Source organism: Pedobacter sp. AK017 (assembly GCF_014200825.1).
Taxonomy (GTDB): domain Bacteria; phylum Bacteroidota; class Bacteroidia; order Sphingobacteriales; family Sphingobacteriaceae; genus Pedobacter; species Pedobacter heparinus.
Genome location: NZ_JACHCW010000010.1, coordinates 115343 through 173013, shown reverse-complemented (window position 1 = coordinate 173013; position 57671 = coordinate 115343). Strand labels below are relative to the sequence as shown.

At 40.8% G+C, this 57671-nt stretch carries 55 protein-coding genes and 1 pseudogene (2 of these 56 running past the window's edge); 37 read left to right on the top strand and 19 right to left on the bottom strand.

Features of this window, described 5'->3' with window-relative positions:
* The 6 genes from HDC92_RS15855 to HDC92_RS15830 form a co-directional block, all read right to left on the bottom strand.
* Window positions 1-1064, bottom strand: partial view of a glycoside hydrolase family 28 protein gene (locus tag HDC92_RS15855; RefSeq protein WP_183875897.1) — the 5' portion only. The gene continues 511 nt to the left of window position 1, outside the view; 1064 of the gene's 1575 nt are visible here — the first part of the coding sequence; it begins with the start codon at window positions 1062-1064; the stop codon falls past the left edge of the window.
* Window positions 1057-2349, bottom strand: coding sequence for a sugar MFS transporter (locus tag HDC92_RS15850; RefSeq protein WP_183875895.1), 1293 nt, complete (start codon window positions 2347-2349; stop codon window positions 1057-1059). The genes HDC92_RS15855 and HDC92_RS15850 overlap by 8 nt, the downstream gene beginning before the upstream one ends.
* A gap of 2 nt (window positions 2350-2351) precedes the next feature.
* On the bottom strand, window positions 2352-3167 hold the full coding sequence (gene murQ / locus HDC92_RS15845; protein WP_036674183.1) for an N-acetylmuramic acid 6-phosphate etherase: 816 nt from the start codon (window positions 3165-3167) through the stop codon (window positions 2352-2354).
* Window positions 3168-3203: 36 nt separating this feature from the next.
* On the bottom strand, window positions 3204-4496 hold the full coding sequence (locus HDC92_RS15840; protein ID WP_015808921.1) for an MFS transporter: 1293 nt from the start codon (window positions 4494-4496) through the stop codon (window positions 3204-3206).
* Window positions 4493-5293: a sugar phosphate isomerase/epimerase family protein gene (locus tag HDC92_RS15835; RefSeq protein WP_255484552.1), complete on the bottom strand. Its 801-nt coding sequence runs from the start codon at window positions 5291-5293 to the stop codon at window positions 4493-4495. Before HDC92_RS15835 ends, HDC92_RS15840 begins: the two co-directional genes overlap by 4 nt.
* 105 nt (window positions 5294-5398) lie before the next feature.
* The gene (locus tag HDC92_RS15830; protein WP_183875893.1) at window positions 5399-6172 is read right to left on the bottom strand and encodes a phytanoyl-CoA dioxygenase family protein; all 774 of its coding nucleotides are present in this window, start codon (window positions 6170-6172) and stop codon (window positions 5399-5401) included.
* A 178-nt stretch (window positions 6173-6350) separates the two neighbouring features.
* Here HDC92_RS15830 and HDC92_RS15825 point away from each other — a divergent pair, with 178 nt between their 5' ends.
* A complete protein-coding gene (locus HDC92_RS15825; RefSeq protein WP_015808924.1) occupies window positions 6351-7232 on the top strand; it encodes an AraC family transcriptional regulator in 882 nt (293 codons plus the stop codon).
* Window positions 7233-7296: 64 nt separating this feature from the next.
* Window positions 7297-8310, top strand: coding sequence for a GntR family transcriptional regulator (locus HDC92_RS15820; RefSeq protein WP_183875891.1), 1014 nt, complete (start codon window positions 7297-7299; stop codon window positions 8308-8310).
* Between the two features lie 9 nt (window positions 8311-8319).
* On the opposite strand, the gene HDC92_RS15815 is transcribed toward HDC92_RS15820, so the two are convergent.
* Window positions 8320-8637 carry a helix-turn-helix domain-containing protein gene (locus HDC92_RS15815; RefSeq protein WP_015808926.1) on the bottom strand — a complete coding sequence of 106 codons (318 nt, stop codon included), beginning with the start codon at window positions 8635-8637 and terminating at the stop codon, window positions 8320-8322.
* Window positions 8638-8882: 245 nt separating this feature from the next.
* On the opposite strand from HDC92_RS15815, the gene HDC92_RS15810 reads away from it, so the two are divergent.
* Window positions 8883-9224: an ArsR/SmtB family transcription factor gene (locus HDC92_RS15810; protein WP_183875889.1), complete on the top strand. Its 342-nt coding sequence runs from the start codon at window positions 8883-8885 to the stop codon at window positions 9222-9224.
* Complete coding sequence (locus tag HDC92_RS15805; protein WP_255484551.1) at window positions 9208-9699, top strand: SRPBCC domain-containing protein; 492 nt, start codon at window positions 9208-9210, stop codon at window positions 9697-9699. Before HDC92_RS15810 ends, HDC92_RS15805 begins: the two co-directional genes overlap by 17 nt.
* Before the next feature lie 113 nt (window positions 9700-9812).
* On the opposite strand, the gene HDC92_RS15800 is transcribed toward HDC92_RS15805, so the two are convergent.
* Window positions 9813-10547 (bottom strand): LytR/AlgR family response regulator transcription factor, encoded by a 735-nt coding sequence (locus HDC92_RS15800; protein WP_183875887.1) that lies wholly within the window; start codon window positions 10545-10547, stop codon window positions 9813-9815.
* Complete coding sequence (locus HDC92_RS15795) at window positions 10519-11613, bottom strand: sensor histidine kinase (protein WP_183875885.1); 1095 nt, start codon at window positions 11611-11613, stop codon at window positions 10519-10521. Before HDC92_RS15795 ends, HDC92_RS15800 begins: the two co-directional genes overlap by 29 nt.
* A gap of 184 nt (window positions 11614-11797) precedes the next feature.
* On the opposite strand from HDC92_RS15795, the gene HDC92_RS15790 reads away from it, so the two are divergent.
* Genes HDC92_RS15790 through HDC92_RS15775 form a run of 4 tightly spaced genes read left to right on the top strand, consistent with a single transcriptional unit; the run spans window position 11798 to window position 16358 of the window.
* Window positions 11798-13132, top strand: coding sequence for a TolC family protein (locus HDC92_RS15790; RefSeq protein WP_183875883.1), 1335 nt, complete (start codon window positions 11798-11800; stop codon window positions 13130-13132).
* A 2-nt stretch (window positions 13133-13134) separates the two neighbouring features.
* A complete protein-coding gene (locus HDC92_RS15785) occupies window positions 13135-14385 on the top strand; it encodes an efflux RND transporter periplasmic adaptor subunit (RefSeq protein WP_183875881.1) in 1251 nt (416 codons plus the stop codon).
* Window positions 14382-15128 carry an ABC transporter ATP-binding protein gene (locus tag HDC92_RS15780; protein ID WP_015808933.1) on the top strand — a complete coding sequence of 249 codons (747 nt, stop codon included), beginning with the start codon at window positions 14382-14384 and terminating at the stop codon, window positions 15126-15128. The genes HDC92_RS15785 and HDC92_RS15780 overlap by 4 nt, the downstream gene beginning before the upstream one ends.
* Window positions 15129-15137: 9 nt before the next feature.
* Window positions 15138-16358 (top strand): ABC transporter permease, encoded by a 1221-nt coding sequence (locus HDC92_RS15775; RefSeq protein WP_183875879.1) that lies wholly within the window; start codon window positions 15138-15140, stop codon window positions 16356-16358.
* Window positions 16359-16363: 5 nt separating this feature from the next.
* Here the strand turns inward: HDC92_RS15775 and HDC92_RS15770 are convergent, their stop codons facing one another.
* The gene (locus HDC92_RS15770) at window positions 16364-17143 is read right to left on the bottom strand and encodes a DUF6515 family protein (RefSeq protein ID WP_255484550.1); all 780 of its coding nucleotides are present in this window, start codon (window positions 17141-17143) and stop codon (window positions 16364-16366) included.
* Window positions 17144-17281: 138 nt separating this feature from the next.
* Here HDC92_RS15770 and HDC92_RS15765 point away from each other — a divergent pair, with 138 nt between their 5' ends.
* The 6 genes from HDC92_RS15765 (at window position 17282) to HDC92_RS15740 (ending at window position 22716) form a co-directional block, all read left to right on the top strand.
* Complete coding sequence (locus tag HDC92_RS15765) at window positions 17282-18058, top strand: SDR family NAD(P)-dependent oxidoreductase (RefSeq protein WP_183875877.1); 777 nt, start codon at window positions 17282-17284, stop codon at window positions 18056-18058.
* Window positions 18059-18316: 258 nt separating this feature from the next.
* Entirely contained in the window at window positions 18317-19123 is an 807-nt protein-coding gene (locus HDC92_RS15760) for a phytanoyl-CoA dioxygenase family protein (protein ID WP_183875875.1), read from the top strand.
* Between the two features lie 328 nt (window positions 19124-19451).
* Window positions 19452-20675 (top strand): sterol desaturase family protein, encoded by a 1224-nt coding sequence (locus tag HDC92_RS15755; RefSeq protein WP_221270972.1) that lies wholly within the window; start codon window positions 19452-19454, stop codon window positions 20673-20675.
* Window positions 20676-20695: 20 nt separating this feature from the next.
* The gene (locus HDC92_RS15750; RefSeq protein ID WP_015808939.1) at window positions 20696-21355 is read left to right on the top strand and encodes an HAD family hydrolase; all 660 of its coding nucleotides are present in this window, start codon (window positions 20696-20698) and stop codon (window positions 21353-21355) included.
* A 15-nt stretch (window positions 21356-21370) separates the two neighbouring features.
* Window positions 21371-21634 (top strand): hypothetical protein, encoded by a 264-nt coding sequence (locus tag HDC92_RS15745; RefSeq protein WP_015808940.1) that lies wholly within the window; start codon window positions 21371-21373, stop codon window positions 21632-21634.
* The gene (locus HDC92_RS15740; RefSeq protein ID WP_183875872.1) at window positions 21631-22716 is read left to right on the top strand and encodes an acyltransferase family protein; all 1086 of its coding nucleotides are present in this window, start codon (window positions 21631-21633) and stop codon (window positions 22714-22716) included. The genes HDC92_RS15745 and HDC92_RS15740 overlap by 4 nt, the downstream gene beginning before the upstream one ends.
* On the opposite strand, the gene HDC92_RS15735 is transcribed toward HDC92_RS15740, so the two are convergent.
* A complete protein-coding gene (locus tag HDC92_RS15735) occupies window positions 22713-23645 on the bottom strand; it encodes an NADP-dependent oxidoreductase (protein WP_183875870.1) in 933 nt (310 codons plus the stop codon). The genes HDC92_RS15740 and HDC92_RS15735 overlap by 4 nt on opposite strands.
* A gap of 74 nt (window positions 23646-23719) precedes the next feature.
* Window positions 23720-26026: a 5-methyltetrahydropteroyltriglutamate--homocysteine S-methyltransferase gene (gene metE / locus HDC92_RS15730; RefSeq protein ID WP_183875868.1), complete on the bottom strand. Its 2307-nt coding sequence runs from the start codon at window positions 26024-26026 to the stop codon at window positions 23720-23722.
* A gap of 221 nt (window positions 26027-26247) precedes the next feature.
* Here metE and HDC92_RS15725 point away from each other — a divergent pair, with 221 nt between their 5' ends.
* Entirely contained in the window at window positions 26248-26709 is a 462-nt protein-coding gene (locus tag HDC92_RS15725; RefSeq protein WP_015808944.1) for an Lrp/AsnC family transcriptional regulator, read from the top strand.
* A gap of 107 nt (window positions 26710-26816) precedes the next feature.
* On the opposite strand, the gene HDC92_RS15720 is transcribed toward HDC92_RS15725, so the two are convergent.
* Both HDC92_RS15720 and HDC92_RS15715 read right to left on the bottom strand, forming a co-directional pair.
* Complete coding sequence (locus tag HDC92_RS15720; protein ID WP_255484549.1) at window positions 26817-27686, bottom strand: sugar phosphate isomerase/epimerase family protein; 870 nt, start codon at window positions 27684-27686, stop codon at window positions 26817-26819.
* 76 nt (window positions 27687-27762) lie between these two features.
* The gene (locus tag HDC92_RS15715) at window positions 27763-28566 is read right to left on the bottom strand and encodes a hypothetical protein (RefSeq protein ID WP_183875865.1); all 804 of its coding nucleotides are present in this window, start codon (window positions 28564-28566) and stop codon (window positions 27763-27765) included.
* Between the two features lie 399 nt (window positions 28567-28965).
* Here HDC92_RS15715 and HDC92_RS15705 point away from each other — a divergent pair, with 399 nt between their 5' ends.
* The 7 genes from HDC92_RS15705 (at window position 28966) to HDC92_RS15675 (ending at window position 39202) form a co-directional block, all read left to right on the top strand.
* On the top strand, window positions 28966-29640 hold the full coding sequence (locus HDC92_RS15705) for a peptidylprolyl isomerase (RefSeq protein ID WP_183875864.1): 675 nt from the start codon (window positions 28966-28968) through the stop codon (window positions 29638-29640).
* 174 nt (window positions 29641-29814) lie between these two features.
* Window positions 29815-30381: an RNA polymerase sigma factor gene (locus HDC92_RS15700; protein WP_183875863.1), complete on the top strand. Its 567-nt coding sequence runs from the start codon at window positions 29815-29817 to the stop codon at window positions 30379-30381.
* A 486-nt stretch (window positions 30382-30867) separates the two neighbouring features.
* Entirely contained in the window at window positions 30868-32016 is a 1149-nt protein-coding gene (locus HDC92_RS15695) for a FecR family protein (RefSeq protein ID WP_183875862.1), read from the top strand.
* Between the two features lie 220 nt (window positions 32017-32236).
* Window positions 32237-35782 (top strand): SusC/RagA family TonB-linked outer membrane protein, encoded by a 3546-nt coding sequence (locus HDC92_RS15690; RefSeq protein ID WP_183875861.1) that lies wholly within the window; start codon window positions 32237-32239, stop codon window positions 35780-35782.
* A gap of 33 nt (window positions 35783-35815) precedes the next feature.
* Window positions 35816-37201 carry a RagB/SusD family nutrient uptake outer membrane protein gene (locus HDC92_RS15685; RefSeq protein WP_183875860.1) on the top strand — a complete coding sequence of 462 codons (1386 nt, stop codon included), beginning with the start codon at window positions 35816-35818 and terminating at the stop codon, window positions 37199-37201.
* A gap of 58 nt (window positions 37202-37259) precedes the next feature.
* Complete coding sequence (locus HDC92_RS15680; protein WP_183875858.1) at window positions 37260-38474, top strand: TlpA family protein disulfide reductase; 1215 nt, start codon at window positions 37260-37262, stop codon at window positions 38472-38474.
* A 161-nt stretch (window positions 38475-38635) separates the two neighbouring features.
* Window positions 38636-39202, top strand: a complete 567-nt coding sequence (locus HDC92_RS15675; RefSeq protein WP_183875856.1) for an RNA polymerase sigma factor — start codon at window positions 38636-38638, stop codon at window positions 39200-39202.
* Between the two features lie 13 nt (window positions 39203-39215).
* Here HDC92_RS15675 and HDC92_RS15670 read toward each other — a convergent pair whose 3' ends face one another.
* The 5 genes and pseudogenes from HDC92_RS15670 to HDC92_RS15650 form a co-directional block, all read right to left on the bottom strand.
* Window positions 39216-39449 carry a UPF0175 family protein gene (locus HDC92_RS15670; protein ID WP_015808949.1) on the bottom strand — a complete coding sequence of 78 codons (234 nt, stop codon included), beginning with the start codon at window positions 39447-39449 and terminating at the stop codon, window positions 39216-39218.
* A gap of 115 nt (window positions 39450-39564) precedes the next feature.
* A pseudogene (gene arsB / locus HDC92_RS15665) lies at window positions 39565-40628 on the bottom strand (ACR3 family arsenite efflux transporter).
* A gap of 1 nt (window position 40629) precedes the next feature.
* On the bottom strand, window positions 40630-41049 hold the full coding sequence (locus HDC92_RS15660) for an arsenate reductase ArsC (RefSeq protein WP_183875854.1): 420 nt from the start codon (window positions 41047-41049) through the stop codon (window positions 40630-40632).
* A gap of 28 nt (window positions 41050-41077) precedes the next feature.
* Entirely contained in the window at window positions 41078-41647 is a 570-nt protein-coding gene (locus HDC92_RS15655; RefSeq protein ID WP_183875852.1) for a DUF6428 family protein, read from the bottom strand.
* 39 nt (window positions 41648-41686) lie between these two features.
* Window positions 41687-42016, bottom strand: coding sequence for an ArsR/SmtB family transcription factor (locus HDC92_RS15650; protein WP_015808953.1), 330 nt, complete (start codon window positions 42014-42016; stop codon window positions 41687-41689).
* A 183-nt stretch (window positions 42017-42199) separates the two neighbouring features.
* Between HDC92_RS15650 and HDC92_RS15645 the strand changes: the two genes are divergently transcribed.
* The 15 genes from HDC92_RS15645 to HDC92_RS15575 all read left to right on the top strand — a co-directional run.
* A complete protein-coding gene (locus tag HDC92_RS15645; protein ID WP_183875850.1) occupies window positions 42200-43369 on the top strand; it encodes a FecR family protein in 1170 nt (389 codons plus the stop codon).
* A 234-nt stretch (window positions 43370-43603) separates the two neighbouring features.
* The gene (locus HDC92_RS15640) at window positions 43604-47218 is read left to right on the top strand and encodes a SusC/RagA family TonB-linked outer membrane protein (protein WP_183875848.1); all 3615 of its coding nucleotides are present in this window, start codon (window positions 43604-43606) and stop codon (window positions 47216-47218) included.
* Window position 47219: 1 nt separating this feature from the next.
* Complete coding sequence (locus HDC92_RS15635) at window positions 47220-48626, top strand: RagB/SusD family nutrient uptake outer membrane protein (protein ID WP_183875846.1); 1407 nt, start codon at window positions 47220-47222, stop codon at window positions 48624-48626.
* Between the two features lie 26 nt (window positions 48627-48652).
* Entirely contained in the window at window positions 48653-49705 is a 1053-nt protein-coding gene (locus HDC92_RS15630) for a TlpA family protein disulfide reductase (protein ID WP_183875844.1), read from the top strand.
* A gap of 120 nt (window positions 49706-49825) precedes the next feature.
* Window positions 49826-51175, top strand: a complete 1350-nt coding sequence (locus HDC92_RS15625) for a TlpA family protein disulfide reductase (protein ID WP_183875842.1) — start codon at window positions 49826-49828, stop codon at window positions 51173-51175.
* Between the two features lie 2 nt (window positions 51176-51177).
* Window positions 51178-51639 carry a protein-disulfide reductase DsbD domain-containing protein gene (locus tag HDC92_RS15620; RefSeq protein ID WP_183875840.1) on the top strand — a complete coding sequence of 154 codons (462 nt, stop codon included), beginning with the start codon at window positions 51178-51180 and terminating at the stop codon, window positions 51637-51639.
* 86 nt (window positions 51640-51725) lie between these two features.
* Window positions 51726-52049: a helix-turn-helix domain-containing protein gene (locus tag HDC92_RS15615; protein WP_183875838.1), complete on the top strand. Its 324-nt coding sequence runs from the start codon at window positions 51726-51728 to the stop codon at window positions 52047-52049.
* Window positions 52050-52195: 146 nt separating this feature from the next.
* The gene (locus tag HDC92_RS15610; RefSeq protein ID WP_183875836.1) at window positions 52196-52498 is read left to right on the top strand and encodes a hypothetical protein; all 303 of its coding nucleotides are present in this window, start codon (window positions 52196-52198) and stop codon (window positions 52496-52498) included.
* Window positions 52499-52915 carry a hypothetical protein gene (locus HDC92_RS15605; protein WP_183875834.1) on the top strand — a complete coding sequence of 139 codons (417 nt, stop codon included), beginning with the start codon at window positions 52499-52501 and terminating at the stop codon, window positions 52913-52915.
* A gap of 382 nt (window positions 52916-53297) precedes the next feature.
* Complete coding sequence (locus HDC92_RS15600) at window positions 53298-54353, top strand: IS110 family transposase (protein ID WP_183875832.1); 1056 nt, start codon at window positions 53298-53300, stop codon at window positions 54351-54353.
* A 245-nt stretch (window positions 54354-54598) separates the two neighbouring features.
* Complete coding sequence (locus tag HDC92_RS15595) at window positions 54599-55135, top strand: ORF6N domain-containing protein (protein ID WP_183875830.1); 537 nt, start codon at window positions 54599-54601, stop codon at window positions 55133-55135.
* 239 nt (window positions 55136-55374) lie between these two features.
* On the top strand, window positions 55375-55986 hold the full coding sequence (locus tag HDC92_RS15590; protein ID WP_183875828.1) for a Crp/Fnr family transcriptional regulator: 612 nt from the start codon (window positions 55375-55377) through the stop codon (window positions 55984-55986).
* Window positions 55987-56033: 47 nt separating this feature from the next.
* Window positions 56034-56609 (top strand): MauE/DoxX family redox-associated membrane protein, encoded by a 576-nt coding sequence (locus tag HDC92_RS15585; protein ID WP_183875826.1) that lies wholly within the window; start codon window positions 56034-56036, stop codon window positions 56607-56609.
* An 83-nt stretch (window positions 56610-56692) separates the two neighbouring features.
* Window positions 56693-56953 (top strand): hypothetical protein, encoded by a 261-nt coding sequence (locus HDC92_RS15580; protein WP_183875824.1) that lies wholly within the window; start codon window positions 56693-56695, stop codon window positions 56951-56953.
* 95 nt (window positions 56954-57048) lie between these two features.
* Window positions 57049-57671, top strand: the 5' portion of a protein-coding gene (locus HDC92_RS15575; protein ID WP_183875822.1) for a hypothetical protein. 424 nt of this gene lie beyond the right edge of the window; only the first 623 of its 1047 coding nucleotides appear in the window; it begins with the start codon at window positions 57049-57051; its stop codon lies off the right edge, out of view.

The window sequence follows — 57671 nt, the reverse complement described above, 5'->3', positions numbered from 1 at the left end:
ACATTGGAGATATGGATGTTCCTGGCTACCCCAATTCCCGGATCAGCGGCATTATCGGTATGTTTTCTTGCCCTGTTGCCCAGGCGGATAAACAGCGGTACCTGCGGCCCGTCTATGGCTACGTTACTGATACTGATATTTTCCATAATGCCCCCATCAACCATTTCCAGTGAAATGCCACTGTTGCCGGCCGGTTTACCATAAATGGTGGTCAGCTGTGCCGAAGGCTTGATGACGATATTGCTGATGGTAACGTTTCTGAAACCACCGGTAGATTCGGTACCGAACTTGAGTCCGTTACAGTGACTGCTAAACACGCAGTTGCTGATCACTATATTCTCTGAAATGAGTTTGGAAGTACTTTTTAAAGTCAGGCCATCATCGTCCGAATCGCCGTTTACATTGGTGATCCTTACATTTTTACAGCCATCAATATCGATCATATCGTTGTTTTTATTGGAATGGTTCCATATAGAAATACCATCGATCACTACATCTTCACAACCCAGGTAATGTTGCATCCAGAAAGCAGAATTGCGCAGGTGTACCTGTTTAACGCTAACTTTCTTACAGGCTACAAACCAGATCAGGTAAGGTCTGTTCATATAGCGGTCTGGCTTTTTAATGGTATTGATCTCAAAACTTGCTCCCTGTCCGTCTATTGTTCCGGGACCTTCAATACCTATATTTTCGGCTTTATGCGCAAAGATCAGTGCCTGCTTTGCCCAGTTTTCGCCATAAAATGGAATGCTGACCTGCTGGTAAGGGTAATTGGCAGCACCTTTAACACCGGTTAAAGTACATCCGTCGGAAAGGTAAAGGGTTACATTACTTTTTAGCACTACAGTTGCACTCATGAAATGACCGGCAGGGAAGATTACCTTACCCCCACCCGATGCTGCACAGGCATCGATGCTTTTCTGAATGGCTGTGGTGTTTACAGTAAGTCCATCGCCTTTGGCTCCATAAGTAGTAACCTCTACATCTGCCGCCCGGGTAAGGGTTGAAATGCTGGTCAGTAGGATGAATAAATAATTCCGCATAATTAAGAATGGTTTAAGCATGATATACTTGTTTTTTAGTCCTGGAGATTTGGTAATACACATTAAAAAGATAGCAGGGGATGAGCAGCAGGTAAGCCAGCTGGTTATTGGAAATATGTGATAGCCAGCTGTAAACCAGTGGCAAAATAGCCCCTCCGGCAATACCCATAATGAGAATGGCCGAGCCCCGGTTCAGTAAGGCACCGCTAAGTCCCCTTAAGGCAAGTGGCCAGATGGCAGGCCATAACATGGCATTGGCAAAACCCAGCAGGGCAATGAAAGCGATTGAGGCCTGGCCAGGTACAAATACTGCGAGCAGTGTCAACAATACGCCCAGCAGGGAAGAATATAGGAAGGCCTTTTCCTGACTAATCAGTCTTGGAATAAATAGGGCCCCTAAAACATAGCCCGTAAGCATAGATGCGAGGGTATAGGAAGTCAGGCTTTTGGCCACGTCTAAACGTACGCCATGATAAATACCATAGTTGCTGATGGTATCGCCGGCAATAACCTCTACCCCTACCGTTACAAATATAGCTGTGAAGCCCAGCATAAAAATGCCGTTATAGCTTTTGCCCCCATTGGCCAGTTCTTCTTGCTGATTTATGGCCAGATCGTCTTCCGAAGGGGCGATTTCGGGCAGATGGGCATATTTAATGCCAAAGGCTATTACACAAAGTACGATGGTTAAAACGATATAAGGCATGATCACATCCTGGGCCAGTTCGTCCAAACGCATAGTTTTTGCTGCCGGGGCCAGACTTTCCAGTTCCGCCAGCAGGCCATCCGAATTTTTCAGGATAATAGCGCCCAGGATCATCGGGGCCAGTATACCTGCAAATTTATTGCAAATACCCATAATGCTGATGCGCTGTGCTGCCCTCGCAGGATCGCCCAGTTTGGTAATGTATGGATTTACAGCAGTTTGCAGCAAAGTTGTTCCAGCTCCGACAACAAACAGGCCCAACAGGAAAAGCGGATAATAACGCATCATGGCTGCCGGCACAAACAAGAGACAACCCGCAGCCATGATGAGCAGTCCTACCTGCATCCCTTTGATGATCCCCGTAGCCTGCAATATTTTACTGGACGGCAGGGCCATAAACGTATAAGAAATATAAAAGGCAAAAGTAACCAGGTAGGCCTGCCACTCTTCCAGTTCACAGGCAATGCGCAGGTAAGGGATCAATGTTCCGTTTACCCAGGTTACAAAACCAAAAATGAAAAAGAAAAAACCAATGGTCATTACCTGTTTGTTATAGGTACTACCTGTTGCCGGCTTGGCTATATTTACTGTTGCCTCCATAATTATATCCTTAATTTTTCTATTGCGTTTTTAACGTTCCCGTATTTCAAAAGACTGGCCTTTGCCTGTTCATAGTCTGTGATCCCCGTTTTCTCCATCAGCATTTTTACACCCCGGTCTACCAGTTTTTCATTGCTGATCTGCATGTTTACCATGCGGTTATCCAACACTTTTCCCAAACGGATCATTACACTGGTAGAGATCATGTTCAGAATAAGTTTCTGTGCAGTACCGCTTTTCATGCGGGTACTACCGGTTACAAACTCCGGCCCCACTACAGCCTCTATGGGAAAGTCGGCATATCCCGCAATTGGTGAACCGGCATTGCACACCACACAGGCGGTAAGGATACCTTTCTGCCGGGCTGTTTTTAAAGCCCCCAGTACATAAGGTGTAGTGCCGCTTGCAGCTATCCCGATAAGGGTATCCTTATCGTTGATGTTATATTTTTCAAGGTCCAGCCAGCCTTGTTCCGGGCTGTCTTCTGCATCTTCAATTCCGAAACGTAAAGCTTCATCGCCCCCGGCCATTACGCCGATCACCACATCATCAGATACGCCGTAGGTTGGCGGACATTCGCTGGCATCGAGCACCCCAAGCCGGCCACTGGTACCGGCACCGATATAAAATAACCTGCCCCCCTGCTCCATCCTTTCTGCCATCGCATCAACCAGGCCCGCAATTGTTGGGATCAACCTGCGTACCGTAACTGCCACAGTAGCATCTTCATCATTGATGTGGTTCAATAGCTGTGGGGTCGACATCTTTTCCAGATGACGGTAAACAGATGGCATTTCAGTTGTTTTGATAAAACTCATTTTTATATATCAACTATGTTAATTTTCTATTTCTGATTAAAGTTCAACCTTGTCCATTTTTGGTACCAGCAGGTGTATGACCAGCCATGCGACCAGGAAGGAACAACCGCAGACCAGGAAAATGATGTTATAACCAGCTACTATATTTCCGGCACCTTTATAAAAATCGAGGATAAAACCGATGAACATCGGAAACAATACCCCACCTATTGCACCTGCCATCCCCCCCAGGCCAACCACAGAGCTGACTGCTTTTTTAGGGAACATATCAGAAACAATGGTAAAGATATTGGCACTCCAGGCCTGGTTTGCAGCTACTGAAAGACTAATTAATGCTATTACAAACCACATATTGGTAGTATACCGGGTTGCTATGATCGGAATAACACATACCGCTGCCACCATTAATGCAACCTTGCGGGCCTTATACACCGGCCAGCCCTTTTTGATAAGCCAGGATGAAAGATATCCACCACCAATACTGCCAATCATGGTGCCGGTATAAACGATTACCAGCGGCAAACTTGGCTTTTTAAGGTCCAGATGAAAATGTGTAGCAAAATAAGATGGCAGCCAGAACAGGAAGAAATACCAGATCGGATCGGTAAAAAACTTACCGGCAATAAATGCCCAGGTTTGTTTAAGCCCCAATAATTTTTTCCAGGTTACGGTGCTGGTATCGTTATTTTCTGTAAGCGCATCCTCATCACTGTTGATGTAATCCAGTTCAGCAGCGCTCAGTTTCTTTTGTTTAACCGGTATTTCGTAAAAGGACATCCAGGCAGCCAGCCATATAAAACCTAAAGCCCCTGTAATGATAAAAGCCATTTGCCAGCCATAAACTGCCAGTATCCAGGGCACCAGTAGTGGCCCCACACAGGCTCCGATATTGGAACCCGAGTCAAAAATACCAACGGCAAGGGCTCTTTCTTTTTTAGGAAACCATTCGGCAACCGTTTTAACTCCTCCAGGATAATTACCGGATTCGCCCAAGCCTAATAAGCCCCGCATTACAACGAAACCAAAAGTTGACCGCACTGCTGCATGTAACATGGCAGCAATACTCCATACCGTTACAGATATGGTATAACCCAGCTTGGTGCCAATTTTATCAATTACCTTTCCATATAACAATTGCCCTATGGCATAAGTGGCTGTAAATGCCATCACAATATGGCTGTAATCTGTTTCCGTCCAGCTAAAAGTTTTCTCCAGCGTAGGCTTCAGTAAACCCAGAATTTGCCTGTCCAAATAGTTTATGGTTGTGGCTGCAAAAAGCATGAAGCAAATGAACCACCTGTAATTTCCAACTTTAGTTTCTTTTATCATGATTGGTTTAGCTGATATCTGGTTTTTAATAAGTTCATTATATACAGGTTGTTTTGCCATTGCTGATCAGGCGGCTGGCCAATGGGCATATATGGTAAAGGACCAAACTCCGGGGTGATGCAAAGGAATTCATCTTTACAGTTACGGATCACCTTATCCCAGCAGTTCAAATGAAAATCAAGTGCTTCTTTATATTCCGGCAATGAGGGATCAGCTACCTGCGGGCCTTGAGCAAAGCCTACCCTTGCATGAATATGTGCGGTATGCTTTATGGCCATATCAATTGCCTCGGGCTGATCCTGAAGCAAACTTTCAGCAACGGCACACCAATGGGATACATCTAAGGTAAGCCGCAATGTAGGGTTTTCCTGCAGGTAAGGCATGGTAACATGTGCAGCATAGGCAAAACGACTGCGGTGCGTTTCGTGAAGCACCTGTACGCCGGTTTCCCGGGTAACCTTTTCGGCAATACCGAGCAGACTGCAGTTTTGTTCATGGCTAAAAAAATCTTTACCTGTATGCGAATTGATGAACAGCGGTTTTAAAGCGGCCAGCTTACGCAGCCTTTCTTCATACTGCTGCCTATGCAGTTCCATGTCTGCTGTTGTCGTTTCCCAATGCTGGGCAATAAACTTTAATCCATATTTATCCAGGCCATCCATAAATACATCCCTTTCCCCCTCTGCTGGCAGATCAGTTTCCACACCCTGATAACCGTGTGCAACGATCTTTGTAAAAAAATCATCCCATCCCCTCATTTTTTGTCCCCATGTTGTACAAAAGTAAAGTATCCTCATAAGCGCTGGTTCACATTCCTACAATAAACTGGTATATACTGGTACATAAATATAAACAACATATATATCAGTTCCAAACCCAAATTGCAATTCACATTTTTAACATTAATTTTTAAAGTCATCATTTTTTAATTTCCGCTCGCCTGCATTGTTCCTCCCATGGTCAAAACCTCGTTCACGCTCATATCTAATCATTTCAGCAGGCCTGAAATTCAGGATAAAAGCCCTGCGGCTGGTATTGGTTGAATTGCCCCTGCTGTAATGCAGTGTCCGGCCCTGATGAAAAGTACAGGAACCAGGTTTAAGCTCAACGTATATTCCTTCATCTTCGCTGGCATCACAGGTAAGCGCGCCTCCTTCTTTCCCTGCAAAACGGTGTGGCCGTACCTCTTTTAAATTGGAGCCAGGTACAAACCACATGCAACCATTGTCGACAGTAGCTTCATCTAATGCCAGCCAGCAGCTTACAGCACGCTTATCAGGTACATTTAACCAATAAGCTTCGTCCTGGTGCCATGGTGTATTGGTATTGGTATGCGGGGCCTTATTGATCAGCATATCAAAATCCATTTCAGCGTCTTCACCGATCAGTTCCTTACTAATCGCCAGTGCCCGCTGATGAAAGGGCATATCAACCAGTTCCTTCACAAAATCGCTTGGCCACATGATCTGTGTAATGTTCTCTTTGGTTTTATTTTTACCCAGGCCGTCACCAAGGTCTGAACGGTTTGCCCCCACATCTATTTTTTTTGTAAGGAAATCGTTATAAATGGTTTTATAACGTTCCACTTCATCCTGTGTAATGATATCTTCAACGGTCAGGTATCCATTATCCTTAAAAAAAGCTATCTGTTCTGCAGATAAATACGTTTTTCCCATAATTATATATTTTAAAATGTAGTGAAGCCCGCACATGAATTTGTACAGGGGGTCCATACGTATATATTTGGTTTTACAATTCAGCGCCTCGTGTTTGATTTGCTGGATTATTTTAATCAAATTTAACCCTTGAGCCCAAGCATAACTTTCAATTTAGTAGGAACATACAATTTTATACATGTCGGACTTTGATACCCGCTCCACCACAGAAAGGAGCATCATAACTTTCAATAAGTTTAACCTTGACGGAAAAGTCAGACTGGGCCGGTATTCCTATAAACATGTACATGGCGAGCTGGAAACCCATTCACATGATGGCATGATGGAAATCTGCTACTGCGATAAAGGCATGCAGGTATATGAGGTAAACGGGAAAGAATATCAGATCAGGGGGGGCGATGTTTTCATTACCTTCCCCAACGAACCGCATGGAACCGCCAAACACCCGGAAGAAAAAGGCACTTTATACTGGCTAATTGTCCAGATCCCGGAAAAAGAAAAATTTCTCCACTATGATAATGAAGAATCGGCTGTTTTTATAAAAGAGCTGCTGGGCATAAAAGAACGCCATTTTAAAGGAAGCGATGCTATGAAAAAAATGCTGGACCAGCTGTTTGCCCTGCATGAAGAGCCTGTACAGCAACCTTTATATAAACTTCATACCTTAAACCTGATCAGCAACTTTCTTTTAACAGTAATTGAATATTCACAAAAAAATCCAGTAAGGGCACAATCAGACCGGATCTCGGAAATTAAAAACTATATCCACAACAACATTTATGAAAGCCTGCCCATAGAACTGCTGGCGAAAGCGCTGTTTATGTCTGATTCCCATTTTAAAAGCTGGTTTAAAAAAGAATTTGGCATGCCGCCGGTAGATTATATTTTGCGGACTAAGATTGAAGAAGCAAAAAAGCTGCTTTTGTTAAAAGACAGCGAATCGGTGACAGCAATTGCCTTTAAACTCAACTTTTCTTCTTCCCAGTATTTTGCTACAGTCTTTAAAAAATATACAGGTGTAAGTCCGGCCGAATTTAAACAGCGCAACCTAAAAACTTAAACGTTATAATTTAATATAATTATGGTCTATTTTTGCGGATACCAAACCATGAAATAAGAGGAAGATGGACGACAATGATGCGATCATAAAAATTGACAATACCTTATCATTGCCATTGTACAAACAGATTGTGGCATCTGTTCACGATGCCATAACCAGCGGGGTATTGAAAAACGGGGATATGTTACCCTCTGTAAATTCCACAGCGGCGGCGCATTCTTTGGCAAGAGGCTCCATATTTAAGGCCTATAATGAATTGAAAACAGCCGGGATTATCGACTCTACTCCCGGAAAAGGATATTTTGTGACCAGTACAAATGTGCAGGCAAAGAAAAATATTTTTTTGCTGCTCAGTACATTCAACCCTTACCGGGAAGTGTTGTACAATGCCTTTATCGGGCAAATCAAAAACCAGGCTACAGTAGATCTTTATTTTCACCACCACAACATCAGCGTTTTTGAAACACTGGTCCAAAACCATGCAGCCTACTACAATACTTTTGTGATCATGCCCGAGATCAACAAGAAAACGGAAGGCATTTTAAAACAACTTGACCCTAAAAAACTCTATATTCTTGATTCAGGACTGGATGAGTTTGGTAACATCTATCCCTCTGTATGCCAGAATTATGAAAAAGACATTTCGGATATCCTGAAATTACATTTTGAACAGCTCAAAAAATATAAACGGATGATCTTATTGTTTCCCGACAACATTAAAACTGAGGGTGTGGTAAATGGCTTTACTGCTGTATTTAAAAAAACAAATTTTCCGGCCATGGTAATCAGGGATACGGCTAATTATGAACCGCAGCAGTTTGACTGTTGCATTGTTATGGACGATATTGACCTGGTCAGACTGATGAGGACAGCCAGGAAGAACAAATGGAAACTGGGTAGCGATATCGGTATCCTTTCCTATAACGAAACTCCGCTCAAAAGCATCATTGCTGATGGGATTACGACCATCACCACAGATTTTGAACAGATGGGAAGATCGATGGCAGACATGATCATCAAAAACAAACCAAAGCGGATCGAAAATCCTTTTCTAATGATCGACAGAAAATCTTTTTAACAGTGCGGTTTATCGGGCTTCATACATTCCGATGAGCTTTGCCTGTAAGTTCATCATCTCTTTTTCAACATACTGTAGTTTTTCCTTTAACTTTTTATTTTCCTCTTTCAGCAGGTCGTCCCCATTATGGCCCGGCAAAAGTGTGCAGGGCTCTACCCCCAATACATCAGCTACCTGTATTAATCTGGTAATGTTGATGTCGGTAATTTCACATTCAATTTTACTATACGCAGGAACAGAAATATCTAACATACCTGCCATGTCTTTTTGTGCCCACTTTTTCTGGCGCCTGAGCATTTTTATCTTTTTACCAGTGCTATCATTCATTTCTTGGCGTATTATCTTTAGAGTTGGTCCGGTTTTCCCCGAAGATAATTATGTGAACTCAAGAAGCCGCTGTTCAATTTATTCATTTATACCCAATTTACCTCATCCATTTAATCCCATTTGATAGGGTATTGTTATCCTTTCAGCAGACGATCGTAAAAATTCCAGCCAGTATATTTTATTTTCAAAAAAATTTGCGCAACCAAATAATTGCATTTATTTTTGCAACCAAATAGTTGCATATAATGATTACAAGAAGAGATGTATTTCAGGCCATAGCCGATCCCATACGCAGGGATATCATCCTGAAAATTGCCGCAGAACCCTTAAACCTCAATGCCGTTGCCGAGAGCTTCGATATCAGCAGGCAGGCCATATCGAAGCATATACAAATCCTGACCGAATGCGGCCTGATAGAGATTACCCAAAAAGGAAGGGAGCGCTATTGCCAGGCAAAAATGGACAAACTGGATGAAGTGAGCGACTGGGTAGTAAAATCCAAAAAACTATGGGTAAACCGTTTCGAAAAACTGGACAATTACCTCAAAGAAATTCAAACCAAAGACAAAAATGATGGAACAATCTAAAAAAGAACTTTTCATTACGCATCTTTTTGATGCACCCAGGGAAGTTGTATTCAGGGCCTGGACAGATCCTGAACAGCTAAAGCATTGGTATGCCCCGGACGGCTGTACCATAGAGTTTAAAACCATTGATGTACGGGAAACAGGTGGTTTCCATTCCTGCATCCACGATCCGGTTCATGGCCCCTGTTGGATTAAAGGTATTTACAAGGAGGTCATATTTCCTGAAAGACTGGTTTTTTCGATGATCCTCAGCAATGAAAAAGCTGAAGATGTACGCGCTATAGCAGCAGGAAAACCGGAAGAATGGCCTGAAGAAATATTAACTACCGTAACTTTTACCAGTATTGGCCAGCAGACCAAGCTTGCCATACACCAGACGGTAGATGAAGCGGAAGCTAAAAAGACCGGTGCTTACCAAAGCTGGATCAAAATGTTCAATAAACTGAACGCACTTATTGATGTAAAAACTGATTAAAAAACAAAAACCGGGCATCCATTAGGAACACCCCGGTTTTTGCTAAGCGTTGGCCTCTGAATATTTCTTAAAATTATCAAGGATAGCTTGCCATCCCCCCTGCTGCATTATTTTTACAACCACTTACTCAAATACCCATTAAAAGCTTCCTTATACTGATCGCCAATACTGATGCTCAGCTCCCCAATGTTTACTGCATTTTTAGTTACCGATGTTATTTTTTCCAGTTGTACAATGTACGAGCGGTGCACACGCATAAATGTTTTCGGAGAAAGCTTTTGTTCCAGCGCCTTTAAACTGGTTAATGTTAAAACAGGTTTATCGGTATGCTCCAGGTATACTTTTACATAGTCTTTTAAGCCCTCAATATAAATAATGTCTTTTATGGCAACCCTTACCAGCTGATATTCAACTTTTAAAAATAAATATCCTTCCTGTTCTGCAGTACTTCCTGTCAGGGCAGCAGCCTGCTGCATTTCGGCATATGCCCTTGCCTTATCAGCTGCCTTTAAAAATTCTTCATAATCAAAGGGTTTCAACAGGTAATCCAATGCATCCACTTTATAGCCCTCAAGCGCATAATTGTTAAATGCAGTGGTAAATATTAACCTGGGCCTCCTGTTTCCAGATCTGCCATCAAGCGTTCTGGCCAGCTGCAGACCAGTCAGATCAGGCATCTGGATATCCAGAAAGATGAGGTCTATGTCCTGTTCATTTAATGTTTCCAGTGCTTTTATACCACTCGAAAAACTTCCCTTTAATTTCAGGAAAGGTGTTTGTTCTATAAAACTACAGATCAAACCGAGCGCCAGTGGCTCATCATCTACTGCTATGCAATTCAGTATCATCAAGAACAAGGTTTAAGTTAACAATAAATTCAGCTGGTCCAGCGGTTTCATAAGCCGAAAAATTATGTCTGCCCGGGTATAACAATTCAAGTCTTCTTTTGGTGTTGCTCAGCCCTATTCCGCCGTAGCCATCAGCAGTTTCTGCATAATTGTTAAATATGCGGTTTTTTATGGTCATGCTCAGCTCATTCCCCTTTAATTCAATAACAATATCTATCACCGATGGTTCTGTAGTACTAACCCCATATTTAAACGCATTTTCTATATAGGGCAAAAACAGCATTGGGGCAATCGGGGGATCATACTTTAATACGGGCTCTTCAAAAACCACAGTAGTCAGCCCGTTTAAGCGCAGTTTCATCAGTTCTATATAATCTACAATAAAAGAAATCTCCTTACTGATTGGGGTACTCCCCGTTTGGGTCTCATAAAGCAGGTAACGCATCATTCTTGAAAGTTTATGCAGTGCCTTACGCGACTTTTCAATATCAACATGGGTCAGGGCATAAATATTGTTCAGCGTATTGAAAAAGAAATGGGGATTGATCTGCGCCTTTAAAAAGGAAAGTTCGGAGGCTATCTTTTCCTTTTCCAATGCTTCCCGGCCCTGTTGATCTGCCTGCCATTTCCTGATCAGGGTTACACTGGTACTGATCCCGACCATAAACAAGGTCATCATCAGCAGGAAAACATCAATCCTGCCCGAGCGTTTCGGCGGCCTTTGAATACCAATTTCACTAAAAGCCCGATCCATCAGCCCGGGTAAATTCAAGGCATTGTCGACCATTTTTATCAGCGGCCCGGCCAGCACTGCGATGACAAGAATAACAAGCACATAAATAAGGATCTTGTTTTTCAGGAGCAACCGGGGCACAAACAACTGGCTGTTCATATAAAATACGATGATCAGCATGAGCAATACGCAGCTTTGTTTGACCCAGAACTCAAAGGGGACATGGATGTTCCAGGATAAAGGCTGATGAAAAAGGAGCACAAAAGCAAATAAAAGCCATGAAAACAGATGGAGTAAGACGGCTATATAGGAACGGTTTGTTACTGCAAACATTTACTTAAAATTAATGTTTTGTTAGATGTGTACAAGGTAACTAACCTTATGAGACAACTGCAAATCTTTCCGTCGATACTTAAGCGCTCCCGGTCGGTATATTTCCAATACTGGTCTATCTCATTTTTTTTAGCCGCCAAATTGCTGTTGATTTGATCAGTCAATCTAGATTTTATATACAGATATGTCAAGAATAGCCATGAAAATTCTGCTGCTTTTATGCTTTAGCGGATTTAGTCTGCCAGGCTTCAGCCAGGATACTGCATCAAAAGTTTTGCCGCCGGTCTGGGACCTTGCAGCATGTTTGCAATATGCTAAAGAGAACAACATTCAGATCAGGAGCCTGCAGCTGGACAAACAAAGTGCAGAACAGGACCAGCTGCTGGCCAAATCGGCCTTACTGCCGGACCTGTATGGCTCGGCTTCGCAGAACTTTAACCATTATAACCAGGCTACAGCTACCAATGGAAATGCGCTCAATTACTCCGGATCAGTAGGTTTAAATTCTTCATGGACACTCTATAGAGGTGGCTACCTTAAAACTGACATCAAACAAAAGGACTTATCTGTCCAGGCTGCCAATTTTAACATACTGCAGCAGGAAAACGACATTACTTTACAGATTACCCAGGCTTACCTGAACATTCTGGTAGATAAGGAAAGTATTATCTATAACCAGGACCTGGTAAAAACTTCCCAGGCCCAGCTTGACCAGGCCCAGCGCCAGTTTAAAGCAGGTTCGGTAGCACGTAAAGTAGTTGCACAGTTTGAGGCCCAGCTGGCGGGCGACAGGTATAACCTGAATGCAGCTGAAAATGCTGAGCGAAAAGATAAAATAACACTTAAACAATTGCTGCAACTTCCTGATTCAAAACGTTTCGACATTGTGAAACCCGATACCATACTTTCTATAGAAAATATAACAGATCTAAACACAGTTCAGCAATATGCCCTTCAAAACCGCCCGGAAGTAAAAAATGCCGAATTGGGTGTACAGCTCTCCGACCTGGGCCTCAGCAAGGCCAGAGCAGGTTATCTGCCTTCATTAACACTCGGTGCGGGTATCGGCAGCAGTTATGCCAGAGATCCGAATTACAATGTATTCAGGCAATTTGACAATAATTTTAACCAGCAGGTCGGCTTCACTTTATCGGTCCCGATCTTTACCAACCGGCAGAACAAGACCAATGTGGCCAAAGCGAAAATTGACATTGCCCAGGCAAAGCTGACTTTGGAAAACACAAAAACTACGCTGGCATTAAATACTGAAAGCGCCTATATCAATGCGCAGAATTCACAAAGCCAATACTTATCTGCTGCCGAACAGCTAAAATATAATCAGGAAGTATTCCGCATTGCCAATCAGGAATTAAAAATTGGTGCTGCAAATATTGTTGAGTTCTATCAGCAAAGAAACCTGTATGTACAGGCTATGCAATCTTATATACAGGCCAAATACAATGCGGCACTGGCTGCAAAAATCTATGAATTTTACCTCGGAACACCTATAAAATTGTAACCATGAAGTCTAGAAAAACCATTTTAATTATCGCATCAGTTATCGTTGTACTCGGACTGATATGGTATTTCTTTTTAAGGACAAAAGAACAACCGGTTGTACTTAGTCAGGAAAAGCCGACTATAGGGCCAATTTCTTCGAGTGTAACGGCTACCGGAACCGTGCAGCCCGTGGACACGGTTATTGTAGGTACCCAGGTTTCCGGAACCATTTCGGCACTGTATGCCGACTTCAATTCTACAGTTAAAAAAGGACAGTTGCTGGCCCAGCTTGACAAAACATTGATCCAGACGACGGTTGACCAGGCCAGGGCCAGTGTGGCACAGGCACAAAGTAACCAGGCTTACCAGCAGGCAAATTTTAACAGGCAAAAACAGCTGTTTGAAACGGGTTCGATCAGCCGGGCAGACTACGACCAGGCATTAAATAACCTTCAGGTAGCCACTGCAAGCGTAAACAATGCCAGGGCCCAGTTAAGATCTGCCGAAAGGAACCTTTCTTTTACACAAATCTACTCGCCTATAGATGGCGTGGTACTGGGCAGGAGTGTAAGTATTGGTCAAACTGTGGCAGCAAGTTTTAATACGCCAACCATTTTCTCCATTGCTAAAGACATCACTAAAATGCAGGTACAGGCAAAAGTAGATGAGGCCGATATAGGGAACGTAGCCAAAGGACAACGTGCTACCTTTACCGTTGATGCTTTTATTGATGATACCTTTAACGGGACAGTGAAAGACATCCGTTTACAACCTTCTATATCCTCAAACGTAGTGACCTATGCTACCTTAATTGATGCACCAAATGACAACAAGAAATTAAAACCAGGGATGACGGCAAACATCATCATTTATACAAAAGAAGTGAATGATGCCTTACTGATCTCGGCCCAGGCCCTAAAGTTCAGGCCGGATTCGGCTTCATTGAAAAATTATGAGATTGTTCCGCTCCCCCACAAAAAAAGAGGCGATAAAATGGGAAGCAACAAGCCCAGGAGAGATAAAACGGCAGGAAAAGCAAATGGAGAAACAGTCATGACCGAACCTTCATATGTATGGGTATTGGATGGACAGAAGCTTATCCAGAAAAGGATAAAAACAGGTTTAAACGACAATACCCATGTAGAGGTACTGGAGGGGCTTACACAAAATGATATTGTAATTAACGGAATGGAGGGGGGTGTAACCGCAGCGCCGGCAGCAGCAGCCACCAGTCCTTTTATGCCGCAAAGAAGAGGAGGAAGCAGACGATGAGTGGCAAGATCCTGGAAATACACGATGTAAAACGCGAGTTTATTATGGGAACTGAAACCGTCAGGGCTTTAAAAGGAGTTTCTTTTGATGTGGATTCGGGTGAGTTTTTAACCATCATGGGCAGCAGCGGATCGGGCAAAACCACTTTATTAAATATGCTGGGTTGCCTGGACAAGCCAACAGAAGGCACTTACCTGCTGGATGGGGTAAATGTGAAGGAACTGAGCAGGGATGAACTGGCCAAATTAAGGAACCATAAGATTGGGTTTGTGTTTCAGGCCTATAACTTACTGCCCCGCACCTCGGCCCTTGAAAATGTGGAACTTCCGCTGTTGTATAATCCTGAAATTGGGAATAAAGAGCGCAAAGAAAGGGCAATTGCTGCATTACAGGCTGTGAAACTGGATGGAAGGTTTGACCATATGCCCAACCAGCTGTCGGGCGGACAGCAACAGCGTGTGGCCATTGCCAGGGCCCTGGTCAATGAACCAGTGATGATTCTTGCAGATGAGGCCACAGGTAACCTGGATACCCGTACATCCTACGAGATCATGTCACTGATGCAGGAACTGAACCAGAATGGCAAGACCATTGTATTTGTTACCCATGAGCCAGATATTGCTGCTTTCAGCAGCAGGACCGTAATGCTAAAGGACGGCAGGGTACAAAAAGATTCCATCAATAACAACACCAGACTGGCAAAGGATGCACTTGCAGCTCTCCCTCAAACAGACGACTATTAAATTAAAGCCATGAAGTTCATCAACCTTATCAGATTAGCCATTAAAGCACTGCAACGCAATAAACTACGTGCATTACTCACCATGCTGGGAATTATTATAGGGGTAGCTTCGGTAATTACCATGATGTCTATCGGAGAGGGTTCCAAACAGAGCATCAATGCTTCCCTGGCAAGTATGGGCTCTAATATGATTACCATTATGCCTTACAGCAATGTACCAGGTGGCGCACGTATGATGGGCAACAGTTTTAAAACACTGACCCTTAAAGATGTAGAAGCATTGAAAAAGAATGCTGTTAATATTGCAGAAATTTCTCCGCTGGTCTCTTCAAGCGGACAATCGATAAGTGGCCCCAACAACTGGCCAACAAGCATCCAGGGTGTAAGCCCCGCATACCTTGACATCAGAAAACTTGTAGTGAAAGAGGGTATTATATTTTCCGACCAGGACATCAGGTCTTCGGCTAAAGTATGCCTGCTTGGCAAAACAGTGATCGACAATCTGTTTCCCAATGGGGACGACCCGATCGGAAAGATCATCAGATTTGGCAAAATCCCTTTCCAGGTCATCGGCACCCTGGTACCAAAGGGCACCAGTAATTTCGGTCAGGATCAGGACGACATCATCATAGCCCCTTATACCACTGTACAGAAGAGGATTACTTCCTCTATTTACTTCAATCAGATTTACGCATCAGCCACCAGCGAAGCTGCTTCTGATGCCGCTGTAGCAGAAATAACCAGCATTTTAAAAGACACACATAGAATCAGGCCCGGTGAAGAAAATGATTTTCAGGTAAGGACACAGGCTGAACTGATGACCATGATGAACTCGACCAGCAGCATGATGACTGCCCTGTTAACCGCAGTTGCCAGTATTTCGCTGGTAATTGGCGGAATCGGTATCATGAACATCATGTATGTTTCTGTAACCGAAAGGACACGCGAAATTGGGTTGAGGATGTCGATCGGCGCCAGGGGCATTGATATTTTACTGCAATTTTTAATTGAAGCCATAGTAATCAGTGTTACAGGTGGCCTGATCGGGGTGCTGCTTGGCATTTCTGCTGCCATAGCTGTTCCCGCCTGGTTGAACTGGCCAACTGTAATTTCTGAATTTTCTATTGTGATCTCCTTCCTGGTCTGTGCTTTAACAGGTATATTTTTTGGTTATTACCCCGCACTTAAAGCATCCAAACTGGATCCGATTGAAGCGCTGAGGTATGAATAGATGGTTTAGTTCCCCAGGCCAATTACCTTATAGCTCACTTTCCCATCGGTAACAATTTTCTCGTAGTATACCCCATCTTCAGAAACGTAGTACTGCTCCCCTTTAATAAATACCTCGCGGTACCCATCAGGTAGCTGGTCTACTATGTCCCCAACCTGCGGACCGCTATTGCTATCGGCTGCAATGTTATCGGTATTCAGCACCCCATCTTTTCCGGCAACCACATACACGGTTTTACCATTGGCATCCTGTACAGCATTGTAGTAAACGCCTTTATACTCATAAAAGGTTTGTCCGTTGATCACTACTTCTTTAGCATCTGAAGGAATGCTTGGCACCTGGGCACCTACCGGTGGCACTACTACTTTATAATTGTTGTCGTATTGCCTGTAAAACAAGCCCCCGGAATAATAAAACTGGTCTGCGCCAAAATAAAACGGATAATAACCATAAGGCAGAACATTGATGCTCAAACCCAGATATGGCCTGTAAAAGTTATAGTATCCATAATATGGCCTGCGGTAAGGCCTGAAGCCGGGTCGATATCCCGGACGCACAACCACAGGCGGCCGGCCAATATGTCCGTGTGAAGGAGTTGATGGTCTGGACGGCGTGCCCACACTTGGCCTGGACGGCCTGGAACCAGTACTACCTCCTGCTGAAGGTCGGCCACCACCACTTTGACCTCTTGAAGGCCTTTGGGCCAGCGCCTCATTCACCGTAAATGCGCTGATCAATACCATGCATCCGGCAATTATTGACAATTTAAAATTTGAAGTTTTCATTAGTACCAGGATTATTTTTCTACCATAACACTAAGACAACTGGCCAATGAAAAGGATTATTCAATTTCTTAAAACACATTAAAGCTTACAAATTGATGATAATTTATTGTTATTTTACCCGCCCTAAAAGGTTTTGATATGGAACAGTATGCCTTAATCACAGGTGCAAGTAAAGGTATTGGTAAATCCATGGCTATTGAGCTGGCCAGGTCCGGATATCAGCTCCTGTTGATCGCACGTTCCGAAACCAAACTGCGTATGCTCTCCGAATTGTTAAAAGAACAATTTCAGGTTAAAGTAAGTTATCTGGCTACCGACCTTTCTTTAACAGATTCAACCCAACTGGTGGCAGCCTGGTGCGCGCAGCAAACTGACCGGTTGTCGATACTGATCAACAATGCAGGCTTTGGTTTATGGGGCGATTTCGGGAACCTGGAACTCCATGAACAAATGGCTATGCTGAAATTAAATATCGATGCTGTCATTAGCCTGACTTATCATTTACTTCCCGTATTAAAACAACAGCAGCAAAGTTATATTTTAAATATTTCAAGTACTGCAGCCTATCAGGCGGTACCTACCCTGGCTTTATATGCCGCCAGCAAATCATTTGTCCTTTCGTATAGCCGGGCATTAAGGTATGAGCTTAAAAAAACAACAGTTTCGGTAAGTTGTCTTTGTCCGGGCCCTACCGACACCGGTTTTGCTAACCGCGCGGGCCTTGATGTCCTTGCAGATCTTGCCGAGAAATTTAACATGCAACCAGCAGTTGTAGCAAAGGCAGGATTAAAGGGAATGTTCAATAAGAAAGCTGAAATTATTCCCGGCTTCCTGAACAAACTATCAGCTTATGGTGCCCAATATTTACCTAAAGCCCTTATTGAACGGATTACAGCTGGTTTATACAAACGATAGAATTTATTTTCAAATAAATTTGTTTATAAAATTATTTTACTACTTTTGTAAAGTCTACTAAACAAGTAGACTTTATTTAAATGACTATAAGCAACCCAATCCATACCGCATTTACCATGCGAATGTGTCTTCCAAAAGGCATAGGTTGTTGCTGTTGTTGTTAATCAGGATCTCATCTACTGATCAATTACCTTTAACATCTGCCTACCTCCGCAGATGAACTCATTTAAACATTTTTAATTTTAAAATTTCCAGATCATGGGCAATTCCTATATCAAATTTGCTTTGGGCAATACGATTACTACTGAACAAAAATATTTTTTCAATAAAAACGGTTTTATTCATTTCAAAAACTTTATCGAACCGGAAACTGTAAAAGACATCATCAACGCCTCTTTAAAAGTACAAAAACAATGGCTTGAAGAACAGCGTGAGAAAGTAAATGGCATACCTATAAAATACGGTAAAGACCTGGACGGCTCGCCAATTGTACAGCGCTTTGCTTTTGTTAACCAGCACCACCGGTTGTTTGCAGAACTGGCAAAAGACCCCCGTTTTGAGGTATTGCTGGACCTTATTGGTCCCGGCGCCAGGTTAGGTACCGAAGAAAAGGACGGAATGGTATTGAACCACTATGTAAACGGGCATGAAAGTAAATTTACACAGATGGGTTGGCATACAGATGGCCTGCGTGATATTTTTCATGGCCAGAAATTAAACCCGATGCTCAATGTTGGCATACACCTGAGCAAACTAACACCAGAGCAGGGAGGTTTAAGGGTATTGCCTGGCACACATACACAGAGTTTATACCAGATGCTTTTCCGCAAAAAGTATTTTTTAGACAATAAGGCCGATGCAAATGAAATGGCAATTACACCCCAGGCGGGCGACCTGACCATACATGATGGCCGGCTCTGGCACCGTGTAGCACAATCGTCGGTTATTGGGGAAGAGAGCCGCAGAAGGGTGATCTATTTGCCGATTATTGCAGGTAAATATGAACCCAAGCACGAAAACAGCCCTACTGCCTTTTATCAGCGTTTTGCCGGATTAGTTAAATAAAGCTATGCTGATCGCACTAATTATAAGTTACCTGATCCGCTCGGGTAAGCTGGTTTTCCTGCAAAGAACTACACAACAGCTAAAGTTATTCGTAAAATTAAACACCAAAAGATTTTAAATAGCTGTTTAACAATAAGTTGAAATATAAACGACAAAAATAGTATACTTTATTTTTAAATACTACTAATTTAGTAGATTATATTTATATCTTAGCTAAAACTTTAGATCTTTTGGTATATATCTAAGTTTTGTTCATTAAGCCGGGCCGGATGGCCTGGCTTTAATTAACCATCTGTTGTTCAACACAGTGCATTACCGATAATTGTAAATGATGATCCAGCTTAACTATTTGGCTTTTGCCATTCCTGCTTTTTTTATTTTTCTTTTTTTAGAATATCAGCTTGCCATCAGGCTGAACAAGCTAAGTGTATTTAAGTATGAAGGTTCCATTTCCAATTTAAGTATTGGTATTGCCGAAAGGTTGCTCAATTTATTTATTTCTGCCAGTTTTTACAGCCTGTTTTACTGGGTATATAAAAACTATGCTTTATTTAACATTCCAAATACCTGGTGGGTATGGATATTGCTCATCCTTACCACCGATCTGGTCTGGTACTGGTATCACCGGCTGGGACATACCGTAAATTTTTTATGGGCCGCCCATATTGTGCACCATCAAAGTGAAGAGTTTAACCTTACCGTATCGGCAAGGATTACTGTTTTTCAAGCCCTGATCAGAAATATTTTCTGGTGCTTCATTCCACTACTGGGTTTTCAGCCGGCAATGGTCATCAGCATCCTGATAGTCCATGGTGCCTATTCTTTTTTCACCCATACCCAATTGATCGGAAAACTACCTTGGTTGGAGCAAATATTGATTACCCCCTCGTTGCATGGTGTCCATCATGCCAGCGATGAAAAATATTTAGACAAGAACTATGGCGATATTTTTGTATTCTGGGATAAATTGTTCGGAACTTTCCAGCAGGAAGAAGAGGCCCCCAGGTATGGGCTTACACACCCTATAAAAAGCTATAGTTTTTTATGGCAGCATTTTCATTATTACCTGGAAATGGCCGAGGCCTGCAGGCGCGCTGTGGGTTTTAAAGCTAAAATGCGTATCCTGTTCGGCAGTCCGGCTGCAATGGACCAGGATATCCGTCCGGCGCTCGAAAAAAAGTACCTTCAGCATAAACCTGTTTCGGCATACCGCTTTAAATTCAAAACCTATTTAGATCTTCAGCTTACACTTTGTATCGCATTGCTCACTTTCATTACAGCAGCTTATGGCAATCTGGGTTCAGACGACAAATCATTTATCGTTTGTTTCATTTTACTTACCTTAATCAATTGCGGTGCATTAATGGAACAAAAAAAATGGATCTATTACCTGGAATGTATCAGGTTAATTGTGCTTTTGGCCTTTATTTTCTGGAAGATGGATATTTTCGGACTGATTGTATTGCCGGCTGTTGCATTGATCGCCTTAGAAAGCACATTCAGGTTAAGCCATTTGTACCGCAGTTATGTGCTCAGGTATGAAAAGATATAAATTCATGCTACCTTTGCGGCATGAATAAAGAAGTTGCTGTCATTTTCGACATGGATGGTGTGATCTGCCATACCAATCCCTATCATTCCCTCGCTTTCCGTACATTTTTTTCAGGCCATAACCTTAACCCTACCGACGAGGAATTTGCACAGCATATGTACGGCAAAAGCAACAGCTACATTCTCAGTCATTTTTTTAAAAGACCTGTATCCGGAGATGAACTTTCGCAAATGGAACAGGAAAAAGAAGGCTTGTTCAGAAAAATTTATGAACCACATATAGAACCCATTGCAGGAATTGTAGCCTTCATAGCTGATTTAGCTCAGAATGGGGTAAAACTTGGTGTAGCAACCTCTGCCCCCTATGCCAATCTGGAGCTGATCCTTGGTAAGATCGACATCCGCGAACAGCTCGGCTCTATCCTGGCCAGCGAAGATGTTAAAAAACACAAACCCGATCCTGAAGTATACTTAAGTTCTGCCAAAAACCTGGGTGTTTTACCAGAAAACTGCCTCGTTTTTGAAGATTCCTTTTCCGGCGTTTCTGCCGCATTAAATGCGGGCATGAAAGTAGTTGGCGTACTCAGTTCACATTCCAAAGCAGAACTTCCCCCATGCAGCTTATACATCGAAGATTATACGGACCTGTCTTATGACAAGATCAGCAATCTGTTTAAATAGCTATACCTTTACGTTATGGAAAATGAAAACAGAAACCCTTATGTTCAATTTAACGGACAGATTTTGCAGGATTGGAAAGCCAATGGCGTAAGTTACATTAAACTGGTTGAACTGGATACAGACCTGCCCGTTAAGTTTTTTGAACTGATTCCCAATTCTGAAATTCCAGATGCCGGAGAAACCATCTACCATATTGATGCTGAAGACATCACCGAATTGCTTGAACCAATAAAAGGAGTAAAGTTTCTAGTGCATGAAATTTACCTGGAAGAAGAATGACCACCAAAGACCTAAACCCCGAAATTTTAAAAACCAAACAACATTTTGAGATCCTTGACGGATTAAGGGGTATAGCTGCCCTGGCCGTTGTGTTTTTCCATTTTATGGAAGTGGCTTATCGCCCTGAAAAGAACTTTATTGCACATGGTTTCCTGGCGGTCGACTTCTTTTTCTGCCTGTCGGGATTTGTGATTGCTTATGCCTATGACGACCGGATCGGAAAAATGGGAATCAAGGAGTTTTTTAAGTCCAGGCTGATCAGGCTACACCCCCTGGTGATCTTCGGTTCGGTTTTAGGTTTACTGGCATTTCTGTTCGACCCTTTTGGCGGTAGCCCGGAACTCTATAGCACAGGAAAAATTTTCCTGATTTTTCTGTGTTCCATCCTGCTCATTCCCTACCCTGTAATTACCGAACGTTTTTTTAACCTGTTCGGCTTAAATGCCCCTGCCTGGTCCTTATTCTGGGAGTACATAGCCAATATTGTTTATGCCTTTATTCTTTGCAGGCTCAGCCGCCGCTATCTGCTGATACTCACCATACTTGCTGCAGTAATGCTTTGTTTTGTGAGCCATCGTGCCGGTGGTTCTTTAATGGGCGGATGGGCAGGCGAAAATTTCTGGGATGGGGGTGCAAGAATTTCCTATTCCTTTTTAGCGGGAATGCTCGTCTACCGCTCCAATTGGATCATTAAATCAAAACTCGGTTTTGCAGGCCTTTCGGTACTGTTGTTGCTCGCTTTTCTCCTGCCATTTAACCAATGGAACTGGTTAAATGAACCCATGGTGGTAATACTTTATTTCCCTTTACTGGTTGCCCTGGGTGCAGGTGCAAACCTTAAAGCAAGCCTTAAAAAATTGTGTGCATTCTTCGGAAAAATATCTTATCCGCTGTACATGACATATTATGCAGCCATATGGATGTTCTTCAACTATTACACCAGTCACAAACCCGGAACACCACAATTAACACTCGTTATTGCAGCGGGGATGATTCTTTTGCTTGGATTTGCCTATCTGGTGATGGTAGTTTATGATACTCCTGTCAGGAAATATTTAACGAGTAAAAGGAAACCAGCTTAAGCAATCCGGACCACTAACTTTCCGCGCACGCCATGGGCCTCTATCTCCTGGTGGGCCTGGACGATACTTTCCATTGGCCAAACTTTTTCAACCGATACTTTTAATTGGCCGGCTGCCAGCAAGTCCGAGATTTCCTGTAATTGTTCCTTTTTAGGCTCCATCATAAACCATATTAACGATACCCCACGCTCCTGTGCATACTGAATGGCCTTAGGATCGTCTTTTGTAGATGAGGGTAAACAGACAACTGTTCCGCCGGGCTTAACACACTGAATGGACCGGTACAAAATTTCGCCACCCATGGTATCTAATACTGCATCAAGATCTTTCACAACCTCTTCAAACCGCTCATTTTTATAATCAATTGCCTGATCTGCACCAAGACTTTTTATAAAACCGATATTCCTGCCTGAAGCTGTCCCGCTAACAACAGCACCCGCTATCCTGGCCAACTGTACAGCCAGATGGCCAACGCCACCGGCTGCAGACTGGACTAAAACATGCTGTCCGGACCTGATTTTAAGGTGCTCATGAATGGCCTGATAGGCCGTAAGTGCGGCCAAAGAAACTGCCGCAGCTTCTTCAAAAGTAATATTTTCCGGTTTTTTTACAATGAGGTTAGGGCTGGCAGCCACGTACTCGGCATAAGTTTGAGCTGCACAGCCAAAAACAGCGTCCCCTACCTTAAATCCCTGCACATTTTTACCGGTCAGCTCAATTACCCCACTTACATCCTTACCTAAAACTGCTGGCAGCTGAAGTGTTTTAGAAGATCTGTGTGCTCCGGATCTGATCTTTGTATCCACAGGATTAATCCCTGCAGCTTTTACCCTGATCAATACCTGATCGTCGATGATCTGAGGTTTCTCTATTTCGGAAATCTCCAGTTTATCCGCAGCTCCAAACTCTTTTATAACAATTGCTTTCATAAATCTTCCTGTCTAATTTTTCCCTATGGCAAAATACTAAAAACTGCGGGCTTATTTCACCCGCAGTTCTGAAATCAGACAATTCCTTCTACGCCGATTTGCGCTCTTGCCTGTTTGGCAGCTGCCACCATGTTTTCCAGTGCAGCTTTGGTTTCCGGCCATTTACGTGTTTTAAGTCCGCAATCCGGGTTTACCCAAAGGTTACGCACAGGCAGCAAATCCGCTGCTTTTGCCAAAAGTGACGCCATTTCTTCTATACCTGGCACACGTGGTGAGTGGATATCGTATACCCCAGGACCTATTTCATTCGGATACTCAAAATGGGCAAAGGCTTGCAGCAGTTCCATCTGAGAACGCGAAGTTTCAATGGTGATCACATCGGCATCCATAGCCGCGATATGTTCAATGATGTTATTGAACTCGCTATAGCACATGTGCGTATGGATCTGTGTTTTATCCTGTACGCCACTGGCAGTAATGCGGAAAGCTTTCACTGCCCAGTCCAGGTAATGCGGGTGCTTTGCCTTTCTCAATGGCAGTCCCTCACGGATAGCTGCCTCATCGATCTGGATAATCCCGATACCAGCTTCTTCCAAAGCTACAACCTCATCGCGGATGGCAAAAGCGATCTGGTTGGTAGTTATATCTCTAGGCTGATCGTCGCGCACAAATGACCATTGCAAAATTGTTACCGGACCGGTCAGCATACCTTTCATTGGTTTGTCAGTCTGGGCAGCAGCAAATTTGCTCCAGCGTACCGTCATGTCTGCCGGACGGCTCACATCACCATAAATAACAGGTGGTTTTACACAACGGCTGCCATAACTCTGCACCCATCCGTTTTTGGTAAACAGGAAACCATCCAGCTGCTCGCCGAAATATTCTACCATGTCATTGCGCTCAAACTCGCCATGTACCAGTACGTCCAGACCAATTTCTTCCTGCCAACGGATGGCCTCAACAGTTGCCTGCGCTATCGCCTGATCATATTGTTCCTGGCTTAAGTCACCTTTTTTGAATTTCGCACGCAATTGACGGATATCATCAGTTTGGGGGAATGAACCGATGGTAGTTGTTGGGAATGCAGGAAAATTAAAACGCTCCTGGTGTAAGCGCTGGCGTACAGGAAATGCACTTTGACGGGTCGCGTCAGCATCACTGATTGTCGCAATACGGTTTTTAACATCTTGTTTGTGCACCTTTTTTGAGTTACGCCTGCTTTCGATGGCGGCTTTGTTGGCTTCCAGTAAAGTCGTATTGCCTTCGGCAATCTGGCGGATTTCGTTTACTTCAGTCAATTTTTGTTTGGCAAATGCCATCCAGTTTTTGATCTCAGGATCAATTGCCGTTTCCAGATCCAGATCGATCGGGCTATGCAATAATGAGCAGGAAGGTGCGATGATCAGCCTGTCTGCTCCAAGTTTTTCAATAGCCTTATTGATCAGGCTTAAAGACTTTTCATAGTCGTTCTTCCAAACATTGCGTCCGTCTACTACACCCAAAGAAAGTTGCAGGCTGTCCGGAATCAGTGCAAGCACTTCATCCAGTTGCTCAGGTGCACGTACCAAATCTATATGAAGTGCAGTAACAGGAAGGCTTAGGGCCAGTCCGGTGTTGTCCAGCAAGGCTTCAAAATAGGTAGCAAGCAATATTTTAACACTACTTACACGATTGGATATAGCACGGTAAGCATAATCAAATGCTTCTTTCTCTTTTTTCGAAAGGTCGAGTACCAGGCAGGGCTCGTCCAGCTGGATCCATTTAGCGCCCTGTTGTCTAAGGCGATTGATGATGTCCACATATACAGGCACCAATTTTTTAATCAGGTCTATGCGTTCAAATCCCTGTTCCTTTTCTTTGCCTTGTAAAAGGTAGCTTACAGGACCTAAAAGTACTGGCTTGGCCTTTTCACCGAGCTGCAGCTTTGCCGTATTGTATTCGCTAAAAATGTTCTCATTAAAAATCCTGAACTCCTGATTAGCGGTAAATTCCGGCACGATATAATGGTAGTTGGTATCCAGCCATTTGGTCATTTCCATAGCGGTAATGTCCAGACCATCTTTCTGATAGCCACGGGCCATAGCAAAATAAAGGTCAATTTCATTATTGGTCTTTACCTTTGAAAGTACCGGCGAATATCGCTGAGGAATAACGCCCAACAGCAGGCTGGTATCCAATACCTGGTCGTAAAAGCTAAAATCATTACAAGGGATCAGGTCAATCCCTGCATCGAGTTGGGTCTGCCAGTTATCCTGCTTGATTTTACGGGCAATCCCGTTTAGTTCATCCTGACCAATTTTACCGGCCCAATACTGTTCACAGGCTTTTTTTAGTTGTCTTTGGTTACCAATTCGCGGGTAGCCGAGATTTTGTGTTAACATTTTTTAAAAGATTTAATTAGAACTTCAAATTGCTTTTTCGCGAAAGCATTACTGACAGTGGACATTATTCCGACGGACTAAATTCCTTACAAATGTATATATGAAGATTATAAATCTTAACAAACTAAATAAATAAGCATAAATAACTTTTTTAACAATAAAATAAAGCATAATATGCTTTTAAGTTGTTACTTTTACGATGATTAAGGAAAATTATGCTAATGGAAGAATTGGATGAAACAGATTTGTTGCTGCTGAAGATATTGGGCGACAATTCAAACTACACGGTTAAAGAGCTTGCCGCTAAGGTAAACCTCTCCACATCACCTGTTTTTGAGCGGATAAAAAGACTGGAAAGCACAGGCTATATCAAAAAGTATATAGCCATACTTGATGCTGAAAAATTTAACCAGGGATTTATTGTTTTTTGTAACATAAAACTCAAACAGCACGACAGAAAAATAGGTCATAAGTTTGTAGAAGATATTTTAAAGATCGATGAAGTAGTAGAGTGTTACAATATTTCCGGCGATTTTGACTTTATATTAAAGGTTTACGCAAAGGATATGAAGCACTACCAGGACTTCGTTTTCAACAAACTGGGATCTGTTAAAAGTATAGGAAGTACCCACAGTACTTTTGCCATGGCAGAGATTAAGAATTCCTATAACATTAATTTTTAAAAGGGTACACGATCGGCCGGGACAATCTTTGGACGTAGTTACCATATAGTTGCCTCATACTTGCTTCAATTGTGGGTATGTTAAATAGGCTACCTTATTACGTTACATCATTCTTTGGCAACAAGATTCCGGAAATTTATAACGCTCTGGGCCACATCCTGACTATTGCTTTGCCAGTTGTACTCGTACTCTGCAGAAATAGCCCCTTTAAAATTTTGCCTTTTCAACTCAGCAATTACACCAGCTATATTGCCGACACCTTCTCCCCAGTGTACATCATGTCCAGCCTTTCCTTTGATGTTAAGGTCTTTCATATGGGAATGCAGCACATGGCCTTCCAGTTTCTTAAGACAATCAACCGGATCCAGCCCCGAACGTACCCAATGGCCTATATCAGCACATGCCCCAATACGTTTGCTCTGGCCTTTAATGGCATTCAATATAACATCAGGATTCCAATAATGCGAGGGATTGGGATGGTTGTGAATGGCCAGATTGATCAGATATTTGTCAGTCAATTTTGAAAGCAAGGGCATATATTGTTCATTTGGCTCAGATGTTATGGTTTCAATACCCATTGCTTTACAGAAATCAAATAGTTTAATCCATTCGTCCTCGCTTTTTGGGCTAACCACACCAAATGCTATAATTTTTACATGGTTTGCTTTCAGCATTTCCAAAACTGCTTTCCTTTTAGCCTCATCCATATCCGGCCCCATTTTCCCTTCAATACCCCCACCAATCTGCTGACCAGCAAATGCTTCCACATAGCTTAATTTACAGCTGTCAATTTTTTTTAAGGCTTGAGCAAAAGTATACAGCTTAAAGGTATAGGCCTGCGCACCGAGTTTCCAACCCAATTTAGCTTCCGGATTATTTTTAGACACCGAAGCCGTATTGCCTGATTTTATACTTTTACAATTGCTCAAAATCAATATTAAACTTATTCCTGTAAGGACTTTAATGCCTATTTTCATAATTTGGTTATACGATGCAAAATTAATTTCTGAAAAATAGCAATAATTTATTGCTATATACATTTTAAATTCCAGGCTATAGTGCCTGGATTTCTTCAATTGAAAGCTTAGTGATTTTAGCAATAAATTCTGTAGCTAATCCTTCTTTTTTAAGTTCAAGAGCAATTTCCATTGCTTCTTCATAACGACCTTTAATTTCTCCTCTACGATATAAAATGTCTTTTTCTTCTTTAAATATTTTTCCTACCAGTGCCATATCTTTAATTGCTTTTTTATTTAAATTACGTAATTGCAAAAGTATCCGTAGCTGCCTAAAATAACGCCCTTGTTCTAATGTAGAAGTATGGGTTTCTATTTCCTGAACAACCTGTGCCAATACACTTTCTGTGCTTTCTGATGCTAAATTACTTAAAATTGCCAGCATTTTCTCCTCAACCAAATCTGATTTTAAGAACAGTTTATAGTTTACAGCAGAGAGCTCTGTTAAGTTGTAGCGGAATCGGAAATCCTTAGTTGTGATAGAAGTGGCCATATTTGCTTTGGCAGGGCCAATGTAAATTACGAACTGTTTAACGGGCAACTTATGTTTTCTTTGCAACATGATGCTATACTCTGCCATACGAAAAGCCATTTCCGGATAATTATCCGTTTGGTATTCTACATGCAGCACATATCTGTTGCCCTTGTTATCCCTAACCTTCTTTAGTAAATCTGTTTTTCTTTCTTTGGTAAATTGTACATCATCGGCAAGTTCTTCAACAGTATTGACGTTTAAATGAAGGACGTGTTTAATTATACCAGGTAGGGTATTGTGCATGTTTTCCCTAAAAATCTTGTCGTATTTGCTTCCTTGTACAGGGTGGTTGATTTCTTCCGGCATTTTAAGTTTTTGATAATACAAAGCTACGCTGGAGAAAGTTGAGGAACATACCTTGACCGAAATTCAGCTAAATTCACGGTTTTTAGCAGAGATGACGCAATAAAATATGTTTTGAACTTAAGTTGACTATGGAGAACCGAATGTTGTTTGGCAGTCTCAGTTTTATTCTGAATATCAAGGTGATATAAAACTCGCACCATTGGTGCGAGAAATTAGCTGGAGTAAGCATCGTATAATTTTAAGCAAGTGTAAAGACAACTAGCAGCGTGAATTCTACATCAAAGCCACCAAAACGGAGAAGGAGCTGGAGATGTTTGTAATCAGTGAGGTAGATGAGTAATGTTTTTCAGCAACATTAAAATAGTTGTCCAATAAATTTAAAATTTATATATTTTATCAATGAAAATACTTATCAAATATTGGTTTATATTATTAATCTTCTCAGTCACTACCCAGAGTGCCGTTTCCCAGTCTAAAAATGACCGCTATGTCAAGATCACCACTCGTTATGGTGAGTACATTGTAAGATTGTATAATGAAACTCCGATCCATAAAGATAATTTTCTGAAACTTGTAAAGGCTAAATACTTCGACAAAACGACCTTCAACAGGGTGATCAAGGGATTTGTAATACAAGGTGGTGATACAGATGCACAATATGTGAACAAAGAAACCCTGGGGCCTTTGCAAAAGTGGCTACCAGCAGAGTTTCATGATTCTCTTTTTCATAAAAGAGGTGTATTGGCAATGGGGAGGGATGATAATCGGGAGAAGGCTTCTTTCAGTACACAGTTCTATATTGTAGACGGGAAAACATGGACAGATAAAGAGTTGGATGAGGTAGAAAAAAAAGCGCTATCTGGATATAAAATACCTGCAAGGCAAAGGGAGATTTACAAGACTATAGGCGGCACGCCTTTTTTAGACCACAACTATACGGTTTTTGGAGAGATCGTAAAGGGCAGTGAGCTAATAGATAAACTAGTGGCAGTAAAGATATCAAAAGATGACAGTCCTGCTGAGCCAATTGAGATGAAAATCACGGTGCTTAGAAAACCAGACTTAAGAAATTAACGCAATCAGCATCATCCAGCTTAACGCTCTCTATTATATCGTTTGACGGGTATTTGAACCTGGTTATGTATAGCTAATACCTTGTGTGTAACCGCTACACTAAGTGAATAATTACCGGATAGCTTGTATTTAGTTATTAAAATTATCGGTAAATTTACACTATAAGGGAAACCAATGACAACTTATAGTTCATATACTGACCAGGAACTCACCGCTTTTTTAAGGGAAGATGACGAGCATGCATATACGGAAATATACAGCCGTCACTGGAAGTTTTTGTTTCAGGCTGCTTACAAGGCCAATCGCAATAAGGAAGACAGTTATGATGTTTGTCAGAGTGTATTTCTTTGGATTTGGGAAAACAGGGCTCAAATCAGGCCGGCAACTAACCTGAAAGGTTATCTGTATACGGCTGCTAAATATAAGATCGCGAACATGATCAGGAATGGTAAGTACAGAGCGGGTCTGTTTGAAGATCTTGAAGTGCTAGATAAACGTAGCTATGAGACAAATGAACTGGAAATAAAGGAACTTGAAAACTTCATTTCACAGTTGATCGATGAGTTACCTGATAAATGCAGAGAGGTATTTCTGCTTAGCAGAACTGAACACCTTACCCATAAGCAGATAGCCGAGCGGCTGGGCATTGGTGAAAAGACTGTGGATGCGCATATTGCTAAGGCGCTTCAGAAATTGCGGGTGCCATTGGGCAGGTTGGCAAGTATTTTTTTGATGGTTTAGGCTTGTGTGTTTTGATATTCTTCTAAAGGTTTGTTCAAGAGCCTTTTGTCTGCCTTTTCTGAAACTGCTGTTGTAAACGCGAAAATTGGGGTCTTTCTAATTGATCGTGCGATTACAATAAAAATTGGATAGCGGTCAATTCCCGGCCTAGCCTTTGAACGCCTTGTAAAATGCGTTTGGTTTGATTCTGCGATGGCTTTTTGAAACCGTTGATGTATTGAGATAATAAACTTTGGCTCATTCCAATGCGTTGACTTAGCGCCTTTGCATTGATAACCTTGTAAAATTCAAAGAAACTTGGTAAATCTTCGCAACGTTTCCTTCAATTTGAACTGTTGCATTTTTTGCAGTGTTAGATCACTTCTTCAATAAAAAATTATTTCACTGATTTACAGTGATTTAAATATTATTTAACATTTTCTTTACGTCAGGAGTAGGTGTACTGCCACGTTCATGTGCTATGTATTATATAAGGCTAGAAATAAGATGACACAGCAAGAACTAAATGATTTGATTGATAAAGTAAATAACGGGACTGCGACCGATAAGGAACTGGGCTTGTATACAAGGTATCTCAATAACATCACTTCGGGTGATGAGGCCTGGGATGTACAAGAACTGGGTACTGAAGAAAGTGTTAAGAATGAGCTGCAAAACAGGATAGAATTGATCAGAAAGCCTGTTGGAGTTAAAAAAGTCAGCTTATGGCCTCGCATTATTGGCGTAGCTGCTGCGGTAGCAGTTATAGTTTTAGGCATATGGTTCTTCTCCCCTCCCCGTCATCTAGAAGGAAGCGCAGCGACGAGAAACCTAATAAACGATATAGCCCCTGGTAAAAATACCGCAACCCTTACCCTTGCCAATGGTAAAACTATAATCCTGAGTGATGTTAAAACCGGGGTAATTGTTGGTGCGAATAAGCTAAGCTACAATGATGGTACTGCGGTGGAACGAGAGGAGTCGGGCCAAGGCCGGGAGGACGTGGTAATGAGTACCCCACGTGGTGGAACCTACCAGATTACCCTACCCGATGGTAGCCGCGCCTGGTTAAACGCCGATACAAAAATTTCTTTCCCTTCACAATTTATTGGTAAGGAACGCAAAATTTTGTTAATAAATGGAGAGGTCTATTTTGAGGTGGCTAAAAATAAAGAAAAGCCTTTTATAGTAGTAACAGATAAACAAGAAGTAGAAGTACTGGGTACGCATTTTAATATCAGCAGCTATGCGGATGAAGCTGCAATTAAAACGACATTAATTGAAGGAAGTGTAAAGGTATCGTCGTTTGGACAGCGCACAACGCGGAGCGCGCCTGGCGAAGCCGTCATCTTACACCCCAACCAGCAATCCCTTGTTACAGATAACAAGGAGATAAAGGTAGTACCAGCAGACGTAAGCGAAGCAATTGCCTGGAAGAATGGGGATTTTGTATTTAAGGAAGAGCCGCTGGAAAGTATACTGCGCAGGGTAGCCAGATGGTATGATATAGATGTGGTGTACGAAGATCAGATTAATGAAAGGTTTACAGGTACCGTATCCAGAAATAAAAAGATAAGTGAGGTGCTTTATATGCTTGAAAGAGCTAAAGGGGTACATTTTAGGATAGAAGGAAAAAAAGTTACTGTTAGTAGGTAATGAGATAATTAACTGATTTATTCACCTTAAAAAAAAGCAGAAGGATGAGATTCTACGACATTGGTAATCCGTAAAAAGGATATCAAAAAATAACCAGACCTTATGGATAAGACCTGGTTAAAGCTGGCATAAGCCAATAAAAAATTATCAACTGTTTTAACCGCAGTAAACCTGTTCCGTGGAAAGAGTAAGGCAAACTGCATAGTACCAACCTAAACAAATGTACGATATTAAACCACGAAATGGTATGCCTATATGGCTATACCATAAAATATTGCTGATTATGCGACTAACCACCGTATTGCTAATGGCATCCCTGATACAGGTAAGTGCATCCACCCTGGCCCAGAAAATTACGCTGTCTGAAAAAAACGTCCCATTGGTAAAGGTATTTGAGCAGATCAGAGCGCAGAGCGGATTTGATTTTATGTTTAATTCTGCTACCCTTAAAGATGCAAAGCAGGTAACCATAACTGTTAAAAATGAAGAATTAAAGCAAGTACTGGACAAAATTTTTGATCGCCAGCCCTTGACCTATGAAATTGCCGGTAAATCTGTTATAGTTTCTAAAAGAGAACCATCCTTATTTGACAAGCTCGGTTCCGTCATCCAGAACATCGTGAGAGATTTTACTGTAAAGGGTCGTGTTACAGATCAGGATGGGAAATCACTCCCAAACGCAAGTATCCGAGTAAAAGGGAAAAATGCTGTTACGAATACTAACCAGAATGGAGAGTTTGAAGTTAAGGATGTAGCTGATGATGCGGTTTTACAGGTGAGTTATGTAGGATATAAGACCTTGGAGATTCCGGTTAAAGGGGCAGTGATGCCATTGGAGATTAAATTGAATGTGGCGACTGGGGAGTTGGAGGAGGTGAATGTGAGTTATAATACCGGCTACCAGACCTTACCTAAAGAAAGGGCAACTGGCTCCTTTACTATAATTGATAATAAAACACTGAACCAGCAGGCAGGAACAAATATTTTGAAAAGGCTGGAGGGGGTAACCAATGGACTTCAGTTTATAAATAAACAGGACCGGAACAAGAAATTGGGATTGGCCATTCGTGGTTTTAGTAGCATAAATGGTCCGCTTGACCCCTTAATCGTTTTAGACGGCTTTATATATGAAGGGAATATTGAAAATATAAATCCGAATGATGTTGAAAACATCACCATACTAAAAGATGCGGCAGCAGCATCGATTTGGGGTGCCCGGGCCGGAAATGGTGTTATTGTAATTAGTACGGTTAAAGGAAGGCTAAACCAAAAACTACAGATTAGAGCAAGTGCAAACGTTTTGGTAAGTGAAAAACCTGATCTGTATGCTATACCGCAATTATCCAGTCAAGACTATGTGTCTGTTGAAGAATTTCTATTTAATAAGGGGTATTTTAATAGCGCTATTGCTACTCCATATATGCCACTTACACCAGCAGTAGAGATTCTCAATAAACGGAAGCTTAAACTGATCTCAGCAGCTGATTCGGCAAAACTGATCCAGGAACTTGCGGCAACTGACAGCAGGAAAGATTACCTTAAATATTTTTATACTAAGGCCCTTACCCAGCAATATGCCACTAATATAAGAGGCGGTTCTACCAGTAATGCTTATACCTTTGCTGTTGGCTATGATAGGGTACTGGGACAAATCTATGAGCGATTTGACAAACTAAACATACGTCTGAACAATGTTTATCAACCATTTAAAAACCTAAGCATCAATACGGGCCTGTATTATACAAATACCAAAGGGACTTCAGGAAGGCTGAATAGTTTTCAAAGCATTGCCATCAATTCCAGAACTGTCCCTTACTTAAAGTTTGCGGATGAGAATGGTAATGCAATAGCTGTGAATTCAAAATATAGGGGAAGTTATACTGATACAGCAGGAGTAGGAAAACTTTTAGACTGGAAGTATTACCCGCTTGATGAACATAAATATACCGACAACAACGTTGCACTACAGGAATACAATGTAAACCTGGGGTTGCAATACCGGTTTTGGAAAGGATTTAATTTTGAGGCCACCTACCAATACCAGAAACAACAGATAGAAAGCAACAATATAAGTGGCGTAAACAGTTTTGCTGCCCGCGATTACATTAATACCTTTTCGCAGCTAAACCGTACAACGGGCGTAGTAAAATACAATGTACCTGTAGGCGATATCTTTCGTATAGGACTGGCTACGCTAAAATCGTATACCCTTAGGGGTCAGCTCAACTATAACGGAAGCTGGGGCATCCATGAACTGAACGGAATTTTAGGGGCAGAAAGCAGGGAAGCTATAAACACAGGCAACAGCTCTACATTGTATGGATATAAAGCTGATCCACTATCTTATGCTAATGTTGATTTTGTGAATTCTTTTCCAACCTTTGTTACTGGTGCTGCAAGAACTATAGATGGTACGCCGGTAATCACTGATCTGAATAACCGTGCTGCATCCCTGTATACCAATGTCGCCTACACGTTACTTGGCAAATACACCGCTTCTCTAAGTGCCAGAAAAGATGGGTCCAATATCTTTGGCGTTAATACCAATGATAAATGGAAGCCTTTGTGGAGTACGGGCCTGGCCTGGAAGGTCTCAAAAGAAGATTTTTTTAATTTTCCCTGGATGTCTTACCTTAACCTGCGGGCTACTTATGGTCATAGCGGTAATGTAGACCTGAGCCGCTCGGCCCTTGCCGTCGCGAGTTATGGAACCAATACCGTCAGCAACTTACCTTATGCCAGGGTATCTGTATTAAATAATCCGGAATTACGTTGGGAACAGGTTGCCATGTTCAATACAGGAATTGATTTTGCATTAAAGGGCGACCGGATTACCGGATCAGTTGAGTATTATAAAAAGAAAGGAACAGGCCTGTATGGGCCAGCACCATTTGATTATACTGCCGGAGGGAGCAATACTATTACTAAAAATGTAGCCAATATTAAAGGCGAGGGTGTAGAGGTTAGCCTAACAGCTACTCCTGTTGACAGGGAATTAAGATGGAGCACCAGCCTGATTTTCAATTATTCAGATACCAAAGTATCTGAATATTTTTCAGCCCAATCCAAACAGCTTTCTTCTGTGTTGGGTGGTGGCAATGTCATAACTCCGGTAATAGGTAAATCTTTGTATTCAATTGCAGCCTACAAATGGGGTGGCCTTGATGCGGCAGGCAGGCCACAAGGGTATTTAGACGGTAAAATCAGCATCGATTATCCACGCATAATTGACGAGGCAACACTTAAAGGTGCGGATGGAAATATTGTGTATGTGGGCTCTGCAGCGCCATTCTACACAGGCTCATTCATCAATTCCTTTTCTTTTCGGCAGATAACGCTGTCCTTTAACCTGAACTACAAATTTGATTATTATTTCAGGAGGCCGGCATTATCTTATACTGCATTGATTGCCGGTGGGCCCGGACATCCTGATTATGCAAAACGCTGGCAGCAGCCAGGCGATGAATTGCATACCAATGTGCCTGCTTTTATTTATCCCAATAATGCGCAAAGTACAGGCTTCTACCTGAACTCTGAAGTTAATGCACTAAAAGCCGATCATGTAAGGCTGCAATATGTATCCTTAAGCTATTCCCTCAATAAAGAACAGATGAAGAAACTACCATTCAGGGATATACAGCTTGGCCTGAATATGTCCAACTGCGGGATCATATGGCGCGCCAATAACGAGGCCCTTGACCCGGATAACGCGGGCCTTATACCTCCGGTAAAGGTTTATGCAATAGGTTTTACAGCTAATTTTTAATGGTTTAACAGGCATTACTAAATATTATAGATCATGTATCATTTAAATAGAAATGGAAGAGTCTTAAAGTCAGTTGGCTTTATACTAATTGTTATGCTAGGCTTCTCCTGCAAGAAATTTTTAGACGAAAAACCAGACAAAAAACTGGTAACACCAACAACACTGGCGGATTTGCAGGCTTTGCTTGACGATGCCACCATAATGAATATCGAAAAAACCAGTTCCTCAATTGAAGTGTCAGCAGATGATTATTTTTACCCATTTGCCAATTATAATGCCCTTGAAACAGAAGAACAGGGGCAATACCGCTGGCAGCAGATTGCTTATAACTATATAAACGACTGGAGTAACGGGTACCGTCCGGTTTACAATTCAAATTTATGCCTGGAGCTGCTCGGGAAAATTAACAAAGGACAGGCTGACGCTGCCAAATGGGACAATGTAAAGGGATCTGCATTGTTTTACAGGGCCTACTATTTCCTGAATTTAGTCTGGGCATTTTCAAAAGTATACAACGGGCAAACTATGGATAAGGACCTAGGCATTGTCCTCAGGTTAGTGTCAGATTATAATGTGCCATCGGTTAGGGTCAGTGTTAAGTCTTCTTATGAACGAATATTGTCAGATGCGAACGAATCGGTCAAATACCTGCCCAATTTACCACAACATGCCTACAGGCCATCAAAAGCAGCGGCTTACGGCTTGCTGGCCAGGACATACTTGTCTATGGGTAAATATGACAGCACTTATAAATACGCTAATCTTTGCCTGCAATTGAAAAGCGACTTAATGGATTATAATTCAGACCCATCGATAGCAGGTTTAACAAGCGGTACACCATTTGCAAAATTTAACAGCGAAACTATATTTTATTCTGAAATGAATTCTCAGTATGGGGCTATTGCTGCTTTCCGGGGGCGTGTAGATTCCGTTCTTTACGCATCGTATGCTACAGGTGATTTGAGGAAAATTGGATTTTTCCTCTCGGCGACCCCTTATCAGCGCTTTAAAGGCAGTTACTCCAAAAACCAAACGCTTTGGTTTAGCGGAATTGCAACCGACGAGATGTTCCTGACAAGGGCTGAGTGTTATGCCAGGATGGATAACAAAGATGGTGCTCTTGGCGATCTGAATACCTTACTTAAAAAAAGATGGGCAACAGGTACTTTCGTGCCTTTAACTGCTAACACAGCCGTGGAAGCACTGCAACTGGTATTGTTGGAACGAAGAAAGGAACTTTTATTTAGAGGGTTACGATGGATTGACATTAAGCGCTTAAACCGGGATGGGGCTAACCTAACATTAAAGCGGTTGATAAATGGGGTTGTCTATACCCTGCCGCCTGATGATAACCGGTATGCTTTACCGTTACCAAAAGATATTATTGATTTGACAGGGATGCCACAAAACCCGCAATAAGTAAAAGACCACATTTATGAGACCAATTATATTTTTCATCTGGCTGTTGTTTACAGGTATGATAGGCTATGCCCAAATTACCAAAATCAGACCCTTAAAAATAGGTGATACCGTTCCAGATATTGCTTTTAAGATGGTCAATTATGAAAAAGCCACCGCCAGGTTATCGGATTTTAAAGGTAAATTGATTATACTGGATTTTTGGGCCACACACTGTGCACCCTGCATTAAAGCAATGGGGAAATTTGAGTCTTTACAGTCGAAGTTTAAAGCGGCGGTACAGATTATCCTATTGAATGAAAAAACAGGCGATACAGAAGCCAAAGTAATCTCATTTTTTGAAAACAGGAGAAAAAAGGGCTACGTTACCACATTGCCTTCATCCATAATACTTAGTGACGCCAGCGCACTATTTCCACATGAAGCAATACCTCACTGTATTGTAATAAAAGATAATGTTGTTATGGCAATTACTTCGGGTGAAACGATTACTGAATCAATGATTGAGAAATATTTGAAAGGAAATAAATTGGATCTTCCTTTAAAAATTGATTTTTTCGCAGATCGGTTATTGGTAACAAATAAAGATTTAATTATTGATGATTACAGTAACCATGTTTTTTTTAGAAAAAGATATACAGATGGATTAAGCGGCGGGCTCAAAATACGTATGGTTGAGGGTATTTTACGTGGCGTAAGTTTTCGGAATGTTAAACTAGAGGAGATGTATGGGGCAGTGTTAAGAGGGTTAAGGCCAGATATATGGAATGTTGGAAGGCTTATTTGGAGTACACCTTCCAACACCATGCCACAGGAAATGGATATCATCTGTACTTATGACCTTGTGGTACCTAAAACGGCGAGCAGACATGTTTATAGTTACGCCTTAGAGGATTTAAACAGATATGCCGGCTATACTTGTAAGATTGAAAAGAGGTTAACAGCATGTTATATTCTAAAAATCAGGGATAAAAAGAACGTTACTGTTTCCAGGGTTATTGATGATAAAGGAGAAATGATACTTTCTGAGGATGGAAAAATAAGAAACTATATCAATGAAGATATAGATAGACTGGTATTTAGGTTACCAAAAGATTTAATGAATATACCAGTTGTAAATGAAACTGGATTTACAAAAAAAATAGATTATTATCTACCTCTTGTGATTAAGGATTTTAATTCATTGCGGCAGTCATTGAACGATCAGGGTTTTGATTTGATTGAGGCTGAAAGAGAGATAGAAATGTTTGTGATCAGTGAAGCTGAGGATTAGTTAGAATTAACGCTCTCTATTATATCGTTTGACGGGTGTTTGGACCAGGTTTTGGATAGCTAAAACCCTGTGTGTAACCACTACACTAAGTGAATAATTACCGAATAATTTGTGTTTAGTTGTTAAAATTATCGGTAAATTTACATCTATAAGGGAAACCGATGACAACTTATGGTTCATATACCGATCTGGAACTGGCAGCTTTGCTAAGAGGCGGGGACCAATATGCTTTTTCCGAAATATATGACAGGTATATGCCTTTGCTTTTGCGTCATGCAGTAGATATGCTGCATGATGAGGATCAGGCGCAGGATGTAGTTCAGGATATTTTTCAGATGTTGTGGGAAAAGGCAGGCGAACTGGAAATACATACCTCTTTTTCTGCTTTTCTGTATAAGGCTACAAGGTTCAGGGTACTTAAGCAAATCAGGCACAGTAAAATTGCAAGTCAATATACCGAGCTGGTAAAAACCGAATTCGAAAAAGGGGTAGCAAGTACTGATGAGGCGATTGATGAAAAAGAGCTAGCTATTAAAATTGAAAAGGGCCTGGCAAAGCTTCCGGCAAAAATGAGGGAAGTTTTTGAACTGAGCAGAATGCAGGATCTGTCGCATAAAGAGATTGCAAAGCAACTTCATTTATCAGACCATACGGTAAAGCGTCAGGTAAGTAATGCCCTTAAGATCATGCGTGAGAGCCTGAATAAAGGCCTTTCGTTATTTATTTAACTTTGATTTTCCTTTAATTAGAGATCCTGTCAAGCTCATCTTTTAAATCACTAGCGGAGTAATTGATAAAAGAAACACCATAATCGCCAAGTAACTCAGCAAAGGTACGCTTGGTTAATCTGGCCATATCAGCAGCCTGACCAAGAGAAAGTTTACCAGACTCATATAATTTAGCAGCAATGAACCTTACAGTGTCGTTTTGATACTCTGCTAAACTATCAGGAACTTCTAATGTTATAGTTGTCATTTTTGTAATTATATGTTTTTGTAAAGATACTAATTTTAGCACAAATTTATCATACCACCAAATTTGACGACGAGCCATCGTAAGATGTAAATTACGTCGCGGTGGCTCGGCAAGATCAGTTTGAAAAGTATTTTTTGCGGAACCAGAATGCGAGATTAACGAGTGCAATCAACGCTGGTACTTCTACCAGGGGGCCGATGACTCCTACGAATGCCTGACCTGAGTTGATTCCGAACACGCCGATAGCGACCGCAATCGCCAGTTCAAAGTTATTACCGGCAGCGGTAAAGGCAATCGAAGCACTTTGGGAGTAATCGGCACCCATTTTCTCTCCTGCAAAAAAGCTGATAAGGAACATCAGCGCAAAATAGATTACCAGAGGTATTGCAATCCGCACTACATCCATTGGCATTTGCACAATAAGCTCACCTTTCAGGCTGAACATGACCACAATGGTAAAGACCAACGCAATCAGAGTGTTGGGGAAACGAAGGGAATAAACTTCTGCTGGAACCAGCTCTCACCTTTGAGTTTGATTAAAGCGAACCTGCTGACTACGCCAGCCGCAAAAGGAACACCAAGATACAGACCGACACTTTTAGCAATCTCTCCAATGGTAATTTTCACATCCAGTCGCTTGATGCCAAACATCGGTGGCAATACAGTTATAAAAAGATAGGCATAAACGCTATAGAGCAATACCTGGAAGATGCTGTTCAAGGCAATAAGCCCGGCGGCATACTCCCTATTGCCTTCGGCAAGTTCATTCCAAACAACTACCATCGCAATACAACGGGCAAGGCCAATCAAGATCAGCCCAATCATATATTCTGGGTAATTGTGCAGAAAAGTAACTGCCAGAATAAACATCAGCACCGGCCCAACAACCCAGTTCAGGAAAAGAGAAGTACCCAGCACTTTAGTATTGCGAAAGACTTCACCCATCTTTTCATACCGAACTTTGGCAAGTGGCGGGTACATCATCAGTATCAGGCCAATAGCAAGCGGCACGTTGGTCGTGCCGCTCGAAAATGAGTTAATGAATCCTGCGGAGGACGGTACAAAGTAACCGATACCGACACCGGCAGCCATCGCCAGGAATATCCATAGTGTAAGATAACGATCCAAAAAGCTTAGCTTCTTGCGCTGATTTACCGGAGCGCAGTGATTCAGTGACATGTTAGGTCTTCAGGTTTTCGTTAACAAAGTTCTGGGCATACTTTCGGATCATTTCGCGAACTTCCCTAAACTGTTCCATAACTTCCTCGTCGTTTCCTTTGGCTTTTGCCGGGTCAGGAAAGTTGTAGTGCAGCTTAACGGCATTGGTTGGGAAGTAAGGGCAGCTTTCTTTTGCATTGTCACAAACGGTGATCACATAGTCAAACTCTATTCCTGTGTATTCATTCACCTTGTTGGAAGTATGGCCGGATATATCAATACCGTCTCTTTTCATAATTTCGATGGCCTTTGGGTTTACGCCATGTGTTTCGATTCCTGCGCTGTAGATCTCAGCGGCATCACCTGCGAAGTGCCTCAGATATCCTTCTGCAATCTGACTGCGGCAACTGTTGCCGGTACATAATACGAGTACTCTTTTCATATTTGTAGTTAAAGTTTGGTGATTGGTATTAACAGCAGCCGGAGCCAGGTTCACAAGTTTGTGCTTCAACCACCAGGTTTACCATCTGTAATTTTGGCTTTTCGCTCTTTGCAGCTGGTGCGCAACATTCTTCCCCTGAGTCGGTTGTTCCGCAACTTGCACCACGTCCGATGGCTTTGCACTGCGTGAAATCAGGGATCAGGTTTACGATTAAGTTATCTCCTTCGATGATGAATTCACCAGGGTACATCTGACGGGTATCAAACTGGGAGTTCCCAAACTCAATTTTTACTGTTCCAAGTGGATTAAGCGGTAATGATTTTTCCACGATTTTTACGATAGACAAGGCTTTACTGACCTGCATTGCTCTTTCACTGTCTTGTACTGATGGTTCCCAAAGCTGTACAATGATCTCCGCCCAGGTATTCATTTTTCCACCACAATCCACAGATACGATAGGTGCCTGCTTGATTTCGGTGATGTGATAAGATGCATCTACCCATTTACCTTCTGCATACTGGAACTGTAAGTTTAGCTCCGGATGTTGTTCTAATGTGGCTTTAAAGGTTTGCCAGTTGGTCAGTTCTGTAGTTTCCATAATATTGCAATTTTACGATTGATATGAATAAAAAAAAGGTCAGCAGCAGGGCGTTTCACCTTTGTACGATCCTAAAAAGGTACCAAGCTGAGTTTCCAGTAATTTCCAGGTCTTAGGATTGATGCAGTAACAAACCGTGACCCCTTCAATGGTGCCCTGTATGATCCCTGCGTTTTTCAGTTCTTTTAAGTGCTGGGAAATGGTGGCTTGAGCTAAGCCCAGTTCTTCTACCAGATCACTACAAATACAGGCATTCGCTGAAATGATCTGCTGTAGGATAGCAATTCGAGCGGGATGTGCCATTGCTTTTAGCAATGTGGACAGCTGGTTCTGCTCGTCGGTGAATATTTCTGATTTCGTAAGTCCCATAGTTCTATATCGCAATATTACGATATTTATTTCATTGCTGCAAGTTTTTGTGAAATATTCTTATTATAAAACCCGCCACTAAAAGATGTAAATCACATAATTAACATTTTTTTAATAATTATCTAATACCAAAGGCATGTTTAAGGTTCTTATAGATGCAAGGCCCATACAGGGTAATGTAATATGGACAATAAAGAAGTAAATGAGTTATTAGACAGATATTTTTCGGGCAACTGTACACCCGAAGAAAAATCATTGGTTGAGCGTGCCTATAGCCATTTAAATAAACCTTACAATAAGGATATTACTGAGGAACAGTTTCAAAAAATGAAAGACGAGGTTTGGAACAACCTTAATCTAAATGCTGAGCCGGCTAGAAAAACCTTATGGCCAGGTATTGCAATTGCTGCCGCTGCGGTAGCAGCGATTGTTTTTGGGCTGTTCTTTTTTAAAGCACCGCGTCATTCTGAACCTGGTTCAGGATCTGCTAGTTATACAAACGACATTGCCCCGGGTAAAAACACCGCAACCCTTACCCTTGCCAATGGTAAAACCATAATCCTGAGCGATGTTAAAACCGGGGTAATTGTTAATGCGGATAAACTAAGCTACAATGACGGTACTGCTGTAGAACACGGGTATCCAGGCGAAGGCCGGGATGAGGTGGTAATGAGCACCCCACGTGGGGGCATGTACCAGCTTACCTTGCCCGATGGCAGCCATGTCTGGCTAAATGCTGATACAAAAATTTCTTTCCCTTCACAATTTATTGGTAAGGAACGCAAAATATTGCTACTATACGGTGAGGCATATTTTGAGGCGGCTAAAAATAAACAAAAGCCATTTGTTGTAGAAAGCGACGGGCAGCTGGTAACCGTACTGGGTACGCATTTTAACATTAGTGCCTATAAGGATGAAGGGGCAATTAAAACCACCTTGTTGGAAGGATCTGTGCGCGTCTCGTTATCCCGTGGGAAGCGGAGCGAAAAGAACGGGCCCCTCTCCTATCGTAGACAGGACGGACAGGAGGGCGAAGCCGTTGTTCTTAAACCCAACCAGCAATCCCTTGTTACTGAAAACCGAAGCATAAGCATTAAACCAGTAGATATAGAACAGGTTGTGGCCTGGAAAAACAGCCAGTTTATGTTTGAAAGCGAAAATATCCAAACCATTATGAAGATGGTTGAACGCTGGTATAATGTAGATGTGGTATATACAGGGGAAATTACCGATGAAAAGTTTGGAGGTGGGGTATCCAGATTTGACAATGTTTCAAAGGTGTTAAAATCATTGGAATCTACAGGTAAGGTCCACTTTAAAATTGAGGGCAGGAAAATTTATGTAAGCAAATAATGCGAATGAATAATTAAATAAACCAATACAATCAACTAATAATTAACCAAACTAAAACCAGAATGATGAGATTCTACTACAGAAATGATCCTTAGATGGGTGTAAAAAAACAACCAGAAGTGTAGCACCCCTGGTTGCTGTTTGATTCTGCCTATAATAAATTATTGACTGTTTTACTGCGGTTGTCATGGTCTTCGAAAACGTAAGACAACTGCTAAACCAAACTGAATACTAATGTATAAAATTTATACCAATAATTGGGATATACCTGATGGGTATCTCTATAAAATATGGCTTATTATGCGATTAACCACCGTGATATTAATAGCTACAATCATGCAGGTCGGCGCAGCTGGTTTTGCACAGAAAATTAGTATGGTTAAATCAAAGGCCCCTTTAAAAACAGTTTTAAAAGAGCTTAAATCGCAAAGTGGCTATATTTTTTTATACACAGAGAGTGTTTTAAAATTAGCTAAACCAGTTGATATTAAAGTAAACAATGCGGATTTCCAGGATGTACTTGAGCTAATTTTTGAAAACCAACCCTTAAGTTATACGATTAATGAAAGTACAATTACGGTGAAGGAAAAAGCCCCTTCCCTACTCGACAAGCTGAATGCCGTCATCTCGAACATCGTGAAAGATCTTACGATTAAAGGAAAGGTTACCGACCAGGATGGGAAACCACTCCCAAACGCGAGTATCCGGGTAAAAGGGAGAAGTGCTGTCACGAATACTAACCAGAACGGAGAGTTTGAAATTAAAGGTGTTGATGAGGGTGCAGTGTTGCAGGTGAGTTATGTTGGTTTTAAGACTTTGGAGATTGCGTTGAAGGATGCGGTGATGCCTTTGGAGATTAAGTTGAATGTGGCGACTGGGGAATTGGAGGAGGTGAAGGTGGTGTATAATACGGGTTATCAGGAGTTGAATAAGGAAAGGGCGACGGGATCATTCGTACAGATTGACAATGAAACGATTAACCGCGGTGTTTCTACCAATATATTAGATAGAATTAAGTATTTAACAAGCAGCGTAAAAACGCAGGCGTCTGATGGATTAAATGGATCAGATATATCGATCAGAGGTTTGAGTACAATTAATGCTAATCAAAAGCCTCTAATTGTAGTAGACGGTTTTCCTTATGAAGAGGGGAATGGTTTCTTTCAACTAATGATTGAAAATATCAATCCTAATGATATAGAAACAATTACTATTCTCCGTGATGCTGCAGCAGCAAGTATTTGGGGAGCACGGTCGGCGAATGGAGTCATCGTTATAACTACAAAAAAAGGGAAATTTAATCAAAAAACAAATGTGCAATTTAGGAGTACGGTGAATATAACAGAGCGGCCTGATTTAGCGAAAATAAATACAATGTCTTCCGCAGATGTTATTGATTATGAAAAAAAACTCTTTGAAAAAGGTGTTTATAATGATTACGATGATCTTTATCCTTCTTTTCACTACTTTCCAGTTGTTTCTCCTGCTACTGAAATTTTGTTGGCTGAAAGAAGAGGAGATATCAATCAAGAAGCAGCAGATTTGAAATTAAAAGAGTTAAGTGAGCATGATGTCCGTGACGATATTAATGAATACTTATTGCGTAAATCAATCAACCAGCAATACAGTTTAAGTATAGATGGCGGTGGAGAAAATATGAATTACTATGGTTCTGTTGGCTATGATAAAAACATTGAGTCTACAATAGGTAATCTATATGATCGGCTATCAGTGAAACTAGATAATTCATACAGACCAATTAAAAATTTAGAATTAAACACTTATATAAATTACACACAAAATAGAACTCAAAATAATGGAATTAATTATGTTAACTACCTAGCCAACGGTACTAGTCAGATAGCACCTTATACTATGCTGGCAGACGATTATGGAGTGCCTCTGCATGCTCCGTATTCAGGTGTTAATTTATTTAGACAGAACTATATAGATACTTTAAATACCAATGGTCTGTTAGACTGGCATTATAAACCGATTGAGGAAATACAACATAATGATAATAGTGGGAAACTTTTTAATATTCGATTGGGAGGTGGAATAAAGTATTCCATTATTCAAGGACTAAAATTGGATTTAACTGGCCAATATGAGCGTTCGATTTCTGACATTAATAATTATCATAGTGATAAAACTTATTTGGCAAGAAATCTCATAAATCAATTCATGTTTATAGATGCAACTGGTCAATCTAAATATCCTGTGCCTCTTAATGGAATTCTTGATTTGGGAAATATCAAACAAACTGCATATAACTTAAGAGGGCAATTAAGTTTAGATCAAAGCTGGAATATACACACAATCTCGGCTATACTGGGAACGGATATAAGAGAGTCTGAATACGATTTTAATGTTAGTAGAAAATATGGTTATGATCCTCTTACGCTTGGTTTCGCATCAAACATGGATTATAATACAGATTATACACTAAGACCGTTAAATAGTGGAACAATTCCTGATGGAAATAGTTCTACAGGAAACATTAACCATTACCTTAGTTATTACACAAATATTGGTTATACTGTTTTCAATAAATATATCTTTACCGCTAGCGGAAGGATAGATGCAAGTAATTTTTTTGGTGTTAAAACTAATTTAAAGAAAGTTCCATTATGGTCTGTGGGAATTGGCTGGGATATTAATAAAGAAGGAATTTTTACGTCAAAGACAATATCTTCTTTAAAGCTCAGAGCTACCTTCGGGTTTAACGGAAATTTAGATAATACAACTACTTCAAGAGCTACAATTAACTATCGGAATGGATTTAGTAGATATAATAACTTTAAACAATATTCCGATCTGAATAGTCCACCGAATCCTGGACTTACCTGGGAAAAAGTGAAGACAATTAATTTTGCGATTGACTTTGGATTTTTCGACAATAGATTAAATGGTTCATTTGAATATTATAGCAAAAAGGCGACTGATTTAATTGGGCCAATTGTTCCTGACGTAACAAGCGGGCTTAATTATACTTATAATGGAAATGTTGCCAGTTTAAAAGGAAACGGTATTGATTTAAATCTTAATTCCACAATTAGAAGTGGGAACTTCAGGCTTATTTCAAATATTTTTTTTAGCTACAATACGAATAAAGTAATAAGCTATTATCAAGATCCAAAAATTCTAAAGGATGGGAACAATTATGTTGGTGGTGGCACAAATCTAATTGAAGGCAAACCCATTGGAAATTTATATGCCTATAAATGGGCAGGATTAGATCATACAACTGGAGACCCATTAGGTATGGTTGGGGGCAAAATTGTGCCTTTTACTACAGTTACAGGGTACATTGGAAATGAATCTAATACGAAACCAGAGGATTTAGTTTATTATGGCCGAACAAGTGCTCCATTTTTTGGTAATATAATAAATACATTTTCTTATAAAGAGCTTTCATTTTCGTTCAATATTATCTATAAGCTAGGTTATTATTTTTTAAGACCTTCTATAGATTTTAATACTATTCAGTCTAATTGGAGTGGGCATGGAGATTATGCACTGCGTTGGCAGAAGCCGGGCGACGAATTAAAAACTAATGTGCCGTCATTTCCAGAAAATCCAGATGGTCGCTACGATTTTTATAGTAAATCAGATGCATTGGTAGAAAGGGGAGATCATATACGTTTACAAGACATTCGTCTAAGTTATGAATTAAATAAAAAGAATATTAAAGGGCTGCCATTTAATAACGCCTCGTTTTTTATAAATGCAAATAATCTTGGAATTCTTTGGCGACGGAATGATAGGGGTATAGATCCGGATTTTTACTATAATCAGGTTCCCACATCTCGCTCAATTGCATTCGGTTTGAATTTAAATTATAAATGAAATGAAAAAAATAAATGATATCAAGGCGTTACAAATAGCTATACTAACGCTATCAGTAATCACCTGCTCGCTGCAAAGCTGTAAAGAGGATTGGCTGGAAGTTAAACAGGATAAGAAATTGGCTATTCCCTCAACTGTTAGGGATTTTCAGAGTATGTTGGATAACCCAAGTTTAAATTCCAATTACGCACTTGTTTTAGGTGAAATTGCATCAGATGGGCATTATTATACCATTGCAAATTACATAGCAATGGGGCCTTCAAGTTACTATTATATGCAAAACGCCTATACCTGGACGACAATACAGCCATTTGAAAGCAGATCAGAGTATTCTAGCATTTACTCCGTTCCGTATGCATATATCCTAAAAATGAATATTATTTTGGATGAAGCACAAAAATCTTCAGATAATGATAAAGCCGGTTTGGAACAAGTAAAAGCCCAGGCTTTATTTCATAGAGGGCTTAACTTCTTCAATTTAGCGCAGGTGTTTGCTGATGTGTATAAACCCTCGGACGCTCAGTCTCATTTAGGACTGGCTTTGAGACTGTCCACAGATATCAATGAACCATCGGTACGCTCTTCGCTTAAAAGAACATATGAACAAATTATATCTGATTTAACAAGAGCAAAGGAAATATTGCCAGATAATCCAGAAGTTTTAACACGGCCATCTAAATCAGCAGCTTTAGCAATTTTGGCAAAAATATACTTATCAATGGGCGATTATCAAAATGCAATTATTCATGCAAATGATTACCTTAAGATCAAGAATGAATTATTGGACTATTCTACAATTTCGCAATCGGCAAATTACATAGGCATCAATAAAGAAGTTGCTTTTATAGATTTTCTAGCACGTTTTTCTCAGGTTACTACTCAATATTTAATTAATCAAGACTTGTATGATAGCTTTGATCTGAATGATCTACGTAAAAAAATATTTTTCAAATTAGGCACTGCGGGTATTCAGTTTAAAGGTACTTATGGGAGTGCAGCAGCCGATGTTTTCTCAGGAGTTGCAACGGATGAAATCTATCTGATTAGGGCAGAGTGCTATGCCAGGACTGGGAATGTAAATTTAGCCATGAAAGATTTGAATGATTTAGTGCGTACAAGATGGGCCAAAAATTCTGATGGATCTTCAACATATACAGATAGGATTGCTTTGGACGAGACTGATGCTTTAAGGAAAATATTTATTGAGAGAAAAAAGCAATTGATATTAAGGGGGGTACGTTGGACAGATATTCGTCGATTAAACCAGGAACCAAGATTTGCAGTAACACTGACGAGAACAATTGACAATAAACAATATACTTTGGAACCAACTAGTTTGCGATATACATTTCCCTTTCCAGCCGAAGCAATTCAAAGATCAACCATGCAGCAGAATCCCGGATGGTAAGTTGATTGATTATTAAATACTATATAATGATAAAAATAATAAAACTATTAGCGATATTTTTATCGATACACAACAATATCAATGCTCAGAGTAAGGGATTTGAATTGTTTGGAGATATCGAGGGTGTTAAAGATGGTACCACAATATACCTGGTATCACGAGAAAAAGATACTTTAGCTATTGCTAAGAGCGCTAATTCAAAATTTAAGTTAAATGGATATATAAAAGGCAGTGCCAACTTTTATTTTCTAAAACTGGATTCGAATATACTCAATATACATAGCAATGCCCTTTGGTTGGTTAATTCGAAATTGACTTTATGCGGAAAACTGAATGACTTTGGAAATTTAATTTTAAGAGGCTCAAATGCTCATGACGATTGGATGGACTTTAAAGTATTGCAAGATAGAACTCCACCTGAGCAACGTGAAGCAATGAAAATGAAGTATATAAATTCTCATTTGAATTCTCTGTTTACAGCTTATATAATTAAAACTGATCTTGAAGAATCCTTTGATCGTTTGTCAAATGACTCCAAAAATAGTTATTGGGGGAGAGTCTTAAAGAAAAGAATTGATCAAGCTAAAGTAATCAACATAGCTCAACAATTGGGTAGAATTCCCGATTTCAAGATAAAAAGTTCTGACGGTCAAAGTATTTCTATTAATAGTTGTGCCAGCAAGTATAAATATACGTTAATTGATTTCTGGGCAAGTTGGTGTGGCCCCTGTAGAACTGCGTCACCCAGTCTGATTAAGGTCTATGAAGCGTTCGAAAGTAAAGGATTCAATATTGTAGGGGTATCGATAGATGAAAGCGAATCTGCCTGGAAGAAAGCTATGTCCGAAGACAATGTGAAATGGTTAAATGGTATTGATAATTTGCAAAACGCGGCTAAGGAAATTTTTGGACTAGTGGCTGTCCCTGGTTATTTATTGATAAATCAAGAGGGCAAAATTATACAATCAGAATTGATCAGTTCAATAAAGGTTGAGCAAATTAGACAATTTAAGGACAAAAATTTAAGCGATAATCTTTATGAAATAATTGAAGAATTGCTGAGTGACAAACAACGATAATTATAAACTAATGAGACCTAAACAAATGATAGTAGATATATTGATTTTTACTTTATACAGTATTGTAAACATTAATAAGAAGATCTAATGTCATGGACTAGCCAGTTGTAAAAAAAGAGTATGAAGATATACATTAGAAAGCTTGCAAAGAGAATTACATATCTAATAGGTTTAATACTAATATTGGGTATGGTCAATGCGTTTGCACAGAACCAGACGGAATTTCCTCTAAGAATTGGTGCCAGGATGCCTGAGATTATCTTTCATACTATGGTAAACTACCCTGGAAATAGCGCAAAATTATCTGACTTTATTGGTCGGCCCGTAATTTTGGATTTATGGCATGTTCAATGTAGCGCATGTATACAGGGAATGCCACACATGCAAGAGTTACAAGACAGATTTAAAGGCAAAATTCAAATTATCGGTTTTGGACTAAATAACTTATACGATTATAAAAAATTGAAGAAAACCTCTTCAATTCTGAAGACGATAACATCTCTCCCGTTAGCACTTCAGGCCGATACTCCATTGTTTAAAAACTTGGTTGGTACTTATCCAACTCATATTTGGATAGATAAGGATGGAGTAATTAAAGCCATCACAAACCCAATGAACGCTACAGAAAGAAATATTCAGGAATTCATAGATGGAAAAACTCTAAACTTTATCATGGATAAGCCCAAAAATGCTATGGATAAATACTATCCAATTGATACATCATTATTGGTTCAGGGAAATGGTGGAAGTTTTAAAAAAGTGTTGTATAATTCGCTATTTACAGGTAGAGTAGAATATTCTGAAAGTTCCCTTGGAAAACTAAACTTAGGGCCTGAAAATCCTGGAATAAGGAGGATCAACTTAACTCTAATAGATTTTTTGGGCTATTATTGGGGATTATATCATGAAAATCATCCTAAACTTATTTTTGAAACAGAAGATTTAAAGAAATACTTAGTCCCAAAAAATGATGATGAATATGACCAATGGCTTCAGCAAAATTCTTATTGTTACGAGTTGAACCTACCTGAAGGAAGAAAATATAATGAAGATTACTTAAGACAATGTCTTAGACAAGATGTACAAAGGTTTTTTAGGATCAATATCGAAGTGGTCAAACAATTGACTAAGTGTTTGATATTATATAGAATTGACAGTATAGACAGGATCAAAACAAAAGAAAGATCAAATAGCGTAGAGAATTTTAAGAGTAATGGTTTCAATAAAGGAACAAGTTATATAAATTTCCCAATGGGAAAGATCGCCAATTTAATTGAAGGAGGATTATCATGGCGGCAAGAACCTGTTAAAGTAATTGATGAAACAAATTATACAAACAACGTTGATCTGGAATTTGACAGTAAACTTAACGATTTTAACATTGTACGAGCCCAACTTAAAAAATATGGGCTAGGATTAAAGGAAGAACAAAGAGTAATTGATTGTATTATGATTAGTAAGGCTGAATAAATATGAGAAAAATAAGTTTAATAATTGGATTACTACTATTATCAGTTACTATTCAAGCTCAGATTCTAAAACCTGTAAAGTGGAGTTTTTCGGCTGTGCCATTAAAAAGGAAGGTTGGAATGTATAAGGTGAGTATGACTGCGAAGGTAGAGAAGGGCTGGCATATTTACAGTCATAGTACGCCAGACGGTGGGCCTTCAGCTACGAAAGTGACTTTTGCAAAGAATCTTTTGGTGCTATTGGGAGGAAAAACTACTGAAGTAGGTAAGCTGCATAAGGAGCATTCAAACGAATTTGGAGTGGATGTGTGGAGTTATGATGGTACAGTAACGTTTGTGCAGGTAGTGAAAGTGAAGAAGCCTGTGGTGAAGACAAGCTTATCAGGAACAGTTGAATTCATGGCATGTGATGATTCACAATGTCTTCCACCTGAGGAAATTCCCTTTAAAATAGAATTGAAATAACCTGGATTAACACTCTCTAGGTGGTTAAGCTAAGAATGCCCGGAGCAGTAAATGAGCGTGCTGTTCCGGCTTCTTAAAAAAAATGAATGATGATCATGTTCGATATCAACATCAGCCAAAAGCTGAGGGCTTTGCGGAAAAACAGGGGCTGGACACAGAGCGATATGGCAGCGCAGCTGGACATTTCTGTGCCGGCCTATTCGAAGATAGAATGTGCACAGACGGAAATTACAGTGGTGCGGTTAAAGCAGTTGGCTGCTATACTGAAGGTAAAGGTTTGCTGGTTGCTTGACGAAGAAGAAGCTGTGTTGCACCAGGAGAACGAGGAGCTGAAAGAGAAATTGAGGTTGACCAATATAGAAGTGATGGGCTTGCAGAGAAGATTGCTGGCTTGTTTTGAACAAAGGTAAAATTAACGTCTCTCCTTTCATAAACGGGTGGGTTTATAATGGAGCCGGGAGTGTAAGCAACTCCCGGTTTTTTTAAGTTGAGGTTCATCAAAATATTGGAAATACAGGCAGAAAAATTATGATAAAGTGTATAACAAATTGAACTTATGATTGATAAAAATATTTTACTGGCCCGTTTCTGGGCAAACGCCAACCAGTTTATAACTGCCGACGGTGTTGAGATTGACCTGCATGGTGATAACATCGTAGTGGTATCTACCACATTGAAAAATACAGCAGGAGCGCTTCGCGAAATACAGATGATGGCAGAGTTTGCCCTGGATGCTTTTTTAGCGGAAATGGAAGTTCAGTTGCTGGATGATGTGATGGAAATTGACCTGAACATGTTGTTTGCCTGGCTGATTGGCGGCACAGCAGGATATCATATCATGAAGGGAACGACGAAATAAATGAACATACTGCCATACATTGCTGCTTTGGAAAAGGTACTTGCAGAATTGCCGGAAAAAGGGCATTTGTTTACCCTGTATGAATATGCCATGGACGACCGGATCTTGCTGCACAAAATGATATTCCGTTTTTTAGACTTTAGTTACGCGGAAACGGTTTGCCTGCTGAAAGGGCTGATCATTTATCAGCAGCGCTGGGGTGAGTTAAATGAAATGGCAAAAGAAGGGATAAGAGAAGTAAGCACAGTGCTGATGCGGCGGGCCAGGGAATACCAGCAAAGCGGAGAGCTGGTAAAGGCTATGGAACTGGCCTTTGCGATACTGGTTACCGTTGAACCGGAAAAGGACCCTGAAGACCTGGTTTACTACGCCGTAGTAATGGATGTGGTTGGCTTTATCACCGAACTGGAAGAATAGGTTACTGATAAAACCCTAGCCAGGAACAGCTGGGAAAGTTCTTTGATATAATGGAATTAATACTGATGAGATCGAATTACTCTACATCACAAGTTTAATGCTTAACAAATGATACAATATCTCATTATAAATAATATCGAAGATACATAAAAGGGAGGAATATGCGGCGTTCCAGGTTTAAGACCTATCCGTTGAAAGAATCCCCTTTTATTTAAATACACACAATGATGAGATCGAATTAATCTGCATCGCAAGTAAAGACTTAATGAAAGATATAATATCTCATCATTTATAAAATAATTGAAAATATAAAGGGGAGGAATATGCTTCGTTCCAGGTTTAAGACCTATCCGATGAAAGAATCCCCTTTAATTTTAATACTATGGAAACAACAAAGGAAAAAAAATATACCTGGTTTGTAGGTATAGATGTATCCAGGAATAAACTGGATTATGCTGTAATGCGGGGTAAACAGTTACTTTTTCATAACGAGATTGAAAACAACACCCCTTTTATCAAACAGTTTGTACTTGAGCTAAAAGCATTGAAGGGTTTTACGATGAGCAAAACAATTTTTTGCATGGAAAACACGGGCTTTTATTGTAACCACTTGCTGGAAGTGTTACATAAAATGAAAGCAAACATTGTGCAGGAACCACCGGCCCAGATTATGAAAACAATGGGATTGGTACGTGGGAAAAACGACAAAGTTGATGCCATCAGGATTGCCCATTATGCTTATAAAAACAGGGAAACACTGCGCCTATGGCACCCTAGAAGGCCGGTTTTAAATGAACTGGCTAAATTGAGTGCCTTACGCACCAGATTAATGAACTACCTGGGCGGCATAACAATTTCACTGAAGGAAGAATCTACTTTTATTAAAAAGAAGATTTCTAACCAAAGCATGCAGCTATGTAACAATAGCATCGCCGCATTAAAAGTTGATCTGAAAGCGGTAGATGATTTAATGCTGAAGCTGATTAATGAAGATGAGGAATTGAGTCGCCTTCGGGACATCATTGTATCGGTTGATCATGTTGGCCCGGTTACAGCAACCCAGATCCTGATTTGCACCAATGAGTTTCGAGACATTAGCAACCCCAAGAAATTTGCATGTTATGCAGGGGTAGCGCCTTTTCCGCGAGAATCTGGCGTGGCAATTTCAAGGCGCAGGGTATCGCACATTGCCAATAAAAAGATGAAAGCCCTGTTGCACACTTGTGCGGTTGGTACAATAAGGGGTAATAATGATCTTACCGCCTACTATTTACGCAAAACAGAGGTAGAAAAGAAGCCTAAGATGTCTGTGCTTAATGCGCTAAGATATAAGATCATTCTCCGGATTTTTACCTGTGTTAAGCAAAACAGGAAATATGAAAAAACCTATGTAAACAATTGGATGAAACCTGCTGAGGAAGAGGGAAATGATATTTAGGCGTACAAAATATTACCCCTTCCGGATTTGGGAAGCAGTTTTAAAGCTGTAAAGTGCTCAAAATTTTGATAAAACAGCCAGTAAATTATAGCGGCGACGCGGCTGGAAAAGTTCTTTGATTTAGTGGATTTAATACAATATTTTGGAAAAAACGGCAGCGTTTTGTGATAATTAAGATATTAAATTAATTAATTATTAATATTGATAGGTTTGATTAGATTTGCATCACTGACTGAAAAGCTATTATGACAGAGAAAACTGTAGGACTACCGGATGAACTCGTTTTGAGTAAAATTTTTCAAATAAGAAGTGAAAAGGTAATGCTTGATAGAGACTTGGCTGAACTTTATGGTGTTGAAACAAGAGCATTAAATCAAGCAGTAAAACGTAATCTGGATCGCTTTCCAGAAAAGTTCATGTTTCAATTGACATCAGAAGAGGTTGATGAAATGGTATCACAAAATGTGATACCATCAAAACAGATATTGGGAGGGGCATTCCCAAGGGTTTTTACCGAATATGGTGTGTTAATGCTTTCAAATGTGCTTAAAGGTAAAAGCGCTATAAAGATGAGTATTCGTATTATCGAAATGTTTGTATTGCTTAGAGAAATGGTGTTGTTGCATAAAGATATTTCCATTCTGGTAGAACAGGTTGAAAAAAGATTGATGAAGCAAGATCAAAAGATAGAAGTGTTATTTACTTATTTAAATAAATTTATGGATAAAGTAGATGGACCAAAGGGACAAATTGGATTTAAAGTAGGCCATAAAGAAGTTTAAAAGAGTCTCAGGATGGTCAATCTTTGATATCGAAATTTGCGACTTCAAGTTGGGGAGGGACTAGAAAACTTCCTTTTGCTTTTGCCGAGCATGGTGTTTTAATGATGCAAGCCGCTGTTAGCGGCTTTTTGCATTTCTTATACCAGCTTTTCAAGGGGCGAAACACGTATTAAATCCATTAAAGAATGTTAGCCATTATTTGAATTAATCTCTTAATTAACCACTCAAACATCTACCCTATGAACACCGAAAATGCCGGGACCCCGGTTGGCAGGCTATTGGCCTACCTGAAAAGTAAAATGCAAACGGAACTGACTGCTGCATTTAGTGCAGGCATTATACCCATGCTTAATGCCGATACTTTACCTAAACTATTATTGCTTGCAAAACCTGGTGACATTTTACAAACGGCCTTTTGGCTGGATACGGGTTATGGACGTGCGTATAAGATTTTGTACGACAAGGAAGGCCTGCCCTTTGAACGTACCATAGACTTTTTTAAGCCCGGAAAGATTATGCTGGACCCGACTGCTTTTTTTGAAGGGCAGCCTGGTAATTGTTACCTGGAAATAACTAAAGATGCAGTAATAGTACCTTTTACCCGGGAAAATTTTAACCTGCTGCAGCTATCGGCACCGGAAGCTTTAACGCTGGCCAATAACATACTGGCCGACGGACAAAAGGATGGGCAGGAAAAAATGGAAATGCTAAAATTGCCTGCAAAAGCATGTTATGAAGCCTTTAAAGGAATATTTGGCCAGGGCATTGAACAGTATTTTCCGCAAAAACACATTGCCAGTTATCTGGGCTTTAGTCGTGAATATTTAAACGGTTTAAAAGCTGGAAAATAGTAATATATCTTACTTTTTGTAGCATCTGTTAGCCTTTACATTTGGGTATGAATACAAAACAATTTTGGTATAGGCTGGGACTTGGCGCAATTAGGTATCTATTTATGGTGCTGTTTTTATATGCAGCATTTAGCAAAGTTTGGGACTTTCAAAAGTTTAAGGTGCAGCTGGGGCAGTCGCCTATACTTTCGGATTTTACTTTGCTGGTTGCCTTGTGTATCCCTGCGGTTGAGATTTTGATTGCTGCAGGTTTGGCTTTTAGACGGACTTTATTGCCGGCCCTTTGGGCCAGCTATGGCTTGATGATCATGTTTAGCTTGTACATCATTGCGATTTTGAAGTTCAGTGACAGGCCGGTTTGCCATTGTGGTGGTGTTTTGGAGCAGATGCAATGGTCTGAGCATTTGTGGTTTAATGTAGGGTTTGTGGGGTTGGGGGTATTAGGGTTGTGGCTGGGGTTTTACCGCCCGTTTCGTGATGCTGGTATGTCACGTCATCTCGAACCGCAGGGAGAGATCTCTTGTTTAGGCATAGTTCAAGAGATCCCTCGTCGCTGCGCTTCCCTCGGGATGACGCGGTGTGTTAAGGACGACCGCTTTAGGCATGACGACGAGGTGTGTTAAAAATATTCAATGCGCGTTGAACAGGTGGAAGCTGAAAAACCTGATTGAAACAGAGTAGGCATTAATCTTATCATTCAAAAAAAATGAAAAAACAATTTTTCACATTCGTTATTGCGGCCGTATGTGTCGCAAGCACTGTATTTGCCACGGCAAAACCAACAACAAGTGTTTTACTGGGATCGCCTTACAACGACCAGGGTGAATGTACTACCCCGGGCAATGTAATTGGCACCTGTGATGTAAACTTTACCCAGAATGCCTGCCAGCTGCTGGCCGGAGGCGATGCTTACCTGCAGGATACAGAGACTGGGCTTTGTACCATTCCACTGTACAGACAAAACTAGATCTCCCAATTTAGTTTGACATCCTTAAACGGCCCGCCGCATTAGCGGGCTGTTTATTCCAAACCTAGCGTTTATATCCCATAATCCATTAGCCTATGAAAAAATTTCTCTACTTACTTGTTGCTGTTGCTGTACTTTCATCTTTACCTATCCTGTATCTGACTATCCGCTATGCGCTTAAACAGCGTGCAGCTACCTATAACTTTAAAAGGAACCTGCTTGGAGTGGTTAAAGGCCATAAGGCCATCGATATAAAATACAATTCGTATTACCTGGCCGGTGAGGCTGGAAGTTCGGTTTACCTGGCCAGCGGAACGGCCATAGGCCATTTGCTGAAGGTTGGGCCTTTGTTAAAGGATACGGTAAGCATTAACCTTGAGCTGAACAGGCAGGAGGTAAAGTTAAAGGGCAGCTATAAGGCTTATGTAGATTCCGGTTCTTTTTACCTGTACAATGGATTGGAACGCAGCATCCTGAAAGGCAGTATTGGTGTTTGGAAGGCAGCAGTTTATAATATAAAAGCACCATACTTTGCACAGCTACAGCCTTTGGGTATACAAACGATAGTTTTCCGTTTTATAGACACGGATACCCGGGCGAATAGTTTGCGCAAAGTGAGTGTGCGGGGAGAAAGCATGAGCAATACCGGCATATTTGAAAAGCAGGTAGATGGTCTGTTTTGTACGGATGGCATGCTGAGGTATAACCGGCAGCTGCA

Coding starts and splice junctions, on each gene's coding strand:
- HDC92_RS15850 (WP_183875895.1), bottom strand. CDS start 2,349: ATGGAGGCAACAGTAAATATAGCCAAGCCGGCAACAGGTAGTACCTAT.
- murQ (WP_036674183.1), bottom strand. CDS start 3,167: ATGAGTTTTATCAAAACAACTGAAATGCCATCTGTTTACCGTCATCTG.
- HDC92_RS15840 (WP_015808921.1), bottom strand. CDS start 4,496: ATGATAAAAGAAACTAAAGTTGGAAATTACAGGTGGTTCATTTGCTTC.
- HDC92_RS15835 (WP_255484552.1), bottom strand. CDS start 5,293: ATGAGGATACTTTACTTTTGTACAACATGGGGACAAAAAATGAGGGGA.
- HDC92_RS15830 (WP_183875893.1), bottom strand. CDS start 6,172: ATGGGAAAAACGTATTTATCTGCAGAACAGATAGCTTTTTTTAAGGAT.
- HDC92_RS15825 (WP_015808924.1), top strand. CDS start 6,351: ATGTCGGACTTTGATACCCGCTCCACCACAGAAAGGAGCATCATAACT.
- HDC92_RS15820 (WP_183875891.1), top strand. CDS start 7,297: ATGGACGACAATGATGCGATCATAAAAATTGACAATACCTTATCATTG.
- HDC92_RS15815 (WP_015808926.1), bottom strand. CDS start 8,637: ATGAATGATAGCACTGGTAAAAAGATAAAAATGCTCAGGCGCCAGAAA.
- HDC92_RS15810 (WP_183875889.1), top strand. CDS start 8,883: ATGATTACAAGAAGAGATGTATTTCAGGCCATAGCCGATCCCATACGC.
- HDC92_RS15805 (WP_255484551.1), top strand. CDS start 9,208: ATGATGGAACAATCTAAAAAAGAACTTTTCATTACGCATCTTTTTGAT.
- HDC92_RS15800 (WP_183875887.1), bottom strand. CDS start 10,547: ATGATACTGAATTGCATAGCAGTAGATGATGAGCCACTGGCGCTCGGT.
- HDC92_RS15795 (WP_183875885.1), bottom strand. CDS start 11,613: ATGTTTGCAGTAACAAACCGTTCCTATATAGCCGTCTTACTCCATCTG.
- HDC92_RS15790 (WP_183875883.1), top strand. CDS start 11,798: ATGTCAAGAATAGCCATGAAAATTCTGCTGCTTTTATGCTTTAGCGGA.
- HDC92_RS15785 (WP_183875881.1), top strand. CDS start 13,135: ATGAAGTCTAGAAAAACCATTTTAATTATCGCATCAGTTATCGTTGTA.
- HDC92_RS15780 (WP_015808933.1), top strand. CDS start 14,382: ATGAGTGGCAAGATCCTGGAAATACACGATGTAAAACGCGAGTTTATT.
- HDC92_RS15775 (WP_183875879.1), top strand. CDS start 15,138: ATGAAGTTCATCAACCTTATCAGATTAGCCATTAAAGCACTGCAACGC.
- HDC92_RS15770 (WP_255484550.1), bottom strand. CDS start 17,143: ATGAAAACTTCAAATTTTAAATTGTCAATAATTGCCGGATGCATGGTA.
- HDC92_RS15765 (WP_183875877.1), top strand. CDS start 17,282: ATGGAACAGTATGCCTTAATCACAGGTGCAAGTAAAGGTATTGGTAAA.
- HDC92_RS15760 (WP_183875875.1), top strand. CDS start 18,317: ATGGGCAATTCCTATATCAAATTTGCTTTGGGCAATACGATTACTACT.
- HDC92_RS15755 (WP_221270972.1), top strand. CDS start 19,452: ATGATGATCCAGCTTAACTATTTGGCTTTTGCCATTCCTGCTTTTTTT.
- HDC92_RS15750 (WP_015808939.1), top strand. CDS start 20,696: ATGAATAAAGAAGTTGCTGTCATTTTCGACATGGATGGTGTGATCTGC.
- HDC92_RS15745 (WP_015808940.1), top strand. CDS start 21,371: ATGGAAAATGAAAACAGAAACCCTTATGTTCAATTTAACGGACAGATT.
- HDC92_RS15740 (WP_183875872.1), top strand. CDS start 21,631: ATGACCACCAAAGACCTAAACCCCGAAATTTTAAAAACCAAACAACAT.
- HDC92_RS15735 (WP_183875870.1), bottom strand. CDS start 23,645: ATGAAAGCAATTGTTATAAAAGAGTTTGGAGCTGCGGATAAACTGGAG.
- metE (WP_183875868.1), bottom strand. CDS start 26,026: ATGTTAACACAAAATCTCGGCTACCCGCGAATTGGTAACCAAAGACAA.
- HDC92_RS15725 (WP_015808944.1), top strand. CDS start 26,248: ATGGAAGAATTGGATGAAACAGATTTGTTGCTGCTGAAGATATTGGGC.
- HDC92_RS15720 (WP_255484549.1), bottom strand. CDS start 27,686: ATGAAAATAGGCATTAAAGTCCTTACAGGAATAAGTTTAATATTGATT.
- HDC92_RS15715 (WP_183875865.1), bottom strand. CDS start 28,566: ATGCCGGAAGAAATCAACCACCCTGTACAAGGAAGCAAATACGACAAG.
- HDC92_RS15705 (WP_183875864.1), top strand. CDS start 28,966: ATGAAAATACTTATCAAATATTGGTTTATATTATTAATCTTCTCAGTC.
- HDC92_RS15700 (WP_183875863.1), top strand. CDS start 29,815: ATGACAACTTATAGTTCATATACTGACCAGGAACTCACCGCTTTTTTA.
- HDC92_RS15695 (WP_183875862.1), top strand. CDS start 30,868: ATGACACAGCAAGAACTAAATGATTTGATTGATAAAGTAAATAACGGG.
- HDC92_RS15690 (WP_183875861.1), top strand. CDS start 32,237: ATGTACGATATTAAACCACGAAATGGTATGCCTATATGGCTATACCAT.
- HDC92_RS15685 (WP_183875860.1), top strand. CDS start 35,816: ATGTATCATTTAAATAGAAATGGAAGAGTCTTAAAGTCAGTTGGCTTT.
- HDC92_RS15680 (WP_183875858.1), top strand. CDS start 37,260: ATGATAGGCTATGCCCAAATTACCAAAATCAGACCCTTAAAAATAGGT.
- HDC92_RS15675 (WP_183875856.1), top strand. CDS start 38,636: ATGACAACTTATGGTTCATATACCGATCTGGAACTGGCAGCTTTGCTA.
- HDC92_RS15670 (WP_015808949.1), bottom strand. CDS start 39,449: ATGACAACTATAACATTAGAAGTTCCTGATAGTTTAGCAGAGTATCAA.
- HDC92_RS15660 (WP_183875854.1), bottom strand. CDS start 41,049: ATGAAAAGAGTACTCGTATTATGTACCGGCAACAGTTGCCGCAGTCAG.
- HDC92_RS15655 (WP_183875852.1), bottom strand. CDS start 41,647: ATGGAAACTACAGAACTGACCAACTGGCAAACCTTTAAAGCCACATTA.
- HDC92_RS15650 (WP_015808953.1), bottom strand. CDS start 42,016: ATGGGACTTACGAAATCAGAAATATTCACCGACGAGCAGAACCAGCTG.
- HDC92_RS15645 (WP_183875850.1), top strand. CDS start 42,200: ATGGACAATAAAGAAGTAAATGAGTTATTAGACAGATATTTTTCGGGC.
- HDC92_RS15640 (WP_183875848.1), top strand. CDS start 43,604: ATGTATAAAATTTATACCAATAATTGGGATATACCTGATGGGTATCTC.
- HDC92_RS15635 (WP_183875846.1), top strand. CDS start 47,220: ATGAAAAAAATAAATGATATCAAGGCGTTACAAATAGCTATACTAACG.
- HDC92_RS15630 (WP_183875844.1), top strand. CDS start 48,653: ATGATAAAAATAATAAAACTATTAGCGATATTTTTATCGATACACAAC.
- HDC92_RS15625 (WP_183875842.1), top strand. CDS start 49,826: ATGAAGATATACATTAGAAAGCTTGCAAAGAGAATTACATATCTAATA.
- HDC92_RS15620 (WP_183875840.1), top strand. CDS start 51,178: ATGAGAAAAATAAGTTTAATAATTGGATTACTACTATTATCAGTTACT.
- HDC92_RS15615 (WP_183875838.1), top strand. CDS start 51,726: ATGATGATCATGTTCGATATCAACATCAGCCAAAAGCTGAGGGCTTTG.
- HDC92_RS15610 (WP_183875836.1), top strand. CDS start 52,196: ATGATTGATAAAAATATTTTACTGGCCCGTTTCTGGGCAAACGCCAAC.
- HDC92_RS15605 (WP_183875834.1), top strand. CDS start 52,499: ATGAACATACTGCCATACATTGCTGCTTTGGAAAAGGTACTTGCAGAA.
- HDC92_RS15600 (WP_183875832.1), top strand. CDS start 53,298: ATGGAAACAACAAAGGAAAAAAAATATACCTGGTTTGTAGGTATAGAT.
- HDC92_RS15595 (WP_183875830.1), top strand. CDS start 54,599: ATGACAGAGAAAACTGTAGGACTACCGGATGAACTCGTTTTGAGTAAA.
- HDC92_RS15590 (WP_183875828.1), top strand. CDS start 55,375: ATGAACACCGAAAATGCCGGGACCCCGGTTGGCAGGCTATTGGCCTAC.
- HDC92_RS15585 (WP_183875826.1), top strand. CDS start 56,034: ATGAATACAAAACAATTTTGGTATAGGCTGGGACTTGGCGCAATTAGG.
- HDC92_RS15580 (WP_183875824.1), top strand. CDS start 56,693: ATGAAAAAACAATTTTTCACATTCGTTATTGCGGCCGTATGTGTCGCA.